This window comes from Nostoc foliaceum FACHB-393, from assembly GCF_014698505.1.
Lineage (GTDB): Bacteria > Cyanobacteriota > Cyanobacteriia > Cyanobacteriales > Nostocaceae > Nostoc > Nostoc foliaceum_A.
In genome coordinates this window covers 115,343-173,013 of sequence record NZ_JACJTD010000002.1, presented here as the reverse complement: position 1 = coordinate 173,013, position 57,671 = coordinate 115,343, and the positions used below count along the sequence as shown (strand labels likewise).

The following is a 57,671-nucleotide window of genomic DNA, read 5'->3' as shown; positions in this document are numbered from 1 at the left end:
GGCATTACCTCGAACAAAGATAAGCCAGAAGATTGTCTGATGATTTGGTTACAAACTTTGCTTGCGTAAGTAACTTGTAAACTTCAATACTTTTATTTCGGTAAGCTTCTGTCATCTTATTATGAGAAATCCTCAAGATACTTATTAATTGCTGTTTGATAGATGAGATTCAGTTATTTTCTTAAAGCATAACAAATGTGTTTTTAGGTGGTGGGCGAAATGAATCAACCAGTCACTGCAAAGATTATTATCTTAACTAAATTTCCAAAAAAGTTGGTAGTTTAGCTAACACTAGAAGATTGAACTTTTGTAAAATCTTGACAAGAAGCAAATTATATGTATATTTGCTAACTGGAAAATTTAGAATTTTTGTAGTTATGTAGTACTGACCTACCACACAAGTAGTAGGTCAACCTAAATTTTTTATTTTAATTGATTGTTAGCGTCTAGTTAAAAGCCAGGGTAGCTTTCAAGTCTACCCCTAGCGAAAGCTGGAAACTATGAGCAATGCTTGAACTACCGTGGTGTTGGGGTGGTGTTTAAACTTGCGGGAAAATTAGGTGGCAGAAGTACCTGGTCAACTACATGAACGATGCCATTGCTAGCTGGGATGTCTGGCTGAGCCACTTTAGCGTTGTTGACTGTGATTGAATTGCTGGCACGATCAACCGTGATTTTAACGGGATTACCCTCAACTGTTTTAACTTGTCCAGATGTCAATTGCTGGGAGGTAATTCCGCCAGGTATAACGTGGTAGGCCAGAAGCCTGATTAATTGTTGTTTATTTGCTGGTTGTAAGAGTTGGTCTAAAGTAGCTTTTGATAAAGCAGAGAAAGCGGCGTCAGTAGGAGCAAATACTGTGTAAGGGCCTGGTGCAACCAATTGTTCAGTTAAGCCCGCAGCTTGCACTGCTTGGATGAGAGTTTTAAACTGTCCTTGACTAGCTGCGGACTTTGCCAGTTCTGCTAAATTTTGGGTTGCAGTTGTGCTGTTAGGAGTTGGCGTGACAGGAGGGACAGTTGTTATGGGAGTTTGGGCAACGGGAGGAACAGTTGCGGTGGGAGTTTCTGTGACAGGTTGAGCGCAGGCAGACAGAACAACCAAACTACCTATGCCAATAATATTGAACAATACTTTTCGTACTATGCCTTTGCTCGCTTTCATAGCTTTGTGTCGAATCCAATTAAATAGGGAATTATTAACAATAGTTAATGAATTTATGGATATAGTCACTCATCTAACGACATATTTTGTAGTCTGAAAAATATTAATACAAAAATTTATTTATTTCTTAGTTTGTCATCAGCCAAAAGAGGTATTTTTTATAGCAATTTTGGATATAAAAAAGGTAATGGGTGAAAACCTATCACCCATTACCTTTGTCAAAAATTCTTAGAGTAGTAGCAGGGAATTGATATTAGATATCTAAATCAGTGAAGTTCAGTTTAGAACCATAGGTTTCGATGAATTCTCGTCTGGGTGCGACGCGATCGCCCATTAAAATTGTGAAGATGCGATCAGCTTCGGCAGCGTCCTCAATTTCGACTTGCTTCATTTTGCGGGTTTCTGGGTTCATTGTGGTGTCCCAGAGTTGTTGTGGCATCATTTCACCCAAACCTTTGAAGCGTTGGATGGTATAGTTGGCGTTAGCAGGAAATTTGGCGATCGCTTGATTTTTTTCGCGATCGCTATAGCAGTACTCATGATTACGTCCCCGTTCTACTTTAAACAATGGGGGACAAGCAATATAAATAAAGCCTTGTTCGATCAGTGCCCGTTGATATCGATAGAAGAATGTTAACAACAAAGTTCGAATGTGCGCTCCATCTACGTCAGCGTCAGTCATGATGACTATGCGGTGATAACGCAGTTGGGCGGAATCGAATTCATCACCTTTGACACCTAAACCAAGTGCTGTAATTAACGCTTGAACTTCATTATTTTTATAGATTTTGGCATCGTCGGTTTTTTCAATATTGAGAATTTTACCACGTAGAGGCAAGATAGCTTGAGTCCGGCGATCGCGTCCTTGTTTGGCACTTCCACCTGCTGAGTCCCCTTCCACGATGAATATCTCAGATTCGCTGGGGTCACGAGAACTGCAATCTGCCAATTTGCCAGGTAATGGCGAAGATTCCAGTACGGATTTGCGCCGGACTAATTCCCGCGCATGACGGGCTGCTTCTGCGGCTTTGAAAGCTTGGATAGCTTTATCTAAAATTGAGTCTGCTATAGCAGGATGAAATTCTAGGTACTCGGTGAGAACTTCTCCCACCAAAGAATCAACAATTCCTCGAACTTCGGTGTTACCGAGTTTAGTCTTAGTTTGTCCTTCAAATTCCGGGTCGGGGACTTTAACGGAAATTACCGCAGTCAACCCTTCGCGGACGTGTTCGCCACTGAGGTTAGGTTCATTATCTTTAATTTTATTGCGCTTGCGAGCGATCGCATTTAATGTCCGAGTCAGAACCGCTTTTAATCCTTCTAAGTGTGTACCACCATCCACAGTACGAATATTGTTGGCAAAACCCAGCACATTATCCGTATAAGCATCAGTACACCACTGCAAAGAAACTTCTACTTGTACATTGTTCCGTTCTCCCTGTACATAGATAATTTCTTCATGCAGCGGTTGCTTCTCACGGTTCATGTAAGCGATATATTCTTTGATCCCACCCTTGTATTCGTAGGTTTCTACCTTGGGTGTATCGCTTTTTAGAAGTTCTAGACGGTGGTCAGTAAAGGTAATTTTGACACCTGCATTCAGATACGCCAATTCCCGTAGGCGACCTGATAAAGTGATGTAATCAAACTCAATGCTAGTTGTAAAGATTTGAGTATCTGGCTTAAAGGTGACAGAAGTTCCAGTTCTAGCTTCTTTGTAAGGCTTTACTTGCAGTTCACTAACTGGGATGCCCCGTTCATAGCGTTGGAGATGAACTTTTTTATCTCGCCAAACTGTAACTTCTACAACCTCAGATAGGGCATTAACAACAGAAATACCAACCCCGTGCAAACCTCCAGAAACTTTGTAGCCACCGCCGCCGAACTTACCACCGGCGTGCAGTACCGTCATCACGGTTTCCAAAGCCGATTTTCCAGTGCGCGAGTGAGTATCAACGGGAATACCGCGACCATCATCTGTTACAGTCACGGAACCATCAGCGTTGATATCCACTTCTATATGAGTGCAATGACCCGCCAAAGCCTCATCGATTGAATTGTCCACCACCTCGTAAACTAAATGGTGGAGTCCTCGCGGCCCAGTGGTACCGATGTACATTCCTGGTCTTTTGCGGACGGCTTCCAGACCTTCCAGAACTTGAATCTGATCGGCACTGTAACTGCTCGTCATGTAAACTCTCCTGATGCGTGGGGTTGAAATCGCCTAAAGGCAAATAAAAGTAAAAACACTCCAAAATTGTAACACAAAAGCCTTGCTGGCGTCTGTAGGGCATTTTCAAGAGAAGTTTATACTGGGGTTGCAGTACCGTATAAGAGGGGCACAGGAGCAAGGGAAGAAAACTAATGACTAATGACTAATGACTAATGACTAAATTAATTGTGATTTGTGGGGCGACGGCAACAGGTAAGTCGGGTTTGGCTTTGGCTTTGGCGATGCGGTTGGGTTCTGTAATTCTCAGTGCTGATTCTCGTCAAGTTTATCGTGAGTTTAATATTGGGACGGCGAAACCAACTGTGGCTGAACAAAAATTGGTGCCACACTATTTAATAGATATCTGCGATCCAACAGACACGATGACAGTAGCAGACTATCAGGAACAAACACAAGCCTTAATTGCTTCTGTTGATGTTACACCACTTTTGTTAGTTGGTGGCACTGGTTTATATATCCGTTCCATTGTCCAAGGGATGAAAATCCCTAGAGTTGCACCACAAACAGAATTGCGATCGCAGCTTGAATCTCTTGGTCAAACTCAACTCTACGTAATGTTACAACAAGTTGATCCAGTTGCTGCACAAAAAATTCATGCTAATGATTCAGTGCGAACTTTAAGAGCTTTAGAGGTATATTATGTTACCGGGTGCCCCATTTCAGAACAACAAGGGGAGAATCCACCGAATTATCCGATTTTGCAAATTGGTTTAGATTGCGATGTTGAAAAGTTGGATGCTTGGATTAAACAGCGTACTGAGCAAATGATAGCAGATAATTTCGTCGCTGAAGTGGAGTATCTTTGTCAAAAATATGGCGCTGATTTGTCTTTGTTGAATACTTTGGGCTATCAAGAAATTAAGCAATATTTGGCTGGGGATATTTCCTTAAATGAAGCAAAAGAATTAATAGTTTTGCATACACGACAATTTGCCAAGCGACAACGCACTTGGTTTCGCGCCTATCCAAAAATTGAATGGTTTGATGCGAATGATCCTGATTTATTAGAGAAGGTTTGGCATCGTATAAATAAATTTATAAGTTGCACGAGTTAGTGAGATTTTTTTACTCATGCAAAGACGTAAAAAAAACTTTGCGTCTTAACAGCGAGTGTTTTATAGAGTGTCGGGATCTACGCCCATAGCCCGTAGCCTATCTGCTAGTAATTGGGTGCGTTGTTCTGCTTGTTCGGCGCGTTGTTGTTCTTGTTCGGCGCGTTCATCCCCAGTCAGTAGAACATTACTATCTTGGTAGCACCAGTGTAACCAATGATTCTGTCTGCCTTCAAATTTACCTTCCCACAGAGTTATACCTAAACCAACTTGTTCAAGCCAAGTTTCTGAAGTTTCAAAGTAACGCCTTCCCCTAAGTTCATAAACGCGTAGTACTTTTTCTCCTAATTGCTGATTCGGGTCGTATACGATGTAGTAACTAGCCCGCATATGTTCATAAATTTGCAGCTTTTTGCCCAGTTCATCACCTTCTTTATTAGAGACAATTTCGAGTACAACTTCTGGAGATTTGCCAAAACGCCAAACCATATAACAACGATTTTGTTTTTCCCACCATTTCTCAGGTACTTGTACATCTAAGCTGAGAAAGACATCAGGTACAATAGGGGGCTGAAGGTCTGTGTAGTAAATGCCCACATTAGCTTCAGCTAAAAAAGTCTGATGTTGTAGACAACTGTAAAGAGAACTCACTAAAAGGCGTTGTTGTTTAGCAGATGCAAAATTATCCACAGGTGTATCATTTTCAGTGACTAGCTGGTTGGCATCTGGCACATAGTAATCATCATCATTGATTAGAAGTTGCTGAACCATGATTTTATCCAGTCTTTAAGAGCATTATTTCTAGGTTAGTTTATTTTTTGAAGCAGAGGAGTATATATGATTAATATGGGACATTTTTGTTTAAGATTTATATGAATTTAGCTTAGATAATGTGCTTGCATCTGATATATCTTACTTTCACATATTATCTGATCTGGTATTTGATATATGCTTTTACTTAAAATAGTTAAAAATATAAGTGCTTTATTTACATCGTTTTTCGGGTTATGATATTGATTAAAGGTTTTTAATACTTGAAGCTGATAGATTAAATATCATCGCTTCCCATTCGGTTATGCCAATAATTGGTTAAGATTAGTGTGCTCGCTCTCTCAGACGATCAAATTTGTGTTTTTACTCCCACATCCTTTGAACTAGATATGCATTAAAAAATTAACAAAGGCATCGTTTAAACATTGCCTCAGTGGCTGCCTGGACTTAAGAAATTGAAAGCCTGTGTAGACAGTTAAAGTCTCTTCTGGGGGCGAATTCTATTTGCTAGGGCTGTTTACAAAAATCTAAACTTACTGATGGGGATGTAGAAACCTCATCTTCAACAAAGTAAGATGAGGTAGTTCATTCATATATTTTGTAGCAGATACTTGTGGAAAAGCAAATGCTAGATGTAAATTTTGTTATGAAAGTTGGCGATCGCGTCCGCGTTAAAGATTCGGTAGTAGTGTATCATCATCCTGAACATCGGAATCAGCCTTTTGACATCAAAGGTGAAGAAGGAGATGTAGTAAATATTGCCACCCAATGGCGAGACAGACCCGTAAGCGCTAATCTGCCGATTGTAGTCCAGTTTAGTAAAAAGTTTAAAGCCCATTTACGTGAAAATGAATTAGAAGTCATTTAGATGACTCATCGGCGGCGAAACCACTGGAAAATATTCAGTTCGCCGCGCATTCTTTTAAGCTCTTGGCGGTGCTGTTCTGCTGTTGTATAATACCATTCACAATAACGCTCAAACTCTGACCGGGAACGAACTTCGTGATAGAACTGGTGGGTTGTTTGGTAAGTAGCAAAAGCTTCTTCAACTTGGGGTTGAGGGGATGGGATAATATAGGGTAAATTTTTAGACATAATTTTAAGAGTGCTAAGGTATTTAAAAATTAAAACTCTGCGACTATTGAAATTATAGCTATTGGCGATACACGACTATAAAATCCAGGACTTACGCAAAAACCCTCTACAACTCTTATTACTTGGCGCACTTGGCGTACTTGGCGTTTCGTTTTTTCATGATTTTGCGTAAGTCCTAAAATCTTGTGAGTAATGCTGTTGAGCCTGTTTGCGTGATGCGATAGCAGATTATTTTTTAGGGGATGATGGGAGGGTTTGACGGATTTTACCGAAGTTCAATGTACGTGGGACAGATTCGCTTAGTCTTGGGCGTAAAGATTTGTCGTTGATGACAAAGATGTTTGTAATTATCTCCATTCATTTGTCTTCAAGGAATCCTGTGAATATAGTATTCTTTGGATAATTATCTTCAGTTTAATTGTGGCTGCCAGACGCTTGAGTTTTACGGGTTTGCTCAAATATTCATTTTTAATCAAAAGTTATACGAACAACAAGGCTCTGGATTAGCGCTTAGTATTGTTCAGCATATAGCGAAATTATATGGTGGTGAGTTTATGATCAATAGCATTCCTGATCAAGGAACTATATAATTATCACTCTTTCAGAGCCAACCTCGTAAGCAATAGACAAAAGAACCAATGTACTCTTTTAAAGCGCTGGTAAATTGGTTTAAGTTGTCGGTATCAGGTAATAAATTCAATATAGCGCCTTTGGGAGTGCTGCCGAGTTCTTGGAGTTCACCCTCACTAACTATAAAGTCAGTGGGTGCAGGAATAGCATTAATTCCTTGACGTTGAAAAATTCTAAGCGATCGCGGCATGTGCATCGCCGAAGTAACTAATAACACCTGATTGATGCCACGTGATTCCAAAATTTTTCGGACATTCACTGCATTTTGATAAGTATTAAGAGATTCAGGTTCCTGAACAATCGCTTCAGATGGAATACCAATAGATGTGAGTACTGTTGCCATATCTGCCGACTCTGATGAACCGCTTCCACGCCAATCAATGCGACCCCCACTGAGGATAATTATAGGCGCTCTTTTTTGGCGATACAGTTGTGCGGCATAAATTACGCGATCGCCTGATTCACTCAAATCGACGGTAGGTCTGGGGGGAAACGCTGATTTGGTTGCGCCACCTAAAACCACAATTGCTTCTGCAACTGGTATTTGGGCGGGTGGCAGATTTTGCCATTCTAGCGATCGCACGAGTGATTTAGCAATCCAACCATTACTGCAAAATAGCAATAAAGTTAGGGCAAAAGCAATTGCGATCGCCGCAGTGCGCGGTCGTTTCCACAACGTGATTAATGCTACTACCAAGCTCACGCAGGCTAATCCTAGTGGATAAAAAAATAGTGGCAGTAATTTGGATAGATATAAAAACATATTGGGGAATAGAGAATGGGAAATAGGGAGATGAGGGAGATGAGGAAGAAGAACTATTGATTATTGCCCGATAATCAATGCTCAATGCCCCATTCCCAAATTATTACTTTTCCCAAAACCTGAGATTGATACTACTTCCAGGAGCGCGACGGTAACGGCGGGTGTTTCTTCTTCTTTGCTGTTTGTTGATCCTATCGTTCGTTGGTTCAACTTCGCCCTCTTCTGATTCTTCAACTTGCAGCTGAGTTCTAGTTTCTTCCTTACTTCCCCACCAAGCAGTAATCCAGCCTCCAGCTAAAGCACCTATTCCACCTAGTAAGATACTCATGGGTGCTGGATACCCCAAATACACAAAGCCAAGCATGAAAAATAACCAGTATTTCAATCCTGTATCCACGCCATCAGAAGAGGCTACAGTTGGAGGCTGGGGGCTATTATTGGTTACATTTGTGATCCAGCTTAAGATGAAACCGCCCATGATACCTAAGAAGATGCTCAGGGCTGGTGCAGAGCCGGTCATTATTAATATAAATGTTAAAAATGCACCAAATAACAGCTGAGAAAAGAAGCTGGGAGAAATACTGAAAAAATCGTTCTTTTTGTCTGCCATAGAATAAAAAAAGGCTATTAACTAATTCGTTCGCGCAGCGTCTCGTAGAGAAGCGTTAGCAACCTAGGAGCGTCTGACTCGCTAACGTAATTCCTAATTTTCGATTCAATTACGAATTACGAATTACGAATTACGAATTATTTTAATTGTGCCTGTTGTGGTTGAGTTGTATCCAAAATCTTTACGTAGGATTGTTCTTCTTCAGTGAAAGGTTCAGCTTGTTTGATTTGTAAGTCTAATAAATCAGCGGTGGCATCAGCAATATCACCAGTGCGATTGTTCAGACGTTCTTTTAGAACTTCTAACGGTGCTGTGCATTGAATAATCTGAAGCGGTAGTTGATATTTCGTAGCTTGAGCGATCGCTTCTTGCCGCAACTGCTGTCGATCATACTTGGCATCCAAAATCACCGAAAAACCTTGTTTAGCCAGGATAATTCCCAATTCCAATAGCCGTGTGTAAGTTTTCTCGGTCATCTCAGAGGTATATAAATCATCGCCACCCTTTTCCCATAAGGGAATTCCCCCTAAATGTTTCCGCACTGCATCAGAACGAAGGTGAATCGCTCCCAGTTGACGGGCTAAATTCCTTGCTGTGGTACTTTTACCAGAGCCTGACAACCCCGACATCAAAATTAGTTGTCCCAGCTTTGGTTTAGTATAGTCCCAAGCCTGTTTGTAATAGTCAGCGGCGGTTTTTGTCGCTTCTTCCTTTACCGTCGCGGGTACACTCGGATCATCTAGCAAAAACGAAGTTACCTTTGCCCGGACATAAGCCTGACGGCTTAAATACAAGGGCAGCACCTGTAAGCCTTCCCAGTCTCCAGTTTGCTCTATGTAGGCATTCAAAAAGGCATTACCCAAGTCTTTGCGCTGCCGCGCTTCCAAATCCATCACCGTAAACGCCACATCGTACATCACATCGACAAAGCGAAACGGCTCATTAAACTCAATGCAATCAAACAGCAGGATTTTATCGTGCCACAACGCAATATTTCTCAGGTGTAAATCCCCGTGACATTCACGAATATAATCGTTTTGAATTCTGTTAGCAAATAATTCTGGATGTTCTGCAAAAAAATTATCTGTATATTGCTTTGTTTCTAGAAACTGCGCCTGAGTCTGTGGGCCACCGATATACTTCTCAGTTTGCTGATAATTTTCATCAATTGCAGCCCGAACTTTTGGCACTTCACCAAAACTGCGAATATAATCATTCGTCTGTGCTTCGGCATGGTATTGAGCCACGACCCGTCCCAACTCTTCTAGGTGTGTCTCATTTAAGTTACCCTGTTCAAAAAGTGTACTTAATAAAGACTCTTGAGGAAACTGGCACATCTTCAGCACGTATTCTACAGCCTCGCCCGTTCCCCCTAACTGATATTTTTCCTCTAACAGAGTTATAGGCAAAACTTCTAAATACAGTTCACCAGCACCCCGTTGATTTAACCGTAACTCTTCTTGACAAAAATGCTGCCGCTTTTCTAAGGTGGAAAAGTCCAAAAAACCAAAATTCACAGGTTTTTTCAGCTTATAAGCGTAATCCCCAGCCAGCAGCACATAAGAAACGTGGGTTTGAATTAGTTGAATGGGTTCTGTTACCGGATGGGGATAAAATCCCGGCTGTAACATTTGCTGAATTAAGACTGGAAGAGTCGCTTCTGTCATCTCTGTCCTCTGCGCTCTCTGCGCCTCTGCGGTTCAAATACAAAAAAACCAGGAGTTCCCCCCTGGTGTCATCAAAAATTATTACACAGTTTACCTAGCTTAAGAAGCTGCTTCAGTTTCAGCTTCTGTCCCAGCATCTTCAGCACTGATTTGTGGTGGCAAAACGCTCACAACAAGTCGTTCTGATTCAGCTAGAGGTTTTACACCTTCAGGAAAGGGTATATCACTAATACTCAAGCTGTCTCCAATTTGCAGGTTAGAGACATCGATTTCAATTACATCTGGGATGTTTTCTGGCGCACAACTCACTTGCAATTCGGAGATTACGGTGTCTAAAACACCACCATCTTGTTTAACACCAATAGCATTTCCCACAAAACGCAGCCGTACTCCTACAGTTGTGTCGCCGTGGCCTGCAACCGCGAAAAAGCTGAGGTGGTAGGGTGTACCTTTTGCTGGATGGATTTGAAGTTCCCGCAGTAGGGCTTTGCCGCGCCAAGGTACATCAGCAACGTTTAACTCAATCAATGTATTGTTGACTGAAACTCTTTTGAGCAAGCGCTCAACAGTTTTGGCATCAATGGTCAAAGAAATTGATTCTGTACCTTTGTGACCGTATAAATTGGCAGGTATCAGTCCAGAACGGCGCAAAGCTCTTGGCTTGCTGCCTTCTGGGCGTTTTTGAGATTCGACTGTAATAGCCATAGAAATTGTGAGTTGTTAATTAGAGTTAGGAGTTAGGAGTTAGAAGTTAGGAGTTAGGAGTTTTGAATTAATTACTTACTCCTCACTCTTAACTCTTAACTTTTAACTAAGCACTGAGCAGGGTAGCAGGTGTGCCGTCGGCCTGCAATAAAGCGCGTTTGGGCCCGTGGATGGGGTCTTCTACGATTATGGTTTGATCGCGGCTTGCTCCTAGTGAGACGATCGCGATCGGGACTTCCATCAATTCAGCGAGGAATTTTAGATAGTCCAGTGCTTGCTGTGGCAAGTCTTCCAGGGTGCGGCAGTGGGTTGTTGACACTTTCCATCCTGGTAAGGTTTTGTAGATGGGGCGACATCTAGCAAATTGACGAGAACTTGTGGGGAAGTGTTCACTGCGTTGGCCATCTATGTCATAGGCGACACAAACTTGGATTTCCTCTAATTCATCAAGGACATCCAGTTTGGTGAGCGCCATACAATCCATGCCGTTTATCCGCACGGCATAGCGACCAATGACAGCATCAAACCAGCCACAACGGCGTTTGCGCCCGGTGGTTGTGCCAAATTCGGCACCGCGATCGCACAACAATTCTCCCAATTCTCCATCCAATTCGGTGGGAAATGGTCCCTCTCCCACTCGCGTTGTGTAGGCTTTCGACACTCCAATTACCCGGTCAATCATTGTCGGCCCTACCCCTGTACCAACGCAAGCCCCCCCGGCCACAGGATTAGAGGAGGTGACATAGGGATAAGTTCCATGATCTAGGTCAAGAAGCGTACCTTGTGCACCTTCAAACAAAATATTCCGCCGTCGCTGAATCGCATCGTATATTTTTAACGATGTATCAATAACGTAAGGGCGCAAGCGTTCTGCATAACCCAGATACTCTTCAATTACCTCTTGTGGATCTAGAGGTGGCAAGTTGTAAAGCTTTTCTAAAATGACGTTTTTATAATTAATCGTCCATTCCAACTGCTCACGTAGCCCATCCGGGTTCATCAAGTCTAAAACCCGAATGCCTGTACGTTCAGATTTGTCAGCATAAGTCGGCCCAATGCCCCGACCTGTTGTGCCGATCTTATGGCTTCCCCGTCGTTCTTCGGATGCCTGATCAATCAACCGATGATAAGGCATCGTTACGTGGGCTGTCTCAGATATCAGCAGGTGGTCAGTGGAAATATTTAATTCTTTTAATTGGTCGAGTTCTGCGATCAAAATCTGTGGATCGATGACTGTTCCACAGCCGATAATGCAATCGGTATTTGGATACAAAATACCAGAGGGAATCAAGTGCAGCTTAAAGGTCTGACCTTTAACTACAATCGTGTGTCCAGCATTGACACCCCCTTGGTAACGAACCACAACATCTGCGGAACGGCTGAGTAAGTCAGTTATTTTACCTTTTCCTTCATCGCCCCATTGGGCACCTATGACAATGACGTTAGCCAAGAGCTTATATTAAGAAGTAAAGTTTCCACAAACTATAATTATTAACACATTGCTTGAATCATGTCAAGTTTATTGCAGAATAACTTAGTTTTCAATTCAGGCGGTTAGAAACTGCCGCTGTAACGTTAAGTTGACATCAATGCCCTGGTTTTGTTTTGGATTTATGGATAGTGGGAGGTTAATTACAATTCCATAATTATAGATACGTTGCAATGCAATCTATCTACAAACATTATGGATAGGCAACTTAATCTGATCCAAACTGCATTGGCTATACTACTGCTCAAAATGAATTTATATTAAAAATTAGCGGATTTATTTGTGACTATTATGTATAAATCATCATCCCAAAAAATCCTAGATATTTAAAACTTGAAGAGATTGTATTTTGTTACCCGTGCTGTCACAATCATTAAAATATTCTCAGTATTTGCTTTTAATCTTTAATTTTAACTGATGGAGGGCATCTGCGGCAGAAAGGGCGATCGCATGATCAAAAAATGGTATCGAGTCCAAAAGCTGAAAGCAATATTCATCTTAGCGTTGGCAGTTATATTTACTAACGCTGTAGTCTCCTATAGCAACACTGTTAAGCTGATTTACAACCAGCAAGGGGTGATATACTCCTATGAAGTGGTTACTCAACTTCAAAGTATCCAATCTACACTCAAAGATACCGAAACGGCACAACGTAATTACCTAATTACAGCAGATGCAGATGATCTAAAAACCTATCTTGCAGCTTATCAACAAACTAATAGCAATATTCAGATTCTCAGCAAGTTAACTGCCCAAAACCATCAAAAGCAGCAGTGGATTTCTTTGTTGGAGCCAAAAATTAGCAACAGGCTCAACATCCTGCAACAAGAAATTTACCTCAGGCAAAACCAGGGATTTGAAGCAGTTCGGCAGCGAATCTTATCTGACAAAGACAAGCAAATTGGCAAAGAAATCCAACAACTTATTCACGACTCTTTAGAACTGGAGCAAAATTTATTACAGCAGGGAATGCAGCAGTCACAAGCAAATTCCCAAAAGGCGATAGTTACATTTTTTATCGCTGCTGTTGTGGATTTAGTACTGGTGGGGCTGCTGTATGACTTGTTGTGGCGTTATATCAGGCAACTTCAGCAGACGGAACTGGCCCTACGCCAAAGCGAAAATCGTTTACGAGCGATGATAGATGCAGAACCAGAATGCATCGAGTTAATTGCCAGGGATGGCACCATTTTAGAAATTAATGCCTATGGACTGGCAATGCTGGAAGTGGAAAGTGCTGATGTTTTGATTGGTAAACCAGCTGATGCCGTAATTTTGCCAGAGTATAGAGCAGCCTTTGCCGACTTGCATAAAAGTATCTGCCAAGGTAACAAGGGGACTTTGGAGTTTGAAATCATTGGATTTAGAGGTACCCGCCGCTACATGGAAACTCATGCCGTACCACTATGTAACGAATTTGATGGCACCTTCATTCATTTGGCACTGACGCGAGATATAACCCAGCAAAAACACGCAGAACAGAAAATCCGTGAACAAGCAGCGCTGCTGGATGTATCAACTGACGCGATTCTGGTGCGAGATATCCACAACCAAATCTTGTTTTGGAATAAAGGTGCTGAACGTCTATACGGCTGGAAGGCTGAGGAAGCTGTGGGCAAAAATGTTTTGCAACTTTTGTATAAAGAGATTTCACCACAGTTAGAAGATGCTTACTTGAAGGTAATGAAAGCGGGTGAGTGGCGCGGTGAGTTGCATCAATTAACAAGGGAAGGCAAAGTAATTATCCTTGAAAGTCGGTGGACACTGATCCGACATGATAATGGACAACCCAAATCCATTTTGAGTGTGAACACCGAGATTACGCAGCAGAAACAATTGGAAGCTCAACTTCTGCGATCGCAACGTTTGGAGAGTATCGGCACCCTAGCTGGCGGTATCGCCCATGACCTCAACAATATACTATCCCCAATTTTAATGTCAGTTCAACTGTTGCAGAAGAAATTGCCCGATTCGCAGAGTCAGCAAATACTGCAAACCCTAGAAAATAATGTCAAACGCGGCGCTAATTTGCTCAAGCAAGTGTTGTCCTTTGCACGGGGTATTGAAGATAAACAGACAATTGTCCAAATTCAGCCTTTGATGGCAGAAATTGAGCAAATTATCGTTCAAACATTCCCTAAATCCATCATCTGCCAGACAGATATTCCCAAGAATCTATGGTATGTACGTGGAGACACAACTCAACTACATCAAGTGCTGATAAATTTAGTAGTCAACGCCCGCGATGCTATGTCTAGTGGCGGTATATTGAGGATTGCGGCGGAAAATCTGGTGATTGGTGAACATTCTGCCCAGATAAATATTGATGCGAAAGTGGGTTCTTATATTGCGATCGTGGTGACGGATACTGGTATGGGGATGTCGTCGGAAGTCCAGCAACGGATTTTTGAACCATTTTTCACTACCAAAGAGGTAGGCAAAGGCACAGGTTTAGGACTTTCCACGGCGTTGGGTATTATTAAAAATCACGGTGGTTTTGTCAATGTTTACAGTCAAGTAGGCAGAGGCACTCAATTTACAGTGTACTTACCTGCCTCAACATTCAGAGATACACATTCGCTGTCTCTAGAATTGGAATCAGTTACAGGAGATAGCTAATTTATTTTGGTGGTGAAAATATCACAAACTAAAACCAAATAGCCATATATATAAACCAGGTGGTAGTAAATCCATGCTATACGCAATAGCTCTCATTGCCTCATTTTCTTTGAAAGAAGCACAATTTCTAGCTATAGCAAATTTTTTGGAGATATTTTTCAGGTTTGTGGTTTCTAACATGGTCTTAATTTCAATCCCCAATAGGGATTTTAGTAAGTTTCAAGCGTTTCAATACCCAATAGGGATTTTTAGAGAATTTTTACTATCAGCCAAAAATTAGCGATCGCTTAGTAATAATAGGAACAGTAAGCTAATCGTCATTTAAATTGCATCATTTTCATGGTAATAAAAGCTGCAAACTGCGATCTCAATGTGCAAATTAAATGCTTAACAGCTTATCTTTATAGCGGTTAATTTCTCCCTGTGTTTCTGCTATTTCAACTAAACTAACTTTGTTTGAGCTAACCGCAGTGGGTTTAAATGTGAGAAAAATCAAACTACTGGCTTTGATATTAATTAGTTTGACAATGGTGTTGTGGTTTAATTTGCGTTCTTCAACACCGTCAATACCGACTGTTGCATCTTCACCACCAAAAACTATCCGCTACTTCGAGCGCACTTTGCCCCAAAGCATAGCTCACATTTTGTTAATTCCAGCCAATAGCAGATTTTTGGTGACTCCTGAATTATCACAGAAGGTAGCCACTGTAGAGGAATTTGCCCAGAAGCATCGAGCCGTAGCTATTTTGAACGCAGGCTTTTTTGACCCAGCCAATCAAAAATCGACATCTTACGTTGTCCTACAAGGGAAGTTGGTAGCTGACCCCAAGGAAAATGAGCGACTGGTGAACAATCCCAACTTAAAACCTTACCTGAGTCAAATATTCAATCGTGCAGAATTCCGCCGCTACTCATGTGGGCAAACTATCAGTTATTCTATTGCCCTACACAGTCAGTTACCACCAGCAGGTTGTCAGTTAGTCGATGCTATAGGTGCTGGCCCACGCCTATTACCAGAACTCACGTCAGTAAAAGAGGGCTTTGTGGATAATTCCAATAAACGAGATGCACTTGGCAGCAACCAACCCAACGCCAGAACTGCTGTGGGTATCACTCGTGATGGCAGCGTTATTTTAGTTATGGTGGCTCAAAAACCCTCGGCTCCCGCTAACTCTGGGATATCCTTACCAGCATTAGCTGATTTTATGAAAACTCTTGGTGCTGATCAAGCAATGAATCTGGATGGGGGGAGTTCGTCTTCACTTTATTACAAGGGCAAAACCTTTTACGGGAAGGTTGATTTGGAAGGAAATCCTATCAAGCGTCCCGTGAAGTCAGTTTTGCTGGTTCAGGAAAATTAGTTTTGAAGGCTATCTGAGGGAGGAAGTCTTTACTACCCTCTTACCGCCGACTGCGAAAACCCTGTCTTCCATTAACTTGGTCAAAGAGGACATCGTATTTATCAAAAAAGGCGATGCCAGTATTTACAAATATAGGAAGTTCTGCTTGTGGCGAAATACTCAAATTCCAGCGATTAAATCCGTCGCGGGTTCCTGGTGTCAGGCTGTAATCAAAAATGCTATTAATTGCTACTTTCAAAGCTGAACGTAACACTCCTGGCTTGAGCTTACCTGCTGTAGAAGCTGACTTGAATTCAGTCAAACCATTAATGGTTCCAGTATCAGTGATCATTTTGCCATTACAAGAATTTTTAGCAGAACTCCCAGCAAGAGTTAAACAAACTTTGCTCAGTTGAGAGTCCCATCTGTTACCGGGTACACCATTAATTTCGCTTTGTTTACTCCAAGGAGCCATTTTGAAACCTGCTTGGTTATTAGCAGTCAAACCGAGAATTAGGTTGCCATTGTTGTTACTACCACCATTTCCAATCACTATAAATCCGTTACTCAGATTTCCTGGTAATTTTCTCAACGGATTATAGGGAAGTGACTTTTCAAAATAGTTGACACCGATAATACCAGAAAATGGCGCACCACTCTTTGCTGAACAATTAGGTTTTTGGGCAATACATTGGCGGCTAGTAACAACTTGTACCGGAACTGGTTCTGCGGCGGGAAGCAAACCAAATCGGACATTAGCATAAACTAATTCTCCCTCCAGGATAGTACCATCGCTTAATACTTCCTTGATATTTTGTCCTGTTTTGCGGATAGGAGCATTACCTAAAAACTCTTTGGGAACTCGCAGCCCTGCTGACCCTGTATCTAATAAGATACGTCTTGGCTGACCACCTGCGATCGCTATTTCCAGAAAATAGCCACGAACACGTTGGCCAAGGGAAGGTTTTGGATATAAAGGTAGGGATATGGTATCAAAAGTTGGTTTGCGGGGTGTATTTTGAGAGATATCGCGCAACGCTGGGTTTGGAAAAAGAGCCGCAAATGCTGACTGTCGTTGCGCTGCTGGTTCAGGCGCGATATCCCAAAGGCTTTCGTAGTAGAAAAAGCCGCTACCTAAACCGCGTTGTTGCGCTGCTTGCACCTGGGATTGGATTTGTGGCATGGAAACTGGGCGATTTCGTAACCCCGCCATAATACCGATACCAGTTGGGATGATTTTTTGGGTTTCTAAAATTTCTGGGCGGGTAATTTGAGCGATAAAACTTTCTAAATCATTACGGTATACTTGCATGACTAACTCATCGACAATACCTAACCGTACCCAGTTGAGCCAGTCTTGCAGTTGCAGCTTGTAGGCAAAATCATAGTAATTGGGAGAAACTGAGAAGATAGCATTCGGTTTTCTAGCTTTCACAGTTTGGTGGAGGTCTACCATGAATGCAGTGATTTTATCTGCCCGCCATTTTATCCATGCTTGGGCTTGGGGATTCGGTGGGGGAGGATTGCCCGTTTCTTGAGTATATAGACTAATTGTGTATTTATCGTAACCAAAATCCACAGGTAAACTCATGTGGTCGTCAAATTGAACGCCATCAGCATCGTATTGAGTAATGACTTCCATCACGAGTTCGGTGATAAACTTTTGCACTTCCGGGTGAAACGGATTCAACCACGCTACCTCACCCGCAGCACTAATTGAAGTTTGAGTCCCATCCGGCTTTTGTGTCAGCCAATCTGGATGCTGGGATGCGAGTTCCGAACTTAGGGGAACCATGAAACCAAATTCAAACCAGGGTATTGCTAGTAGACCTTCTCTGCGGGCTTGGCTGATAATGTCTGCAATCACATCTTGTCCATCTGTTCCTTTGAAGAAGAAGGGAATACCCTTTTTTTGCATGATGGCGCTGGGATAATGTGTATAGCCATCGTTCCAGACTACTGGATAAACGGTGTTAAAGTTTAGCTGCCGCAGTTGGCTCATGGCTGCTTGCACCTTTGAGCGATTTCTGAAAACGTTAAAATCGTTACCACTCAGCCATACCCCCCGAATTTCTTGACGAGGTTGAGGAGGTAGTTGGGCAAAGCTAGGGGCAAAGCTGTTGATTAGCAATACCGTAACGAATGATATCAGACATAATAATGGCAGCAGACGCTTCCTTAAAAGCCACCAACCTTGATGAATGAAAGGCGATGTCTGACGACTAGGCGCAACTCTACCAGACGCTTTGCGTAGCTTGCTGCGATATAGGAATAAGCTACGCACGGTGTTAACTAGTAAGTTGGTTAGAGTAGCATTGATTTCTATGCTTTTTTCCCAGAACTGATTTGTCATTACTTCTGCTGACTAAATGAGGTTAATTGGTTATATTCATTCCATATAAACGTTAAATTGCTACACCAGGAAAACTGATACAGTAATTTAGCTGCAAGATAGTTGACGCAGTTATAGGGTTTGTGGTGCCAAATAGAAATGTTTCAAATACAACCTCTAATAAATTCTCGCTGCTCTCATGCCTACGCCTGGTAGATTTTTTGCATAGCACCATTCCTCCTATTGGAATTAAGTCAGAATAATAATAGGCAATCATAGAGGGTGCTGTTATGTTTCGTCTAACTCAAATTGTTCGGAACTTGTTCCTTCGTCTTCAAGGCTTGTTTGGTGTTTTATTCAAAAGTGTTTCCAATGCTGTAGGAAATTTATTTGGTTTTTTTGCCAACCTGTTTGGATTTACAAGGTCTGATTATTTCTTGGAATCTGATGAGGCGCAAGGTATAAAGCAAGCTTCTGCAAAAGAGCCAATTAAAACGAATCAGGATAACACTTCTAAAATTTCTGCCACTAACCGCCGTCGTCCTAATGCCAAAATTGACGACTACTACCTCAATATGGCTCGCGATGTGAAAAAGAACTAATAAAAGCCATCAATTGGAGGGTGGTTTTAGTAACGCGTTAGCGTTCGCGGAGCTTCTTGTAGAGAAGCTCGCCGTAGGCATCGCTTTGCCAGGGTAATATCATCTCAATTAGGCTTGACACAAGGACTCAGAAGACTTTTAGCCTGCACTATGCCTTATTGGTTAGTAGTGCATAGGCTACGCCTATGCACTGCAAGGAAAAGGTAGAGGCTACCAATTAATTACGGTACTAAATTGACAATCTCAACTCGTTGCAAAAACCTCTCAAAAAGCTGACAATCCTCTTGACTCAGCCCAGAAAACGCGAGAAATTCAATTTTGCTAATAACTGAAACTCCAATCCAATCAACATCTTGGAGTAATTGAATAAGTTGAGAATTTCCTTGAAGCAGAGCTACTATCGCATTCGTATCCAACACGTAGCGATTACCACTCATCGCGTAGATTTCTCTGCATAGCTACCGCATCTCCCCGCCAAGTTAATCACCCTACTAAATCAGAGAAATCATAACTAGGTTGCTGCTTTTCCTATGACGAAACTGGATTCAAAATAACTATAATTTCTACTTAAACAGCCGCTAACTGCGTTGGAATATTAAGATTTAAATATCCTGATTCATCAATTTTAGTTGTAAGTTTTAAAACTTCCATTGCCAAATAATTAGTAAACCTCATCTTATTCTAAATTTTGTAGAGCGAACACTGCTCAATCAGATCCCCAAAACCCCGACTTTTCAAAAAAGTCGGGGTTCTTGTACCTCACGATAAATCCTATTCTCATTCCCTGTTCTACCTAGGGCGTGTTTTGAAACTATTCCTTTAGCCTCCTAACTTTTTAGATCCCCCTAAATCCCTTCCATCCATAATTTACTAGCACTTGTGTGTACACCGTAACCGCAGACTTTAAAAATGGCACCTTAGCCGATTACTCAAAGGACTGGGCGATTTTGAAGCTCAACAAGCCTATCGGTAAAAAATATGGTTATTTGGGCTGGAAATCCCTACCATCTTCTCGTTTGGTTGGCGATACGAATCTAATTACTTTATGCCTAGTTCTCTAATTTTTTGGTGGTGCATGAGCATAGTATCAGTTTTCTCAAAAACTTCCGCCTGCACTGCTTATAGTGTGAGAGCGTTTTTCTGAAAAATCATCCAGCCACAATTAACAGATTTGTATGTGCGTAGGCGTAGCCCGACACAGGCATCGCACATACAACAATAACTATATCCAGCTTGAGGCTGGACAATAGCTAAAGATATTTTTGAGATTGAATGTTTACTTGATTTTTAACTTACTAAATCAACTAAGGCGTTGCTTTGAAAGCGGACTATAGATGAAACTGAGCAACCGCGATAATTCTCAGAGGTGAATACTGATAGTGTGATATTAGCTTGACCGGGATCTAAAATGCGTTTTACCTTGCAGATTTGCATTTTGTTGTTGCAGTAAGCAACAATGCGATCGCCAGCTTTGACTTCCAACGCTTGAATTTTCAATTAATACCAACCTTGCCAGGAATTTGCTTAGTTAAAGGAAAAATATATTGCTATATTTCACTTGCTCAACAATAGCAATGTTTATTTAGCGTAACACAAAAATTAAAATTTTTCAATGCTATCAATTTAATCTTGATAATGTCAAGTTTATTTTTGCTCAAAACACTATATAAATGATGGATTTTCAGAAACTATGGATAAAATCCCAACTTTTGTGCAGCGTCTCGGTCGTAGCCTCTGTTAAATCATCCCACGGCTTTTCATGAAAAGCCGTGGGATTTCGAGTCATTAGTACCAATGACTAATGACTAATGACTAAATCGGCGGACCGCTATCCTGGACACCCCTTTTGTTGGGATGGGATTCCCCCCGATGTTCATTATTTCTTCGAGTATAGATTTTTTATTTCTATGTTTTTGTTACAATTAATAAAATTTTTACCTAAAAATACCACTATGGCTTTATATGCTGAATTACATAGGCACCTGGGCGGCTCGGTCGTACCCAGAGTTTTATGGCGATATTTCGAGCGACATTCTTCGGATTTGATTTCTCGCTTTGCTGACTATTCAGAATTTGAAGATTTTTATACTCGCCCACGCAACACCCTGGATGAGTATTTAGAATTACACACTCTCGTAGAAAGTGTGCAAACTGTGGAGACTTTACCTTACTTTATCTATCGCTTGGTGCGGGGTGCTTACATTTTTGAAAATTTGGCTTACCTGGAACTGCGTTACACTCCATATTTACGGACACCTGAGCATCTGAATCAATCACAGAGAATTGACAAGATGACAGAAATTGTGCAAGTAGTAGGACTTGCTAGCCACCAGCCAGAATATCCGATTGTTACTAGCCAAATTCTCTGTATGCACACGCGCCTACCTTATGAAGTGAACAAGGCGATTGTTGATTTGGCGGCGCAAAATAAGCAGTATGTCTGTGCAGTAGATGTAGCGGGGGGTGATAGCTATTATGCCGATCGCTTAGAAGAATGGATTAGCTTATATGATTATGCGCGATCGCAGGGCGTTAAGACCACCGGACATTTATATGAAACCACTGCTGGCTGTTACCCCGAACTCTTACCCTATCTCATGCGAATCGGTCACGGCATCCAAATTCCCTTACTATATCCAGAGTTACTTAATGATGTCGCTAAACGCGGACAGTGTTTAGAGGTTTGCCCCACAACTTACCTGAAAACTGGTACTTTGCAGGATATCCGTCAACTCAAATTAGTTTTTGATCGTTGTTTTGAAGCTGGGGTAGATATCGCTATCTGTACTGATAATGCTGGATTGCACAATGTGCGTCTACCATTTGAGTATGAGAATCTCTTGACTTATAACATTATCAGTTTTGCCCAACTACAAGCTTGTCAGGATGCAGCTTTCCGTCATGCTTTTGCTTGGCCTTACAGTCAACGTCCCGCATCCCTGTTGAATGGGTTACTGAAACCTGAACCACCTAAAGTTTTGGCAACAAGGGATAGTAATTAACCACCATCTAGAGGTAAGCAGAAAGTAAGTTAATTCAATGTTAATTAATGTTGCAATCAGTTAGTTTTGATGATGCCGTAGAGAAAGCTGTAATGCACAGTAGATATCTTGCAAAAGTCAATTTTTTAGGGATTAAACCACAGATACACGCAGATATTTTATCGGTGTTTATCTGTGGTTTCCTTTTCGCTAATTCAGATTTTTGTTAGAAGTCTAATGTGCAGTACAAAAAACTAGCAATTATGCAATAAATAGACTTGCATTGAGATAGAAATCCTAAATCATTCGTGAAAAAAATCTATTGCCTATTGCCTACCTCCACGACAAGTTCACAATCTCATTTAGAATTGCTATATATCTGGGTTAAGTTTAAGCGGCGACACCTTCTGTAGCACCACCGACTGAAATCCAAGCTGCAAGACCACCTTTGATTTCCGCTACCTCAACAAACCCTTCTCCTCTCAGAATTTGTGCAGCCTGGGTTGATTGTTCGTCACTGTCGCCATAAATATAAATATGGCGTTCTTTATGTAAAGCAGATTTGGCTCTAGATGCCAAATCATCTAATGGGATGGGTATTGCTCCACTGATTCGACCGTTATTGTAGGTGTGGCGCTCACGCACATCAACAATTGTAAAACCTGGTTGACCCCATTGCAAACGGGTCTTTAACTCATGGACATCAGCAACTAAGTTATTACTCATAAGTTTTCTGGTTCATCACCTCACAAGCAATTTATCAAAAATCTTCCTTTAATTGAGTTTTCTTTACAATTAATAAAAATTTCTGGTCAATTCGCCTGCTTATTTCTCCAAGCTACGGGAAGCTAAAGCTACATCTCCCCCAGTCTTTTTCTTCTCTACGGCTGCGCGTAGCAAGATCCCTGTAAAGGTACAATTTTTAATTTTTAATTTTTAATTTTTAATTGATTTCTCCCTCCACTTACCTTGCACCCAGAAGCTATAAACTATAATTTATGGCATCTACTATTCAAGCTCTACCAACAGAAGTCGTATATCTCATTACATCTGGTGAGGTAATCGACTCTTTTGCTTCTGTGGTGCGGGAATTGGTAGAAAATTCCCTAGACGCAGGTGCAACGCGAATTGTGGTTTCTTTATGGCCGCAGCAATGGCGAATTCGTGTTGCAGATAATGGTTGTGGAATGAACCTAGATGATTTGCAACAAGCAGCCACAGCCCACAGCACCAGTAAAATTCGCTCTGGTGCCGATTTATGGAAAATTAACAGTTTGGGGTTTCGTGGTGAGGCGTTACACAGTTTAACGACTTTGGCAGATTTGGAAATTTTGAGTCGTCCTGTGGGTGGAAACTTAGGATGGCGGATTAGCTATGGCGATAGTGGGGAAGTTGTGCAAGTTGAAATAACTGCGATCGCACCTGGTACAGTGGTGACAGTTTCTCATCTTTTCGGTAACTGCTCATCTCGTCGTCAGGGATTACCCACAGCAGCACAGCAAATGAAAGCCGTGCAAGCCACAATTCACCAAATTGCCCTATGTCATCCTCACGTTACTTGGCAGATTTGGCAAAATGACCGTCAATGGTTCACCATCTCTCCAGCTTCGACAACTGGGCAATTGCTACCACAGATTTTACCCCAAGTGCGACAAGGTGATTTGCAAGAAGTCAAACTCGAAATACCCAACCCTCCCAACTCTTGTACAGACGCGATGAATCGCGTCTCTCCCCACTCAGCACTCAATTTAGTGGTAGGATTACCTGATCGCTGTCATCGTCATCGTCCAGATTGGGTACGTGTAGCCATTAACGGACGGATGGTTAAAACGCCAGAACTAGAGCAAACGATATTATCAGCATTTCACAGAACATTACCACGCGATCGCTATCCAATTTGTTTCTTACATCTTGCCATTTCCCCTGATCAAATTAATTGGAATCGCAATCCAGCGAAAACAGAGATTTATCTCAACGAAATCATTTATTGGCAAGAACAAATTACCCAAGCAATTAACCAAGCACTCAGCATTTCTTCTAACAATCTTAAAGAAGCTGTTCACACGACACGAGTTAGTAAATTACTCAAAGCCGCAGAAGCAAAAGGCAGCTACAATTTCAATTCTCAAAATCCTAACGAAAATCCCAAAACTCCTAACTCCTCACTCCCAACTCCTAACTCTTTAAAAGCTGTCGCTCAAGTTAGCAACACCTATATTGTGGCGGAACATCCAGGTGGTATGTGGTTAGTAGAACAGCATATTGCCCATGAGCGAGTTTTGTATGAGCAACTATGCGATGATTGGCAACTTGTTCCTGTCGAACCGCCAATCATTCTTTATCAATTATCGCCAGCGCAAGTATCACAACTGCAACGCATCGGTTTAGACATAGAACCCTTTGGCGAACAACTTTGGGCAGTTCGTAACATACCTGCACCTTTGCAACAGCGAGACGATTGTGCAGAAGCAATTTTAGAACTTAGTTGGGGAGGCGATTTACAAACAGCCCAAGTAGCTGTCGCCTGTCGCAGTGCAATTCGTAATGGTACACCGATGAATCAACAAGAAATGCAGACACTTTTAGATAATTGGCAACGGACTCGCAACCCCCGCACCTGTCCCCACGGCCGACCAATTTATTTATCTTTAGAAGAATCAGCTTTAGCCCGGTTTTTCCGGCGTAATTGGGTAATCGGTAAAAGTCACGGAATTTGATGTTTTCAGTAAGTGTACACACAAGTCAAATTACCCCCTTAATCCCCCAGATGTATTGGGGGGAAAAAATTAGGGGTTGTCCGAATTCAATAAACGGCTGCCCGAATTCAATAAACGACCGCCCGAATTCAATAAACGACTGCCCGAATTCAATAAACGGCTGCCCGAATTCAATAAACGACTACCCGAATTCAATAAATGACCGCCCGAATTCAATAAACGACCGCCCGAATTCAATAAACGACTGCCCGAATTCAATAAACGACCGCCCGAATTCAATAAACGACCGCCCGAATTCAATATAGGAACTTATAGCAATCTTATTTGAGTTGTGAAAATTTTTGTTATGGTCGTCCTTGGTCATTTGTGATTACAAAGGACTAATGACTAATGACATCTTCACGCCTAAGCCTATGTAAAAACAATTGCAGAAATATTTATAAGTATAATATTGTAAAGAATGTTTAAATAAGAAAGGCGATGTCTACAACAGGCTACGCCTACGCAGACTCTTGACCGAGGGCGATCGCCTTGCATTTAACCCCAGGGTTTTACCCCATCCTAACCCTCCCCGATGGATTGGGGAGGGAACTAGATATCTTTTTTCCCCCTTTATACGGCAATACAGTTCTGTTAAGCTTTTTTCTCTAAAGAAAAAATACGGTATTCCTCGTATCGATATGGTTAACTATGCTTGCGATCGCTCAAAATGCCAGCATCAATCATACGGTGATATTCGTCAATCGTCCATTTAGCAACAATAACAGTCATGACGATTGATTCCTCCCAATAATTCTTGATATTTTCCCATATTAAACGTACTTTAAAGGAAGCCGCTAGCGTGTTTGTGTCTATATAGCCAAGGCTTACAATCATTGTAGGCGGCTGTAATTATTGACAGAAATGGTATTAGTTTTTATTGAAGTTTAATACTTATATCTTCGGGTAGAAGGAAAACAATATTGTAATTTATAAGCTAGTTGTGAAGTTTTCTGATGGATGAAATTATGCTGAACATTATTGCTTGGATAATTTTGGGTTTAATTGCCGGAGCTATAGCAAAAGCTATTTATCCCGGTCGTCAGGGTGGTGGAATTGTTTCAACTATGGTTTTAGGTATTGTAGGTGCTGTGATCGGTGGAATTTTAGTTACTCTTTTAGAGACAGGAAGATTTCAATTAACTGCTGCAACTCTCAGTATCCCCGGTGTAATTGTTGCCGTAATTGGTGCAATAATTGCGATTTTTATCTGGAACCTATTAGCTAATCGTGCCACTCATTAGTTTAATTAAATACCCAGCAAAATCAATCATGGTTAGAACCAATTTCTTAGTAATTCTCCCTTGCAAATTTTACGCAGACACAAAAACTCCACTTACTAAAAGTTAGTGGAGTAATTAATGTTAGACTATCAGTTATGAATCATCGCTACGATTTGCACTGTAAAAACTAAATTAGTCTAAAGCTTTCTTAAGTTCGTCTTTAATGTTTTCTACAGTGTGAGTAACTTGGGCTTCAGCTTGCTTTGCTTGTCCTTCAGTCTTATCTTGTGGATTACCGGTTATTTCACCCACAACCTCTTGAATTTTTCCTTCAATATTTTTCGCAGTAGCTTCTACTCTTTTTTCGGCACTCATGGTTTTTATTTCCAGCTTGTAGTTGATTCAGTTATTACATAAACTAACAGTACTGTATTATTTTTGACTTCCATCAACCGATAGAATAATCTGGTAGATGATCTTATCTTAAGATATGTACGAAGTGCTATGGGAGCACCCAACGTAAAAAATATGAATATATAGCAATCCTATTTGATTTGTGAAAATTCGCGCTGTCTAGATCCCCGACTTCTCAAAGAAATCGGGGATCTAACTTTTCACGAATGATTTAGAAGTGCTATATACATCTTCATAGAGAATTAGTATAAGTCAACGTGAGTTCGATGAACCTCTCCCTCCCAGCCTCCCTCTCGAAACGGAAAGGGAGGATCAACGAAAAATTCAGCTTTTTGCTCCTCTCTCCGACACGGAGAGGGGTTGGGGGAGAGGTCAAATAAAACTTGTCGAACTCACGTTAAGTTAAAGCAAATTTTCAACAAAAGGAAAGTCAAGGAGTGGCAACAAAACGTAAAAAAAATGTATGGAGGAGTGAGATTAATGACATCATTCGGGGTGCTTGTGGAGGATTTTTATTTGGCATACCCTTGCTGTATACAATGGAGGTTTGGTGGATTGGATCGTTAGCAAAACCACAACTGATGATGATGGCGATCGCATTCATGTTTATTGTGGTTTACTTGCTCAATCAAATAGAAGGCTTTCGGAAACGCAGATATACTTGGCTAGCTTATCAAGCGGCAATGGATACCGTAGAAGCGATCGCAATCGGACTAGCTTGCTCTACCTTTGTGCTGCTACTATTGCGAGAATTGACACTAGAAACATCCCTAAAGGAATCTTTAGGTAAAATCATCTTTGAAAGTGTGCCCTTCGCTCTCGGTGTAGCATTAGCCAATCAGTTGTTGGGAGATAATGGAAACAGCAATGCACAAGGACAAGCAACCGATCAGGTAAACAGCACAACCAAGAACAAAGGGGATGATTTACACGCCACCTTTGCCGATGTGGGTGGAACCCTGATTGGAGCAACCATAATTGCATTTAACATTGCTCCAACAGATGAAATTCCTATGCTTGCAGCCGCAGCCTCACCACCTTGGCAGTTGGCAATGATCGCCACATCTCTGCTGATTTCTTATGGCATTGTATTTCAGGCAGGCTTTTCTGACCAGCAAAAGCGAAGACAGCAAAAGGGAATTTTCCAACGACCATCAAGCGAAACCATTATGTCTTATCTAGTTTCACTACTAGCAACCGCTTTTATGTTGTGGTTCTTTCAAAAGTTAACTTTTGGCGACCCTTGGACAATGTGGTTAGATCACACCTTAATGCTGGGGTTACCTGCAACTATTGGCGGTGCAGCCGGAAGGTTAGCAATATGACTAAAACAGAACAACCACCACGCTCTATTGCAGAGTGGGTGACATTCAGCGTTGCCTTACTTATCCTAGGAATCGTTGTGAGTTTGGTAGGCTACACTTGGCTGAACGAAAAGAATCAACCTCCCATCCTTTCTGTTACCAAAAAACAAACAATTCGGGAAGTTGACGGACAATTTTATGTTCCCTTTGAAGTCGAGAATACTGGAGGAGACACGGCCGAATCAGTCCAAATTATGGCTGAGTTACTAATTGACGGTAAAGTTACAGAAACAGGAGAGCAACAGATCGACTTTTTATCTGGTGGGGAAACTGAAGAAGGCGCATTTATATTCAGCCAGAACCCAGCCCAAGGTGAGTTAAATGTGCGTGTTGGTAGCTATAAATTGCCCTAGTGAAGATTTAAAACCGCAGATATAGCGATTTCCATGTAAACGAGGGACACGGCAATGCCGTGTCCCTATAAGTATCTGTGTTCATCTTTGGTTAATTATTTTTTTCTGTATGTTACCTAACCCATGCGGGAACGGTTATAAACAGAGACGAACACAAGTAAGGGACTTCCAACTAAAAAAATATCCCATCGCTTTCTTGGCAGGGGAGCAGGGAGCAGGGAGCAGGGAGCAGGGGGGGAGGAACAGTCGTGTTGAGTCCAGAAATTAGGATAATTTATTTTTTGGAGTTCCCTAATTGTAGAGTGGGTATCTTGGAAGTCTTTAGTTAAGGGTGTCAAGATACTCACCAAACAAGATTGGATATTTTATTTTTTGGAAATCCTTAAACTTTAACCTTAGCTTTTGACCAAACGCCGTTTTCATCTTCATCATATTGCTGATGAACAGACTCCCAAGCAGCTTGTTCAGCAGTGAACTCGTCATTTTTTTCATTGAAGACAGTGTTATAGCGCTCAATGAATGTGCGTTGAGCTTCATCAGAAAGATGAGCGCGAACTTCAGGAGACAAATCTTCTGGGCTGTTGCACTGTCCGGGACAAGGGCGAGCAAAGGTTTTTTCAATGGTGTTAATTTCTTCGCCACCAGCACTTTCGAGGAGCAATTGAAATTCGCCGGTGCGATCGCTCGGTACTTCTGCCATCAATAAGAACTCGCCAGCTTGTAAGCGGGTTTGGTAGATAGTCGCTTTATCTTCTGGCATCCCCAAAGTAGTTAGAACCGATACTAGGCCAGCACCTGCACTACCTGCGATCGCTCCACTAGCAGCCCCTAACAACACTGCACCAATAGGCCCTGCTGCTACGATTGGGCCGACAAAGGGAATAAACAATACACCTACACCCGTGAGCAAGCTGAGAAAGGAACCAAACAAGGAACCAAAAACTGCCCCTGTTCTCAAACCTCCCAGAATCACATCTTTTTTACTAATAAAGCCAGCGATTCTAGTTTCCGACTGAAAATTTCTGCCCATGACCGAAATATGATCTCTAGGCACACCCCTGTCTAGTAAACGTCGAATCACATCATCAATTTGCTTCTGTTCTTTGAATACGGCAGAGATAGTACGTTCTGCTTTATAAACTTCTGGCACTTAAAAACTCCTTTTTTGGTTTGTATTATCTTGCTTTTGCAATGAATATGGTGAATAGGTAGATGTAGGAAAATTAACCCTTTCACACCATTTAGAAGGAGGATTGATTTCTCCTTCTAACTGATTTAACAGACAACCATGCTCAACTCAGCCCCTATGAGCTACACACCGACAGGAGTCTTGGCCCCTTCTGCTGGCTGTCTACCATCTGGGCCGAGTGCTTCCCCTTCAATAAATGAACGCAGCATCCAAGCCATTTCCTCATGCTCTTCCATGAGTCCAGTCAGAAAGTCAGCAGTTCCTTGATCGTGGAACTCATCACCAGACTGATCCACATGGTCTCTTAAGTTACGAATAACCTGCTCGTGGTCTTCCACTAGATTAGCTACCATCCCCGTTGCTGTGGGAACATTACCAGCATGTTCCTTGAGAGTAGCAATCTTGAGAAATCCTTCCATTGTGCCAACTGGATAACCGCCCAAAGCACGAATCCGCTCTGCTAAAGCATCAATATTTAGAGTCAGCTTTTCGTAGTGTTCTTCCCAAAGCTGGTGCAAAGAGCGGAACTGAGGCCCAACGACATCCCAGTGATACTTTTTGGTTTTCACCAACAGTAGATAGGCATCTGCCAAATCTTGATTTAACAGATTAATTACACCTTGACGCTGTTCTTCTGTCAAACCAATGTTTATCGCACGCATTGTTTTCCATCCCTAAGCAAACTTATCTACTAACTTCCCAAATTTCACACAGATTCCACATCAACCAAAGGAAATATTATGAGCTTAAATTAATTACCGCATTTATAATTATGCCTATGTCTTAATAGGTAGTGTTAAGCCAGTAATCTAGTAATTAGCGAACTTTATTGTTTTTAAGATCCAAAAATCAGAATATTAAATATAATAGTTAATTAAAACTATCTAAACGCAATTTCCCAAAAATTGCTTAGGATGAACATAATTTTATATCTACTTGAATTTGCCACCTTAAAATTAATTACTAATTAGTAATGGGTGACTGCGTTTACGCAATCACCCATTATTATCGAAAAATTACCAGAACTATTATTTTAGTTACTTACCTGTAACTTTCTCCAACACATTCTTTATATTTTCTTCAACAGATGTTGCACTCTGGGAATTTTCTGGACGCTTTTGCTTATCAATATCAGCAGCTCCCTGCACCTCATTGAGTCCTGCGTTAGTTTCTTTTTGAGTCTTTCTCAATCCTATTGGTGGTTCTTTAGCGGCTTCGTCAGTTTTGCGCTGAATGTCAAGCAGTTGTGTAGTAGCTTCGGTAGGGTCACTTTGGTAGCTATCGATCGCAAAAGCAGGAAAAGCACTAGATAACAATAGTATAGCGCAAGTAAAAGCCACAACTAGAAAACGTACTGGGCTTAAGATAGATAAAACAGAAGCAATAATCTTCATTTCAAATCCTCGATAACAGCTTTAACAACGCAGAACTTTGATTGAAATAGCGGAAGCTCATACCTTTATTTGGTAAACTTGAGCAATAATAAAAATATCAAGCCACGCTTCAATCTGGAAGTTCTTTAGAAACGAACCTGATGAAGAAATTGTCCTTGTACTTCTGCATCGAAATAGTAAGGGATAATAAGCAAATACCACCTTAATTCTTTAGCAAAATCATTACGTTTTTTCTTGACAATCTTCTCTCAAGGTTCCCTGTATCTACTTGTACTTTGAAAATGTTAATGCCTGCATCAATCTCTAGAATGAAATTTCCTATATCTATAGTTGTAATAAAATCAGTCTCTAGGTATATCGACTTAATATAGTTATGGCAGGTTAACGAAAATTGGCGGGAATCCCATCTCTTCAAGGAGTATCCGGGATAACTTCCCGCCGATTTAGTCATTAGTCAGTGGTAAATAGTGATTAGTACCAATAACTAATCACTAATGACTTCGATTTCCCCAGCACAATTCAAGAGAACATCGCTTTGCTCGTTTTTTCGAATTGCCGCGGAATGAGTTAATGTTTCTAGTATTATGTTCAGTTAGCTTGACTTTATCCAGTCAAAGGACTTTAAAGACTATGCACTTTAACTAAACCGGATTGCGAGCACAGGAGCAAACAGAAAATTCTGCCCCTCTGCTCTTAATAGTCCCCATTGGCAATTTCCTCTAAACTTGATAAGTCTGCTTTATTACCTCTTCTATTGAACTTACGCAATGGAACATTTCTATTAATTCATGGGATCTTGTTTTTCGCTTCGCCAGCAGCACTTTTAACGGTGTTAAATAATGAACATCGGGGTCATCTCCCAAAGCAACTTCGGCTGCTTGCAAGACTTTTGTCGCATTCCCAAAAATATCCTCGTTGTCAAACCCTTCTTTTGCAGAAAGTTGATGTAACGCTGCATTAGGTACGGTTGCTCTACCCAGCAAGGTTTCATCTAACACCAAACCTTTCAATAATGTCAGCAAAGCCGCATAGATTAAAAAATTATCACAACTATCACAAGCCTTAAATTCAATACGTCCTACTTCAGCCGGAATACGGGCGATTTTTGTCAAGGAAGGTGTGCTATCAATCAGTTGTTCTTGTTTTTGAACAAAAACTAGGGCTGCTGGTCTTTTTCCGGTTCTGATAAAAGTTCGTACTGATAGTCCATCCCATAAACCTCCCTTATAAAAAGGGGAACTATAACTAAAAGGGACGATATAAGGACTGTAATAAGTTAACTTTCTGCCAATATCAATTACACGTTCAGTAGACAAATCTGCCACTGAAATATTTAAGTCCGGGCCGTATGACACCATATGAATATTAGCAGTTTGTTCGTCAGGATAAGCCTCTAACTGTTTGATTTCATAATCGTTTAATGGGGGTTGAGGCTCAAAAACAGGATTGTATGGATTAAAACTAACTAAAACTGGTGAGAAACCAAAGTTAGCAGCAATCTCACGTAGCAAGCCAAAACTTTCTGATAATTCAGTAATAGCGCCTTGAATATTAGAATGTATAGTCGTTCTAATTTCAATACCTTTAGCATGACAGTCTATCACCTTGTCGGAATCTGCAAATCTCTCAAACCCCTCAATATACCATCTTTTGATCTTAATACCTGCATCCCCAACCCGCAGTTGAGGATAGTCGCTGAGGTATGTGGGTAGCTTTTCAATAATTTGATTGAAATCAGCAAATTTGGTGTGGGAAAAATCAGCAAATTTTCCTTCTTTGTTTAGGAAAGCGACTTCATGCTCAATGCCAAATAAAAACATTATGTATACCTTAATTCTTTAGAGTTAGCCTAATTTAACTAATGCCAAGCAATACGAATCCCACAGAATAGGCGTTCCGTTTCCTCAAAAAACTGTCATCGCAGAACTATGACATCCGGTAAATCTATGTCAAACCAGCAAACCTTGCCGTTATCCACTCGCTCAAAGGGTGTATTCAGTCCTGCACCAATCTCGATAACGGAACCCTGGGGATACTGATTGAGGTAAGTGCGTACCCAGTTGTCGAGGATGGTTCTTCATAAACAACAGCCTATCTGAGAAGATTTAGCAGTAGTAAATTTATTAAATTCGTAGTCTATCGCTGCAAGAATCTGAGATGATTGAGGATCTACTATAATTGGATCTGCTGCCTGAAGCTCACAATCTCTAGCCCAGAGGGGAATTAGTAGTGTTTCTTGAATGGTACCGAGGTGAACTTTGGTTTTATTCATGAATACCTCCACAACACAGATTAAATCTCCATTTTCAGTTTAAGTAGAAAAAATTCTCAACATTACTCTCAAATGGATTTTACCCCAAGACCGACTGTTGCGATTTGAAAACTTCTCTGGTTTATTTCTTGAGGCGGCCATGCCTACGCAGTTTCTGGTTTTTCTCTGCTGCCCCACTATCTTCCTAGTCGCTGGGTAGGGTAGCTTAGTAATGACTGAGGAAAGCTTGAGACGTGAGTTTATGACAAGTACCGTTCAATCCCCCTACAGCAGCGAACAGATTGCCGCTTGGTTGCGTGGGCTGCTCACCATTGCTTGGGCAGATGGTAATTTTGATGCCCAAGAACAGGAATTAATTGCCAGCATCACCAAAAATGAATTAGCTCCTAAGATTCAATGCGACTCACTAGAGGTAATTACGCCAGAAGAATTAGCCGCAGTGTTGGGTAAAGGTACATCAGCAGCGGAAAATTTCTTAAGGACAGCGATAATGGTAGCGATCGCAGATGGTACTTATTCTCCCAGCGAAGATCAGGTTCTGCATCAGTTCTGCCAAGCCTTAGAACAGCCAGAAAATTTACTAGAAGCCCTTCGCCACACCCTAGAACACCCACAGCAAGTTACCACCCCCGCTATCCCCACCCCTGCGCTGACAAAGCCTCAAATTGATGCACTACACCCCCTGCGTGACTGGCTGGATGGGCTAGATATCCAAGACCCAAGAGTAGCCCGCTTTTTGTGTAAAATGATTCCCTCCCAGTGTCCCTTTGAGCGGGATGTGACCTTATTTGGACGCAAGATTGTCCACATACCGCCGATGTGTAAAATTAACCCGTTGTATGAACAACTAGTGGGCTTACGTTTCCGCGCCCTCTCCTATCTGGCAGATAAATGCGGTGAAGATGTTTCACCATATATTTAGTTAAAGTGAAGAGTGAGGAGTTATAATTTGTAACTCCTAATTCCTAACTCCTCACTTTTCACTATTATTTAAGTATGCAATTTATCGACCAAGCAAAAATTGAAGTTGAAGCTGGTAAGGGCGGCGATGGTATTGTTGCCTTCCGCCGGGAGAAATATGTGCCGACCGGTGGCCCCTCTGGTGGTAATGGGGGACGAGGCGGTTCGGTAATTTTCGTTGCCGACGAAAACCTGCAAACTTTGCTGGACTTCAGATACAACCATCGCTTTCAGGCAGAAAAAGGGACTCGTGGTGGCCCAAGTAACTGCACCGGAGCAGGAGGAAAGGACTTGATCATCGAAGTTCCCTGCGGTACAACCATTTATGATGCTGAAACTGGCGAATTGCTGGGGGATTTAACTGAGCCGAAGCAGACTTTGCTGATTGCCCAAGGTGGTAAAGGCGGACTGGGAAATCAGCATTTCTTAAGTAACCGTAACCGCGCCCCAGAATATGCCCTCCCAGGATTACCAGGGGAAATAAAGCAGCTGCGCCTGGAATTGAAACTTTTGGCAGAAGTGGGGATTATTGGCTTACCAAATGCTGGTAAATCCACTCTAATTTCATCTTTATCAGCAGCACGTCCGAAAATCGCAGACTATCCCTTCACTACCCTGATCCCAAATTTGGGTGTAGTGCGGAAACCTACTGGTGATGGTACTGTTTTCGCCGACATTCCCGGACTAATTGAGGGAGCAGCTCACGGTGCAGGACTGGGACATGATTTCTTGCGCCATATCGAGCGCACGCGAGTGCTACTTCACTTGATTGATGCCACTAGTGATGATGTCGTTAGAGACTACAACACAATTAAGGAAGAATTACAAGCTTATGGGCGGGGTTTAGCAGAACGCCCACAAGTTGTGGCGCTGAACAAAATTGATGCAGTTGATCGGGAAACTGTCGATTTGGAGGCGTTAGCAACCCAACTTAATCATCTCTCTTACGCCCCGGTTTTTGTGATTTCAGCAGTTACCCGCACCGGCTTAGAACCGATGTTACAAGAAATCTGGAGAATTCTCGACCAAATGAAGGTTCCTGAAGAAGTCGAGGCATTTAGATAATTACTAATTCGTAATTCGTAATTCGTAATTCGTAATCAATATTTTCAGAGGGGGTAGCTGTCGGTAGTAAAAAACAAAGTATTTTTACTCACGGGGTGAAAGCTGTTAAAATTACGAATTACGTAGATTGCTTCTCGCCAGAGGTGAGTATTATTAATTACAAATTATGTTGACGCATCTTGGATCAGGGGAATTTTAATCATAAACTCAGCGCCTTGTCCTGGCTGCGAAAGACATTTTAAGAAACCGCCATGTCTTTGTGTAATAATCTGGTAGCTAATGGCAAGCCCCATCCCCGTACCTTTGCCGATGGGCTTGGTGGTAAAGAAGGGGTCGAATAGTTGTTTTCTAACATCTTCTGGTATTCCCAATCCATTATCGGCAATCGTAATTGTTACTTGATTTGGTTCCTCTAGTTGAGTGCAAATGCGAATTTGCGGGGAGGTCATTTGCTCTACCCTACGGGCGTTTTCCCAATGGATAGGACAAATGACATAGGCGCTTCGCCTTCCCGCAGGGTATGACTCTTCCAAAGCATCGATCGCATTTGACAAAATATTCATGAATACTTGATTTAGCTGCCCAGCATAACATTCAACCAGCGGGAGTTTGCCGTATTCTTTGATTATTTCAATTGTCGAGCGTTGCTCATTACCCTTGAGGCGGCTTTGCAAAATCATCAGAGTACTGTCGATTCCCTCATGGATATCAACAGCTTTCATTTCGGCTTCATCCAAGCGCGAAAAATTCCGCAGGGAAAGCACAATCTCCCGAATACGGTCTGCCCCAACTTTCATTGAGTTGATGATTTGTGGCAAATCTGATGTCAAAAATTCCAGTTCTATGAGTTCTGCAAAATCCTGAATTTCTAGCACAGGTTCAGGATAATGATTTTGGTAGAGTCGTAAAAGTGAAAGTAAATCTTGGGTGTATTCTTTGGCAGGGTTGAGATTGCCATAGATAAAATTCACCGGATTGTTAATTTCGTGTGCCACTCCTGCAACTAGTTGACCCAAGCTGGACATTTTTTCAGTTTGAATCAAGTGAGTTTGGGTGTGTTTAAGTTCGTGGAGTGTTTCTTTGAGTTCTTGGGCTTGTTGTCGAAGTTGCGCTTCTGACTTTAGCAGGGCTTCTTTGGCTTGTTTACGTTCTGTAATGTCCCTAGCAACAGCTACCTGACAGAAAGGCTTTCCTGTTTCAGGATGTTTAACCATAAACAGGCTGCAATCTGTGGGAATTTCTATATCCGTTTGAAAATGCCTATGGCGAAACTCGCCCTGCCAGAAACCATGTTCAAGCATCAAAGGAATAATTTGCTCTTTCAACTCTGCAAGAGCTTCTGGTGAATGAAAATCAACCAATAATTTAGTTTTGGCTTCTTCCAGCCTATTAAGTCCTACCATCTTGAGTCCGGCGGGGTTCACATAGACAACTTGCCCTTCTATTGAAGAAATACCAATAAAGTCGCTGCTGTTTTCAATCAACGCGACAAATTTTTGCTGTTCCTCTTCAGCGCGTTTGCGTTCTGTGATGTCTAACACCAGTGAAGCAACACCAACCACCTGGCCATCAGGAGCCACTAACGGGTTGTTATACCACTCACCGACTATTGTCCTACCATCTTTAGTGATGTTCTCATTGACACTCAAACTTCCTCCACGTTGTGTTAACAAGGCGGTGATAATCTCATTTACGTGCTTTCTAGCGCTTTCAGGTACTATGGTCTCAAAACTAGTCCCCAGCATTTCCTCTGTGGTGTATCCAAAGATTCTTTCTGCTGCGCGATTCCATGTCTGAATCTCAAATTTGGTATTCCATTCAATAATGGCTAAAGGTGTTTGTTCAATCAGCAACGCCAGTCTTTGCTGTGAAGCTCTAAGTTCTGCCTCTGCTTGCTTGTATTCGGTAATGTCGCGGTAATACCAAATCCTACCGTAATAGTCTCCTAAAGGTGATATCTCATCACAAGCCCCTTGCTGTTTATGCACGGGTGCAGAATAGCGCTCAAAAATCTCTCCAGACTTGAGGAAAATTTCATCACGGCTGCTTTCTTCTGGATGCTGGTAAAGATACTCCACCTTAGCCAGAAATTCGTCTGGATTTACTAGTTTGTCTAGTACCCATCCCACGAGTTGGCGATCGTCTCCTGTTTGGATCAGGGCCGCAGGAATTTGCCATAGCTGGGAAAATTTCTGATTAAATGATGTAACTGTAAGATTTTCATCAATAATCAGAATTCCGTCGATGGAAGCTTCTTGTTGAGCTTGCAGTACAGCATTAATGCGGTGTAGGTCTTTCTCTGCTTGCTGGCGTAAGCGCAGCGCAGCAAGCTGTTCGCTGATGTCGCAAATCAAGCAACGCCAGCCGACCTGCTGACCCTGTGAATTATACATAGCAACCATCCTGATCCGAGCAGGAAAGGCTGTACCTCCTCGTGACTGTAGATAGGCTTCCCAATCCTGCACCTGCTGCAAATTTGCCAGTTGGTTCATGAAGGTTTGGCGGTCTGGTTCAGCGATAAAGAGGATTAATGGTTTACCTACCAGATACTTTTGTCTCACAGATAGTAAAGCTGCGGCTACATAGTTAGCCTCTTTGATGATGCCAGCTACATCGGTCACCAAGTAAGCATCTGGGGCGAGATCAAACAAATCCCGGTAACGCCGATGCTCTAATTCAGCCGTTTCACGAGCGATCGCTAATTCTTCGTTTTGTTGGCGCAGTTCTTCTTCAACTACCTGAAGTTCTTCTAGGGTTACCCGAAGTGCCTCGCAGGTTTCCATAAGAACAGTAGTATCGGTAATGCCAGTTATACCTAGAACTTTCCCGGCTTCATTCTGTAAGATGATGTCTCGAATACTACCCACAATAAATTTATTACCAGTCTCATCCTCAAAACAAGACTTTTTTGTAGAGATGAGATGGGTTATACCCTGAGCATCGGTAAAAAGATCGTGGTTTTCATTCGTAATATTTGTGGTGAAAACCAGTTCATCTTTTTCGCGGAACACATCAGCTTCTGCTTGAGGAAAAAAATCATAGTCTGACTTACCAATTAATTCTTCTCGACTATGACCGACGAAATCAGAGTAGGTATCGTTAATTAATACCCAGCGATGTTGGCGATCTTTCACAAAAATTGGGTCAGATATGCCATTGATCATCTGATGCAGAAACGCCAAGGAGAAGTTTTGCGACTGCGTGTTTTGTTTTTGCGCGGGATTATCTAAGAATTTAGGATGGTTCATACCCGAATTTATCTTTAAAATCAAGCTAAACAAAAGCTGTTTAGCTACGTGTGCGCCAGCATGATTAGTATTTATTATTCCCAGACTAAATACGGTTGCAACAACCAAACCAGTCTCTAACTTTTAGTGTTTCCAGGGGATTGGGGACTAAGAAGATTGTGCTTTCTGTGGGAACAAAAACGCTAGGTGATGCCTGCGGCGGTCTACGCCAACGCATTTATCAACTGTGGTGCGGCTTTTTTGAATAGCATAATTGATACAAATGCTTAAAAGCCTTGCTTGCTCGTAAAAAAACGGAGTTAGACTAGAACCACAGGGTAACAATCAGAGGAATATTATGATGAGCGATCGCGACTATACATTAATCATTGACAAAAGCGGTAGTATGTCTACACCAGACCAAGTGGGTGGTAGAAGTAGATGGGAGATAGCCCAAGAGTCTACTCTCGCTTTGGCAAGAAAGGCTGAACAGTTTGACCCCGATGGCATCACCGTTTACTTGTTTTCCGGTAGATTTAAACGCTACGACGATGTGACCTCAGCCAAAGTCGCACAAATATTTCTCGAAAATGACCCTGCTGGAACGACAAACTTAGCAGGTGTACTTCAAGATGCTCTCAATAACTACTTTCAACGCAAAGCTGCCGGTAAAAGCAAGCCAAACGGAGAGACAATTTTAGTCATCACCGATGGTGAACCAGACGATCGCAAAGCTGTGTTTGAAGTGATCATTCATGCGACTCGCCAGATGGAACGTGATGAAGAATTAGCAATTTCGATCATTCAAGTAGGTTCAGATGCCCAAGCAACTAAGTTCCTGAAGGCTTTGGATGATCAATTGCAAAGTGTTGGCGCTAAATTTGATATTTGCGATACCGTCACTTTAGACGACTTAGAAGAAATGAGTCTTGTAGATGTATTGACGAACGCAATAACTGACTAATGTGTTGATCACCCATAGTCCAGTAACTCTGAACTCTTAATTGGAGAATTGAATAATGCTCGAAAATCGTGACTATACCTTGATTATCGACAAAAGCGGCAGCATGGCAACCCAAGATCAAAAGGGTGGTAGAAGTAGATGGTTTGCGGCACAAGAATCTACTTTAGCTTTAGCTAGCAAATGTGAGCAATTTGACCCAGATGGCATTACTATTTATGTATTTTCTGGTAAATTTAAGCGATACGAAAATGTGACATCCAGCAAGGTAGCGCAAATTTTCCGAGAAAATGATCCTTCTGGAACAACTGATTTAGCAGGTGTGTTAAAACACGCAACGGATGATTACCTTCAACGCAAAGCAGCTGGTCAAACCAAGCCAAATGGTGAAACAATTTTAGTGGTTACTGATGGTGAACCGGACGATCGCAAAGCAGTCATGAGGGTGATTATTGAAGCTTCTCGCCGCATAGATCGAGATGAAGAATTAGCCATCTCCTTCATTCAAGTCGGCACAGATCAACAAGCTACCCGATTTCTCAAAGTCTTAGACGATGAACTCCAGAGTGCTGGTGCTAAATTTGATATCTGTGACACCATTACTATGGAAGACATGGAAGATTTGAGTCTATCCGAAGTGCTACTTAATGCCATTAATGACTAGTACAGTTCGGCATAAATAATCCACGCATTGAAAATGTCTAAAACCCTATGCAGTGGAAATTACGTTAGCGTAGCGGGGCGTAGCCCATTACGAATTACGCAAAGCGGTACTAGCTATACCATTTATTAGGAATTGCAAAAATGGATTCCATTGATAAGCTATTAGCTGAACTCCAAACCGAATACAAAGAAGTACAACCACAACAACAGCAGTCAAAATCAGCCACAGCTAAATCGTTTATTCCAGCATCGCCAAAGTCGGCATCTTTTATGGATAACCTTTTGGCAGAAGTTCAGGCTGATTTTGCCGAAGAGGATGCTGCTATTGAATTAAAAAGGCAGCAAGAACTAGAACAAGAACGAATTCGACAAGAACAACTCAAAGCCAAACAACTAGAAGCTTTGAAAGTGGAAGCAAAAAAATGGTTAGCCAAAGTAGATCCACTGTCGTCCGAAGGACTTTGGTTTGAAAGGTTTGCTGAAAGTTACCCCTCAAAATTAGAGGCCGCGATTGAGTATTTACGAAACAACGAATAAAGTAATTCGTAATTCGGATAAATCTGCCAGCTAAAATTATAAGGTAGCAATTATTATTTATTATCTATGCTCAATATTAATGGCTATTTGTTTGAGCTAAATGTTGCACAGCCCATTCATGCATAGCATAGAGAATTGGTTGCAAAGTTTCTCCTAAAGGTGTCAGAGAATATTCTACCTTGGGTGGAATTTGGGGATAAACTTCTCGATGAATAATGCCGTCTTCTTCCATTTCTCTAAGTTGCTGAGTCAGCATCTTTTGCGTAACTCCAGGTAAAGCCCGTTGCAACTCACCAAACCGTTTTACGCCAGTCATTAATTCTCTAATAATTAAAACTTTCCAACGTCCTCCAATTACCTTTAGGGTAGTTTCTACTTCACAAGTCAGCCTGAGATGGTTTTCTGCTTCAGCTTTCATAGTTTTTTGTAGGAAATATTTTAATTTTAAGTGCTTTGAGGGGAGTTGAAGCACACCTGCCCCCAGCCTCTTTATTTAACGTTGCTAATGCGCCAAGTGCCAATCATGATTGTTCACTATTAATACTCTCATAAATACTGGATATAGGAATCATATTTGATTTCTGAAAAAATCTAAGTATTTGTAGGGTGTGTTAGGCGTAAGCCGTAACGCATCAAAGCCTTAAGAATGGTGCGTTACGCTGTCGCTAACGCACCCTACGTATCTTTTCAAAAATCAAATACTAGTCCTATAGTAGTTTTTCAAACACAACTGCTTTAAATTCTTGATTGTTCATCACTTGCATAAATATTTTTTCGCTACCATTGTTGATTGTGTCTATTTTCAAGTCTAGATAAATCATGAGTGAAAGTGAAATGAGTCACTTTTTACGTAGATTTTGGTTTGAAAACATGTATTTTTATACGTGGTTAAGTCAACGTTAAGAATTCTCTCAAAATCGCCAGTTTTTGGAGTGTAAACAGTTACGTATGGGAAAATAAACTTAAGCATCAACAAATATCTTTTTGTAAATTTTTGTTTGTTTTTAAGAACGTTAATGTGTTGAAACATACGCATATGTGTAGGTGGGGTCCGTCGTAGCTATCGCTGCATAGCTGCATACATTAATTTAAATTTCTCTTGATTTAGTCTCTGGGAATCAGCAAATAAAGGCTGATTCTCCCAAAGATGAACTTTTATTTACTCAATGCAGGCTTAATGCATTAAGTAAGTGCAAGTTTAATAAAAATTGGAGGTTATAAAATGGCAATTCGGAATAACTTAGTTACTAATTTCTGGCAAAAAGTGCAAAAAGATTCAGTTAGCTGGGGATCGTTAGCTCTTTGGATAAGTGCATTATTTGTTCTATTAGTAATGCTTACAATGTTTTCTAACGCTTAATCTCAGCAAGATTATTCTAGTTCCTGGGCAGTAGCCTGGGAACTAAGATAGGGTAAAATCACATCCATAAAAAACTCAAATTTGCAAATCTTAAGTTTGGTATAAAATAAAACTTAAAAATGCAGCGCGATCGCTCTCTTTGGGTGGAGTAAATGCCAGATATATTGTGATTCAACAACGCCAATTTTGGGAACTAATTAGTTAACTGTTCAGAAACTCACCAAAAACTGATAGCGTCAAACAAAGTAAAATATCGTTGTGGACGTTAAAGCTTGAAAACGCGTTCTAATTATTGGCAACTGCTGCCTTATATCCGACTCCAGTGGCAAACCATCACCAAGGGTATTATTGGTATCTTGGGATATGTGCTGGCGACATTAGTGTTGATCAATCTTGCCGGGAAATTGGCAACTCCCTTTGCACAAGGTAATGTAGTAGCGATCGCTCAAATAACTGGCAGTTGCGCCTTAGTATTTCTTGTTAGAGGATTGTTTCAATCTATACAAGATATGTACATGGCAAAAGCTGCTTTAAGAGTTGCTTTTAACCTCCGCCAGCAAGTCTACGCCCATCTTCAAAAGCTAAATCTCAGCTATTTTGAGACGGCAAAAGCAGGTGATTTGTCTTACCGCCTCACGGAAGATGTTGACCGGGTTGGCGAAGTGGTAAATAAAGTATTTCACGACTTTATCCCCTGCATTTTGCAGTTGCTAGCAATTCCGATTTACATGGTTTACCTAAATTGGCAATTGACATTAGCAACAGTGATAGTTGCACCGCTAATGGCTATTTTAGTTGGCTGGTTTGGTGAACGGTTACGCAAATATTCCTTAAAAAGTCAAAATCGCGTGTCGGGTTTATCAGCCATTCTCGCGGAAGTTTTCAACGGTATTCGTTTGGTACAGGCTTTTGCTGCCGAAAATTACGAAATTGCCCGCTTTGGCCATGAAGCAGAACGCAGTCTCAAAGCAAAATACTCAGCCGAACGCCTCAAAGCGATTCAGATTCCCATCGTCGGATTTCTGGAAGCTTTGAGTGCGTTATCGTTACTGATTGTGGGAGCGTGGCAAATTTCCCAAAACAACTTGACAGTGGCAAATTTTTTCAGTTATCTAGCGGCGGCGGCGCTGTTAATTGATCCCATTGGTCATACTACTAACAACTACAACGAATTTAAGCAGGGTGAAGCATCAGTTGATCGCGTTTTTGAATTGATGGCAATTCAACCAACGGTGATCGAAAAAACAAATGCGATCGCTCTACCTCCAGTCAACGGCAAAGTAGAATATCGTCATATTTCCTTTGCTTATAAACCGGGAGAACCTGTATTAAAAGATATCAGTTTATTGGTATCACCAGGTGAAGCGATCGCTCTTGTGGGTGCTTCTGGCGCTGGTAAAACCACATTTGTCAATCTTCTCCCCCGTTTTTACGACCCCGAAACTGGTCAAATCTTCATTGACGGTGTTGATATTCGGGATGTGAAGCTGCATAGTTTACGGCGACAAATTGGGATTGTTCCTCAAGAAACCATCATGTTTTCGGGGACAATTGCCCAAAATATTGCTTTTGGACAAGATGTTTTTGACATGGAAGCAGTTATAGAGGCGGCGAAAATTGCTAATGCTCATCAATTTATTAGCCAACTGCCAGAGGGTTATCAGACTTGGGTGGGTGAACGTGGGGTAAACTTATCAGGTGGACAAAGACAAAGAATTGCGATCGCTCGTGCTGTTCTGCTCAATCCTCAAATCTTGATTCTTGACGAGGCGACATCAGCATTAGATTCTGAGTCAGAAGCGCTGGTACAGGAAGCGCTGGAAAGATTGATGCAAAAACGCACAGTATTTATTATTGCTCACCGTTTATCAACCGTCAGACGGTGCGATCGCATTTTAGTTCTCGAACAGGGACAAATTGTTGAATCGGGAACTCATGAGGAATTATTAGCCTTAGAACGTCGCTATGCGCGGTTTTATGCCCAGCAATTTAGTTAGCTCCGAACTTTAGACATACGGAAAAATTAGCGATTGAGAAACCCTTCAAATGTCCTTTATGGATTTAGCATCATTTTTGCAAAAATAATTTCATTAACAATATCCATGACATCATTTATTACATCTTCTGCTGTTGATGGATCATTGATATATTGATTCAGTGACTTGAATTTTTCCGGTGAGATATTTCCCATTAGTTTACTATCCCAATTTTGTAGCATTTCGTCGAACACTTTTTTGGCATCGCCATTAGTGCATACAATAGGAATCACCGGAATTTTTTCTTGTTTAGCATACAGATAAGTTTCATAAGTTCCGCCAACACCCCCCAGAAGAATAACCAAATCTGAATGTCGCAAACAATCGAGCCATTCATTAATACCTGACTCCGTATATTCGACTTTTCCACCCTTAAATACAGGTTGTTTTCCTCGCGGAACAACGTGTGTTAACTTCTCGGTTAAGCGGATATTTTGTTGCGCGATTTTTTCAGCAAACTTATCAGCTACAACATAATCTACTCCCTCCCATCCACCTGTTATCAAGTTATAGTTATATCCTGCTATTTTTTCACCAAGCTTTTGAGCGCACCAATTGATTTCATTAGGAATATTAAAGTATCCTGTGCCTGCAACTAAAATGCTTTTTTTGCTTCTGAGTTGAACAGCATCATTTTTAATAGAATCAGTAAGCTGATTGATAAATGCATTAAAGTTATGTGATGGATCAATGCTTAATTTATCCGAGATAAAAAACATGAATTCATCAATTTTTTGGGAAATTTCTATAATTTTTTCAGCCACATCATACATTGCTGAATGTTCGTGCGAAGATACTTCTGAACCGATGAGTTGTTTGGTTTTTTCTCTCTGTTGCTTCCAGTATTTTATGTACTCGCTCTTACCTTCTTTGGTATATACATTGGCATCCTGTAAAACAACTGGAAAAACTTTTTGTTCATAATCCTTGCGTTTCATGATTTCAAGAGCTTCAAACATACAGTATTCCGAACGCAAATATTTGTCGCTGACAACAATAATCACATAGTTACCACGCCCGATTTCCTGCATGAAGTTCTGTATACTCTTACCTAGTGTTAAGTAATTGCGATCGCGAATTAAGTTGTAATGTTCAGAAACAAGTGCTGCACAAATTTTATCAACTAATTCTTCGCGTTGACTGCCTAATTCACTCTGGTTATCTTTCCATGCATACGATATGTATATCTGATTCATTTTTTTAAGATTTTCTTAGATGCTATAGAGAAGTTTGGAAACAATGAGTGAATAGAATTTACTACTACATAAACTCTCGTCCAACTACGTGGACTAAAAAATAACCCACGAGGCAAATATGACTCTGAGCGTGGGTTTTCAACCATCAAAACTTTGGATTTTTGTCTGTGTAGTCGTGATTTATAATCGCCAATACTAGATAAAATTTTACTTTTATATTTGACAACTGACCTACGTATTTTCTCGCAATTCAGATTTCTGTATTTCTACAATTCAGCATTGCTTGTAGAGACGTTGCATTGCAACGTCTCTTATCTTATTAGATTATTCGTCGTGTCAGTTACAGCAGATTTAATCTCAATCAGTCTGTCGCTATGAAAAAGAAAATAGCTGTAATCTTACTATTTTTTAGACTGAATTTGCTGCACTAAATCATAAAAAGGTTGCCAATTATCTTCCTGAGCAATTGATTCCCAAATAGATTCAATCACAGGTCTTAATAATGCTGTTTTAGGATTATGATCAGCTAGAGTTTGGGCAATTACATCGATGCGATCGCGCTCCAAATCATTCAAAATTTTATGGTATAGTATGCACCAATCATCAAAAATTCCTGACGCACCCGGTACTGGTACAATATCTGAACTATTCATCACAAAACCTGGCTCATCTCGCCATTTAGATGAAAAAGTCCGAGCCATCTCATAAAAGAATTGGTGATAACCAACTTGGCTCTCTTTCAAGAATTCAATCGTTAGATTTAAGAGTTCCTCAGCTTCTGGATGCGGCAACTCCATAAAACCTAACTTCTTCAACATCAAAGAACTGTATTCAGCTTGATAATACTCATCAAACATTGCTAATCCAGCTTCCATTTCCTCTTTATCGATAATCGCCTTTAAAGGTTCCTGGAGCATTTGTAAATTCAACTGACAAATACTTGGTTGATTACCGTAACAGTAGCGTCCATAATAGTCAAAATATGCAGCTATAAAGGATGGGTTGTAAGTTGGGATAAACGCGTAAGGGCCATAGTCAAAACTCTCTCCAGTAATCGACATATTGTCAGTATTTAGGACTGCATGACAAAAGCCAGCCGCCATCCACTGGGCTACTAATTCTGCAACTCGTTTCACTAATTCGGCGTAAAACAAGGCATATTTATTTTGTTCAGCACTTAAGTGTCGATAATACTGCTCAATTACGTGGTCTAATAACTTCTTAGTTAAATCTGGACGCTGGAAATAATGCAGTCGCTCAAAAGTGCCAAACCGAATATGAGAACTGCTCATTCTAATCATCACACATGAGCGGGTAGGCGAAGGTTCATCGCCCCGCCAGAGGGGTAAACCTGTTTCAATCATACTTAGACAGCGCGAGGTACGTACACCCAATTGGTGTAGTGCTTCGGCAGCCAAAACTTCCCGCACCCCGCCTTTGAGCGTGAGCATACCATCGCCACCACGGGAGTAGGGCGTTCTCCCAGAGCCTTTCGTGCCAAAATCGTACAATTCGCCATCATTGGCACGTACTTGTCCATAGAGAAAGCCTCTACCATCACCTAACTGTCTGTTATATTCACCAAATTGATAGCCGTGGTAACGTAGTGCCAACAAGGGTTTACGCCCCTGAAATTTGCCAAAAGCTGTGATAAAATCTTCGTCTTTGACTACTTTGGGATCTAAACCCAAGCGGGGTAGTAGTGCATCGTTACGCCAACGCAGGAGGTGTTGAGGAAATTCCTCTGCTGCAACCTCATCGTAGTAGTCGTCGCCTAGAGATTCTAAAGCGCTTTCGTAGTTGAGGGAGAGAAAAGGATTGCTAGAATTTTTGTAGTTTGGAGTTTCGGCCAGAGTCATTACGAGCAAAGCTTAATTCATTCTTCCCTTAATACTACCTCTGGCTTCAGCATCAGCATAGACGCAAAAAGCGACCCATATCTAAAATATGGCAGCGTCACCATCAAAATCTGGAGCGCATAATGGATAAAGTTTTGCAATTAAAGAAAAAGTTAACTCAATTAGCTATTTTAGACGCTACATTTGAGGTTTTTGGTTCAGAATCACACCAATATCAATTCAAACCTTGCTTGAGTAACAAAGATATTCAAGCGTTTGAATCTAGATACAATATTACGCTACCAAGTGAATATAGAAACTTTCTCTTAGAAGTTGGTAATGGTGGTGCGGGGCCAGGATACGGGTTATCTGGACTGTCGGGAATTGAATCTGAAGATGTCACCCCAGAAAAACTATACCAAGAGAACTACGAAATTCTTTCTAAACCATTTCCTTTAACAGAGGCATGGAATGATTTGGATTTGATTGTCAAGAATAATACGGGTTTTGTTATCAACAATGATGCCTACTTCGATGATAAATTTATCCAGGGCACTCTCACCATTACAAATTATGGTTGTGGAATTTATGCGATGTTAGTCATTACCGGGGAGCAGTCAGGAAAAATCTGGATAGATGACCGGACTAATGATAATGGGATATATCCTGCTTCTTTGAGTTTTTGTCATGCTTTCCATGACACCGACCCTGATGATTTTCATGCAGATAGTGATGAAGAGCAGCCTATAAGTTTTTATAATTGGTATGAAGACTGGCTTAACCGAAGTTTGGATCAAATCCGCCAGTCTTCGTAATTCGTAATTCGTAATGACGCTCCTACGTTGCTAATGCTTCGTTATTTGCTATCGAGGGTCATCATCCATTACGAATTATTTTAATATTGAGGTGCTTGCCAATTAGGATTTATGAGACTTGTCAAAATATGATCTTCCCATTGCCCATTAATTAACAAATAGTCTCTAGCATATCCTTCAACAACAAAACCGAGTCTTTTGAGTACATTGCCACTACGCTGATTGTGAGGCATATAATTAGCCATAACCCGATGAAAATTTGACTCTTGAAAAAGATATTGAGTTGCGGCTTTTAAAGCTTCTGTCATATATCCTTTACCTTGTTTACTTTCCGCAAGGCTATATCCCACATAGCAAAAATGAGCGGCACCCCGGACAAAATTACTAAAATTTACAGTTCCAATAATTACGGTTGGATTTTTTTTTGTAAAAATAAATAGCTTTAATGATTGACCATTAATAAATTCCAGAAAACTATTCTCTATCTGATACTGCCAATATTCTTCAGTGAAAAAACCATCAGCCCAAAGAGGGTAGAATGGAGTAAGATAAGTTTTGTTATGAATAAAGTATTTGAGAATTTGGGGTATATCTTCATGGATCGCCGCTCGTAAGAACAGGCGATCGCTTGTAATTAGTGGCAGTTCTGATATCATAAATTACTTCATCGACGGGATCTCTTCCCGGAACATTCTCTAGATTTTGTAAATTCTCTCATAACTCGCGGTTTCGCAGCAGTGAGATTAGCTGTATTATTATGTTCCAATTTCGATAATCAGTGATCTAAGTATGGGTGTTTTGCCAAAAACGCCATTCTTCCGCTTTACTTCCAACAGATAGGGTGAGTATTTTTGCTGTGAATCTGCCATTCCACCAAAATCTTGATAAGCTGATGTCTAATATCTAGAGCCAAAGGATTGAGAGCCAATGGGTGATAAAGGACAGTACGCGGCATAACTTCGATGAAATAGCTTTGCCCAAACGCTGTACCGCCGGAAATTCAACCAAAAGACAGCTCAAGATTTAACCCAGTCTACAAGAAGGATAGTGATGTGGTGGGAATACGCTACGATTGGCAGGAATTAGAGATTCGGGCGATATACAACACGCCATTGCTAGAGCTTATTTATCAAGCTGCTAGCGTGCATCGCCAATATCATGACCCAACAAAAATACAAGTTTGTAAGCTTATATCTATTAAAACGGGAGGTTGTCCAGAAGATTGCAGCTACTGTGCTCAATCTTCCCGCTATAAAACAGAGGTAAAGGCGCAAGCACTCTTAGAAAAAGAAACAGTAGTTAGCATCGCCCAGAAAGCTAAAGAAACTGGTGTTAGTCGTATCTGCATGGGTGCTGCTTGGCGCGAAGTGCGGGATAACTCACAATTTGAGGAAGTCCTGGAAATGGTCAAGGATGTAACCGCAATGGGTTTAGAAGTGTGCTGCACTCTGGGTATGTTGACGGCAAATCAGGCCCGGAAATTGGAAGAAGCAGGACTTTACGCCTACAACCATAACTTAGATACCTCGCAGGAATATTACAGCACAATTATTACCACGAGAACTTATAGCGATCGCTTGAACACAATCGAGAATGTCCGTCAGACAAATGTTACCGTATGTTCCGGCGGTATCCTCGGCTTGGGCGAAACTGTCGATGACCGGGTTGGGATGTTACAAACTCTGGCAAACTTACATCCGCATCCAGAGTCAGTACCAATTAATATTCTTTCACAAGTACCGGGCACACCCTTAGAAAATCAGCCGGATGTTCCCATTTGGGATATTGTGCGGATGATTGCCACAGCCAGGATTTTAATGCCAGCTTCTGATGTGCGTCTGAGTGCTGGTAGGGCTAGACTTTCTCAAGTTGAACAAGCTTTCTGCTTTATGGCAGGAGCCAATTCTATTTTTTCTAGTGACGACAACAAAATGTTGACGGTGACAACTCCCTGTCCAGATTACGATAGCGATCGAGAAATGCTGAATTTACTCGGTTTGGGGATGCGTCCGCCTTCCCAAAGGCAGGAGAAAGTAGCAAGTCCGGCTGTTGTCGGATAAATATTTGATTTCGTGCAAAACATTTAGTCAAGGATTTAGATCCAGACTAAATGTTTTTTGTTATGCCTTTCTTGAACAAGCTAGCTGCTATTCTCCTTCAAATGAAGTCAAGAGCTTTCTTAACAGCACAATCAGTAATTCCCGTTCTGATGGCTGCAAAACATTGAGTATGCGATGCTCATTGGCAACATGAGCTTCTACGGCTTTCTCAATTAAGTTGAAACCTTCTTCTGTCAGTTTGATTAAAGTACCGCGCCGATCGCTCGGATCAGGAATTCTTTGTACCAACCCAGCTTTCTCCAGTTGGTCGATGCGATGAGTCATTGTGCCGGATGAAACCATCAACGTGTTAAACAATGCCGTTGGTGATAGCTGGTAAGGAGCGCCAGAGCGACGTAAGGTAGCTAACACATCAAATTCTCCAAGATTCAGACCAAACTGAGAAAACGTCTCTTGGATTGCGTGTTCAAAATGCTTGGCTACCCGTCCCATCCGCCCTATTACTCCCATTGGCGATACGTCCAAATCAGGACGCTCACGTTGCCATTGCGCCAAAATCATATCGACTGAATCGGAAGCCATTGTGCTGATTGCTTATACAAGTTTCTTGATATCAAATATCTTAACATCAAGATAAATGCTAAAATCTCGATATCAAGTATCTTGATATCGAGATAAATTTTATGAAGATAAAGACTGCGGGAAGGTTTGATATTTGGCTGACAGCCTTAGCACCAGCAATCTGGGGAACTACATACATTGTGGCAACCGAACTTTTGCCACCGAATCATCCGTTGTTAGTTGCAGCATTGCGATCGCTACCCATCGGTATTTTTCTAACCGCAAGTTTGCGACAACTCCCCAAAGGTATTTGGTGGTGGCGGATTTTGCTGCTGGGAGGGTTGAATATTGGTATTTTCCAAGCCTTGTTATTTGTGGCAGCCTATCGTCTTCCCGGTGGAGTAGCAGCAACTGCGGGAGCAATTCAACCGTTATTGGTAGTGATATTTTCGTGGCTATTACTGGGCGATCAAGCATCAAAACGATCAATTATCGCTGCAATTGTCGGATTTATTGGCGTTGGTTTATTGGTTCTCAGTCCTGCGGCTCGTCTTGATTGGATCGGAATTGGCGCTGCGATCGCGGGAGCAGTAACAATGGGCTTAGGAACGACATTAACCAAACGCTGGAAACGTCCAGTTTCTCTGCTGGTGTTTACGGCATGGCAATTAGCAATCGGCGGGATGATTCTTTTACCTATTGCCCTAGTTTTTGAAAAACCGTTGACTAACCTGAGTGTGACAAACCTATTGGGATTTGTCTATTTGGGTTTGGTGGGAACTGGGTTAGCTTATATGCTTTGGTTTCGGGGAATTGAACGATTAAAAGCAACAGCGGTTTCTTGCTTGGGATTGATGAGTCCTGTGGTTGCAACACTGATGGGATTTGTGGTGTTACATCAAACGCTAACACCAATTCAATTGATTGGAGGAGCGATCGTACTAGTGAGTGTTTTAGTGGGACAACAAACTAATCGATTGAGCGATCGTTCGACTACTTTGAAGCGAAACTTGTTATGAATTGAGGGACAGACAGAATGCCCATCCTTCAATCATCGGTTGATAGGTTGAATCTATCTCTCGGTTAAATTATTTTGGCAGTCCGCAAACCGAACAGCAGACCGACAGCCAAACCAAAGAACAAAGCTAAAAAGCCGATGTAAGCTACAATTGCAAACATTTATGTTTCTCCACAATAGTTTCTAAATCTATTGAATCATTAGTTGTTGGGCATTGGGCATTGGAAAACTTTTCCCCAATCCCCAGTCGCCAATCCCCAATCCCCAGATTGCGATAGAATACAGCCCACGGGCGCTTGTTAGGGATTGGGCAATGACTTCTGTAATTAATGTGAATTTACCAGAGCAGTCTTATGAGATTGCGATCGCACCTTCGAGTTTAGATCAACTGGGTCAGCAGATGGCCAGTCTGAAGCTAGGCAAGAAGGTATTGCTGGTTTCTAATCCGACGATTTTTAAGCATTTTGGGGAAAGAGCAATTACATCCCTAACATCTGCTGGATTTGAAGTTGCTAGCTGCACCCTACCACCAGGAGAACGCTACAAAACCCTCAATTCCATCCAAAAACTTTACGATATCGCCTTAGAAAACCGCCTAGAACGTTCTTCGACTATGGTGGCTTTGGGCGGAGGTGTAATTGGCGATATGACTGGCTTTGCGTCCGCAACTTGGCTGCGCGGCATTAATGTTGTCCAAGTGCCTACAACTCTGTTGGCGATGGTGGATTCCGCAATTGGTGGCAAAACTGGCGTGAATCATCCCCACGGTAAAAACTTGATTGGGGCATTTCATCAACCACGCTTGGTTTTGATTGATCCAGAAGTGTTGAAAACTCTTCCTATGCGAGAGTTTCGGGCAGGAATGGCAGAAGTTATTAAGTACGGTGTGATTTGGGATGCCGAATTGTTTGCCCAGTTGGAAGCAAGTAAACGCCTCGACCAACTCCGCTATGTAAAGCATGACTTGATAAATACCATATTAACGCGCTCTTGTCAAGCTAAAGCTGATGTTGTTAGCAAAGATGAAAAAGAAGGTGGATTGCGGGCAATTCTCAACTATGGACATACCATTGGTCATGCAGTGGAAAGTTTGACTGGTTATCGTCTAGTAAATCACGGTGAAGCAGTGGCCATTGGCATGGTAGCAGCCGGACAAATTGCTGTGGATTTGGGAATGTGGCAAAAGGAAGACACGGAACGTCAAAACGCTTTAATTCAAAAAACGGGTCTACCAACCAAGTTACCAACTGGGATAGATATTGAAGCAATTATTGACGCGTTGCAACTAGATAAGAAAGTCAAAGCGGGGAAAGTGCGGTTTGTTTTACCAACGGAGATTGGTGTAGTGACAGTTACCGATGAGGTGCCATCGGAAATTATTCGGCAAGCGTTGCGGGGAATGTGAACAATTTACAATTGAAACTGAGCTAAACGTGCTTGTAACTGATCGCCTGGATTGGTGGCTACCCGTTGATCCTGTTCAAAGTAATCCAATGCTGCTTCCGGATCTTGCAAGTCAACGGCACTTTTGCCTAAGCTGATAAAGATAGAACTTAAGTAAAGTTTGGCTGCAATTTTCTCAGCGATCGCTAAACTTTGCTCTAATATTTATTGACTCTTGCCATTGCCAGTTATTTGCAAGGCTAAACCAAGCGATCGCAATCCACTAACTTTGACTTCCGAATCTGGCATTGTTCCCAGCTTTTGAGTCAGTATTTCTAACTGTAGAGGGTACTCTCTCCAACTGCGATCTTCTCTGGAATGACGCAGCATTCACAAAATAGTCACCTTTTGTTCATAAAAAAAGTCCCCTCCTCGCTTGCGCGAGGAAGGGGATGAGGGTGGGGATAGTCTAATATCCGCCTTCTTCTTCGTATTCTGGCTGCCTTTCTTTAACTTTCTTGGGAATATTCACGGGCTTCGGCGCATCTTCCCAAGCATCGCCCTCTACGTCGTCATAATCATCGTATTCATCAACGTATGGCTTTTTGCTATAGGGCTGGGCTTCATACTTTAGCGGCTGCGGTTGTTGATACCTGTCGTTGCCCGTTGCTTCGCTCCAGTTATCTTCTTCCTCGTCTTCTTCGTATTGAATAGACTCATACTGCCGCGCCTTCATTACCTGACGCTGTGGCCTTTCCTCTTCCACATAGTCTTCTGTCCATTCTTCTTCCCGCGCTACAGGTTCGGGGGCGCGAACTTTTTGCCTGGGTGGCTGCAATGGCACTCCACTAGGCAGTTGATTGGCTGGTGCAACTTGGCGTGGTGGAGTATAGCCGTATTCTTCTTCTATATCTCGCTCCCAAGGTGCTTTGCCGATACCCAGGCGCTCTAGTAAACCAACTGTCAACTGGTTTACCCGTTCTTCGGCTCCCTCAAACACAATCAAGCGATTGGGGCCAGTGCTGACAATTTCATCTACAGAGAACTCGTAAGTACTCAGAAACTGATCAGGAATTTGGGGCAATCCTAAAGAAGCAATAACTATGGAGTTGAGCTTCCCTGTTTCGCCGTTGAACTTGAAGCCCCGAACTTTGCCTAAGACTTCACCTGTTTCTGTAATTACTTCCCAGTTAATCAGATTGCTGAGAGATTCAACTTCGATATCTTCAATTACATCTTCGTTATCAACCAGGATGACATCACCAATCTGGCTGATGTTGTTGAGGTACATATAGCGCGGTATGCCCGAAATAGAGATCAGGCTGTCTCGCAAACCAAGAGCCACAACCTCTCGTTGATCAATATCAACCCAGACTTGACTGATGATGCCTAACCGCTTGCCGTTATCGCGGGTAATCACCTGGGTATTTAATATGTCGGAACGCCTAATTATCTGTTCAGAGGTCATTCTATACCGAGTCCTGATCTCCAATTCGGTTTATATATACACTATTATTAACAAAAATTCAAGCAGATGTATTGGATGATTGTAACTTAATCCCCAAAACTTGAGTGTAAGCTCCTCGTGCTTGAGTAACGCCAATTGTGCGTTCGGCTGATTCTATCATCGGACGACGCAAACTCACAACTATAAATTGCGCTTGTTGTGACTGCTGTTTAATCATTCTAGCTAATCGTTCTACGTTTGCCCCATCTAGGAACATATCTACTTCGTCAAAGGCATAAAAGGGCGATGGGCGGTAGCGTTGCAGGGCAAAGATGAAGCTCAAGGCTGTGAGTGATTTTTCTCCCCCAGACATGGAAGCTAGGCGCTGTACAGGTTTGCCTTTGGGGTGCGCGACTAAATTCAGTCCGCTACTAAAAGGATCTTCAGGATTTTCGAGTTGTAAATAGCCATCACCGTCTGAAAGAATGGCGAAAATCGATTGAAAGTTTTCGTTGACAGCATCGAAAGCTTCTTTAAAAGCAAGTTGCCGCAATGTGGTAAAGTTTTCAATCCGCAAAAGTAGTTCAGTGCGCTCCCCTTCTAGTGTCTCTAATTTTTGTGTGAGTTCTTGGAGGCGGTTTTGAGTGCGTTCGTATTCTTCCAACGCCAGCATATTTACAGGTTCCATTGCCTGTAAGCGTTTAGTAAGCGATCGCAATTCTTTTTGCAATTCTTCCAAATCTACCTGATCTGGAACTTCTGGCAAGGGATTTGGTAATTCTGCTCCCACATCCCGCAACTGGCTTTGCAGTGCAATTAGTTCCTCTCGGCGCTTCTCTTGGGTTTCTTTGAGTTTTTCTATTTCCCATTGCAATTGTTGCTGGCGCAAAAGATGCGATCGCACTTCTTGTTCTGTAGCGTCGCGTTTTTGTTTCTCTTCTCCCAAACTCTGCTCCATTTGATTTAACGATAAACGGGTTTGGGTGATTTGGTCGTCTAACGTTGTGGTTTGTGCAAAGACGCGATGAATCGCGTCTCTACAAGAGGTTTGTTGGGTTTCGTATTCGGTGATTCGCGTTTCTGCTTCTTGGATTTTTTCTTGTAAACGTTGTTGCTGATTTTCCAAATTTTTTAATCTTTGTTCAGCTTCGCGTAACGCTGTCTCCCGTTGTTGCAATTGTTGCTCTTGAATTTTAATAGTTGCCTGGATTTGCTGCCATTCGCTGGGAGTTTGAGATGCTTCCAACTCTGCTAAAGCGTGTCGCAATTGTTGCAACTGAGTTTCTTGTCCCGGTAATTCCCGCTCTAAAATTTCCAGACGGGATTGAGCAGTGGCTAACTTTTCGCTGTTTTGGGCGAGTTGCGATCGCGTCCCCTCTAATTGCGTTGTCAAATTCTTAATATCTTTTTGCAACTGTTCCAATTGCAACTGCTGTTCGCGCCGCGCCTGACGCGCTTCTGTTAATTCTTGCGTCAGTTTTTTAGTTCTGGTTGACAAAGTTACGATCGCTTCAGTACAACGCTCTAAAACCCGCTCAATGTCCACCAAGCGAGTTTTTAAAGCGATCGCTTCATCAGATTCCGCCGCTTCCGCATTGCCAAAGCGCAACGCCGAACGATTGCTGTTGCTACCACCAGTCATTGCACCGCTGGTTTCCAGAAGTTCCCCGTCTAAGGTGACGATGCGATACAGTCCTAAATTTTTCCGCGCCGCCTCAAGGCTGGAAAAAACTACTGTGTTACCGAAAACATAGCTGAATACATCTTTGTAACGGCGATCGCAATCGACTAAGTTAACAGCATAATTAACGAAACCGCTAGCAAAACGCAGCGTTGCATCTTGAGTAAATTTGGGAGCGTGAATTTTATTCAGCGGTAAAAAAGTCGCCCTCCCTGCACGCTTCTGTTTGAGCAATTCAATACCCGCTGCGGCTACACTATCATCTTCCACCACAATATGTCCCAAGCGTCCACCGGCAGCCATTTCCAAAGCTAGCTGATGGCGGGGTTCCACCTTTCCTAACTGCACAACTAAGCCACAAAGTCCAGGCATTCCCGATTGTAAAATTACTTTACTCGCTTGGGTTCCTTGGACTTCTTGCTGTGCTTGCGCTTGTGCTTCTATTTTATCCAACTGGCGTTGTTTTTCCCGTTGTTCAGAAAGTAAGCGTTTTTGGGTTTCTTGTTGGATTTGTAATTCTTGTTCTGTGGCTGAGAGATTTTGGGCTAAATTTTGGATGGGTTCGCTAGAGGCGTTAAATTCTGTTTCAACTAGACTGCACTCAGTTTGTTTTTGGGCTAAGAGGGGTTCGTCGCGTTCAATTAACTGGGTTTGCTCTTGAATTAACTGCTGTAACTGATTATTGCGTTCCCTGAGTTGAGCTTGTTCGGTGCGTTGCGGTTCTAGGGTGTGCAGCAGAGTTTCAATTTGACGGTTGAATGCCGTTTGTTGCTGAACCCACGCTTCGGAAGCTGAGGCGATTTCTGCGGCGGCTTCGCGGGAGGTTTCTAAGGCTTGGTGGGCTTCATTTCTTTGGTGTTGGGAAGACGCGATGAATCGCGTCTCTACAAGCTGGGTTTTGGCAATTTCTTCTAGGGAATGACGGTGTTTTTGAATTTCTTGCTGAGTTTGAAGCAGACGTTTGGCGGTTTCTTGGGAAGTCGTTTGTAATTCCGTTAGCTGACGCTGGAGTTGTTTTCGTTCTGCTTCTTGGGTGGCGAGGGTAGATTGTACCGCCAAAAGTTCATCTTCACCTAATGCTTTCACATGGGCGTTGAGTTGTTCAAGTTCAGCAGTTTTTTGGACGATTTCGGAATTGAGGTTTGTGAGTTGGGTAGTGAGTTCAGTAGAATTGCGATCGCCTGTTTGAATTTCGTGAACTAACTTTTCTTGTTGTGCTTGCAAGGAACGCCATGATAAAACAGCTTCCCAAGATTGCTTGGCCAGAAATTCTGTGCGGAGTTTTTGATATTTCTCAGCTTTAGCACGATCTTGGGAAAGGCGATCGCGCTGTGCAGTTAATTCCGTTTCAATAATCCGACAGCTATCTTCCTTTTCCTTTACCTCATCTAAAGTTGATTTGGCTTGAGTGATTTTGCGATCGAACGCCGCCACGCCTGCCAATTCATCAATAATTTCCCGCCGTTCCCGCGCATTCATCGAGATAATGCTGGTGACATCCCCTTGTAGCACCACGTTGTAGCCTTCAGGATAAACCCGCAGGTTACTTAGTTGCTGATGCAACTCTGTCAGCGTGCAAGCTTCACCATTGATATAGTAATTCGACGTGTAACTTCCTTGGTGAGTGACTCGCAGCCTTCTAGTAACACTCCACTCTCCCGATTTTGGATTTTGGATTTTGGATTTTGGATTTTCTTCCCCTGCTCCCCCTGCTTCCTCTGCTTCCCCTACTTCCTCTATTTTCTCACTCTGCACCTTTGCGTCTTTGTGTGAGATTTCATCCGACAAATCAAACGTTACAGTGACGCTAGCCTCAATAGAAGCACGCCCTTTAGAGGTTTGAGT

52 protein-coding genes (1 of these 52 cut by a window edge) are annotated in these 57,671 nt (G+C 41.8%); 21 read left to right on the top strand and 31 right to left on the bottom strand.

What is annotated here, in order from left to right; translation table 11 throughout:
- Positions 1-516 precede the first annotated feature (516 nt).
- Complete coding sequence (locus tag H6G92_RS02510) at positions 517-1,164, bottom strand: fasciclin domain-containing protein (protein WP_190890399.1); 648 nt, start codon at positions 1,162-1,164, stop codon at positions 517-519.
- A gap of 253 nt (positions 1,165-1,417) precedes the next feature.
- Entirely contained in the window at positions 1,418-3,355 is a 1,938-nt protein-coding gene (gyrB, locus tag H6G92_RS02505; protein ID WP_190890397.1) for a DNA topoisomerase (ATP-hydrolyzing) subunit B, read from the bottom strand.
- A gap of 194 nt (positions 3,356-3,549) precedes the next feature.
- On the opposite strand from gyrB, the gene miaA reads away from it, so the two are divergent.
- A complete protein-coding gene (gene miaA / locus H6G92_RS02500; RefSeq protein WP_190890394.1) occupies positions 3,550-4,452 on the top strand; it encodes a tRNA (adenosine(37)-N6)-dimethylallyltransferase MiaA in 903 nt (300 codons plus the stop codon).
- Positions 4,453-4,512: 60 nt separating this feature from the next.
- On the opposite strand, the gene H6G92_RS02495 is transcribed toward miaA, so the two are convergent.
- Complete coding sequence (locus H6G92_RS02495; RefSeq protein ID WP_190890392.1) at positions 4,513-5,220, bottom strand: Uma2 family endonuclease; 708 nt, start codon at positions 5,218-5,220, stop codon at positions 4,513-4,515.
- 625 nt (positions 5,221-5,845) lie between these two features.
- Between H6G92_RS02495 and H6G92_RS02490 the strand changes: the two genes are divergently transcribed.
- Positions 5,846-6,088, top strand: a complete 243-nt coding sequence (locus tag H6G92_RS02490; RefSeq protein WP_313889930.1) for a ferredoxin-thioredoxin reductase variable chain — start codon at positions 5,846-5,848, stop codon at positions 6,086-6,088.
- Positions 6,089-6,093: 5 nt separating this feature from the next.
- Here the strand turns inward: H6G92_RS02490 and H6G92_RS02485 are convergent, their stop codons facing one another.
- From H6G92_RS02485 to H6G92_RS02460, 6 genes are all read right to left on the bottom strand, one after another.
- A complete protein-coding gene (locus H6G92_RS02485) occupies positions 6,094-6,315 on the bottom strand; it encodes a hypothetical protein (RefSeq protein WP_190890389.1) in 222 nt (73 codons plus the stop codon).
- A 601-nt stretch (positions 6,316-6,916) separates the two neighbouring features.
- The gene (locus H6G92_RS02480; RefSeq protein ID WP_190890362.1) at positions 6,917-7,708 is read right to left on the bottom strand and encodes a YdcF family protein; all 792 of its coding nucleotides are present in this window, start codon (positions 7,706-7,708) and stop codon (positions 6,917-6,919) included.
- A 103-nt stretch (positions 7,709-7,811) separates the two neighbouring features.
- Positions 7,812-8,318, bottom strand: a complete 507-nt coding sequence (locus tag H6G92_RS02475; protein ID WP_190890360.1) for a hypothetical protein — start codon at positions 8,316-8,318, stop codon at positions 7,812-7,814.
- Positions 8,319-8,455: 137 nt separating this feature from the next.
- A complete protein-coding gene (locus H6G92_RS02470; protein WP_190890357.1) occupies positions 8,456-9,985 on the bottom strand; it encodes a bifunctional aminoglycoside phosphotransferase/ATP-binding protein in 1,530 nt (509 codons plus the stop codon).
- Positions 9,986-10,084: 99 nt separating this feature from the next.
- Positions 10,085-10,690: a 50S ribosomal protein L25/general stress protein Ctc gene (locus tag H6G92_RS02465; protein WP_190890355.1), complete on the bottom strand. Its 606-nt coding sequence runs from the start codon at positions 10,688-10,690 to the stop codon at positions 10,085-10,087.
- A 106-nt stretch (positions 10,691-10,796) separates the two neighbouring features.
- A complete protein-coding gene (locus tag H6G92_RS02460; RefSeq protein ID WP_190890353.1) occupies positions 10,797-12,140 on the bottom strand; it encodes an adenylosuccinate synthase in 1,344 nt (447 codons plus the stop codon).
- Positions 12,141-12,596: 456 nt separating this feature from the next.
- Between H6G92_RS02460 and H6G92_RS02455 the strand changes: the two genes are divergently transcribed.
- The gene (locus tag H6G92_RS02455) at positions 12,597-14,798 is read left to right on the top strand and encodes a PAS domain S-box protein (protein ID WP_242059034.1); all 2,202 of its coding nucleotides are present in this window, start codon (positions 12,597-12,599) and stop codon (positions 14,796-14,798) included.
- A 21-nt stretch (positions 14,799-14,819) separates the two neighbouring features.
- Here the strand turns inward: H6G92_RS02455 and H6G92_RS02450 are convergent, their stop codons facing one another.
- A complete protein-coding gene (locus tag H6G92_RS02450) occupies positions 14,820-14,978 on the bottom strand; it encodes a hypothetical protein (RefSeq protein WP_190890351.1) in 159 nt (52 codons plus the stop codon).
- A 302-nt stretch (positions 14,979-15,280) separates the two neighbouring features.
- Between H6G92_RS02450 and H6G92_RS02445 the strand changes: the two genes are divergently transcribed.
- Positions 15,281-16,159, top strand: coding sequence for a phosphodiester glycosidase family protein (locus H6G92_RS02445; RefSeq protein ID WP_313889929.1), 879 nt, complete (start codon positions 15,281-15,283; stop codon positions 16,157-16,159).
- 40 nt (positions 16,160-16,199) lie between these two features.
- Here H6G92_RS02445 and H6G92_RS02440 read toward each other — a convergent pair whose 3' ends face one another.
- On the bottom strand, positions 16,200-18,491 hold the full coding sequence (locus tag H6G92_RS02440; RefSeq protein ID WP_199344657.1) for a glycoside hydrolase family 10 protein: 2,292 nt from the start codon (positions 18,489-18,491) through the stop codon (positions 16,200-16,202).
- A 269-nt stretch (positions 18,492-18,760) separates the two neighbouring features.
- Here H6G92_RS02440 and H6G92_RS02435 point away from each other — a divergent pair, with 269 nt between their 5' ends.
- On the top strand, positions 18,761-19,072 hold the full coding sequence (locus H6G92_RS02435; protein WP_190890349.1) for a threonine dehydratase: 312 nt from the start codon (positions 18,761-18,763) through the stop codon (positions 19,070-19,072).
- A 221-nt stretch (positions 19,073-19,293) separates the two neighbouring features.
- Here the strand turns inward: H6G92_RS02435 and H6G92_RS02430 are convergent, their stop codons facing one another.
- Together H6G92_RS02430 and H6G92_RS02425 are read right to left on the bottom strand one after the other, a co-directional pair.
- The gene (locus H6G92_RS02430; RefSeq protein ID WP_242059033.1) at positions 19,294-19,509 is read right to left on the bottom strand and encodes a hypothetical protein; all 216 of its coding nucleotides are present in this window, start codon (positions 19,507-19,509) and stop codon (positions 19,294-19,296) included.
- A gap of 850 nt (positions 19,510-20,359) precedes the next feature.
- Positions 20,360-20,569: a hypothetical protein gene (locus tag H6G92_RS02425; protein ID WP_190890347.1), complete on the bottom strand. Its 210-nt coding sequence runs from the start codon at positions 20,567-20,569 to the stop codon at positions 20,360-20,362.
- A 455-nt stretch (positions 20,570-21,024) separates the two neighbouring features.
- Here H6G92_RS02425 and H6G92_RS02420 point away from each other — a divergent pair, with 455 nt between their 5' ends.
- Positions 21,025-22,074, top strand: a complete 1,050-nt coding sequence (locus H6G92_RS02420; RefSeq protein WP_190890748.1) for an adenosine deaminase — start codon at positions 21,025-21,027, stop codon at positions 22,072-22,074.
- A 369-nt stretch (positions 22,075-22,443) separates the two neighbouring features.
- On the opposite strand, the gene H6G92_RS02415 is transcribed toward H6G92_RS02420, so the two are convergent.
- Positions 22,444-22,779, bottom strand: coding sequence for a rhodanese-like domain-containing protein (locus tag H6G92_RS02415; RefSeq protein ID WP_190890345.1), 336 nt, complete (start codon positions 22,777-22,779; stop codon positions 22,444-22,446).
- Between the two features lie 272 nt (positions 22,780-23,051).
- On the opposite strand from H6G92_RS02415, the gene mutL reads away from it, so the two are divergent.
- Positions 23,052-24,770, top strand: a complete 1,719-nt coding sequence (gene mutL, locus H6G92_RS02410; RefSeq protein WP_190890342.1) for a DNA mismatch repair endonuclease MutL — start codon at positions 23,052-23,054, stop codon at positions 24,768-24,770.
- Between the two features lie 684 nt (positions 24,771-25,454).
- Here mutL and H6G92_RS39160 read toward each other — a convergent pair.
- Positions 25,455-25,646: a hypothetical protein gene (locus tag H6G92_RS39160; protein ID WP_242059032.1), complete on the bottom strand. Its 192-nt coding sequence runs from the start codon at positions 25,644-25,646 to the stop codon at positions 25,455-25,457.
- Between the two features lie 134 nt (positions 25,647-25,780).
- Between H6G92_RS39160 and H6G92_RS02400 the strand changes: the two genes are divergently transcribed.
- Positions 25,781-26,053 carry a GlsB/YeaQ/YmgE family stress response membrane protein gene (locus H6G92_RS02400; RefSeq protein WP_190890745.1) on the top strand — a complete coding sequence of 91 codons (273 nt, stop codon included), beginning with the start codon at positions 25,781-25,783 and terminating at the stop codon, positions 26,051-26,053.
- Positions 26,054-26,224: 171 nt separating this feature from the next.
- Here H6G92_RS02400 and H6G92_RS02395 read toward each other — a convergent pair whose 3' ends face one another.
- Positions 26,225-26,407: a CsbD family protein gene (locus H6G92_RS02395; protein ID WP_190890341.1), complete on the bottom strand. Its 183-nt coding sequence runs from the start codon at positions 26,405-26,407 to the stop codon at positions 26,225-26,227.
- A gap of 476 nt (positions 26,408-26,883) precedes the next feature.
- Here H6G92_RS02395 and H6G92_RS02390 point away from each other — a divergent pair, with 476 nt between their 5' ends.
- Positions 26,884-27,771 carry a TIGR02587 family membrane protein gene (locus H6G92_RS02390; RefSeq protein WP_190890339.1) on the top strand — a complete coding sequence of 296 codons (888 nt, stop codon included), beginning with the start codon at positions 26,884-26,886 and terminating at the stop codon, positions 27,769-27,771.
- Positions 27,768-28,163, top strand: coding sequence for a TIGR02588 family protein (locus H6G92_RS02385; protein WP_190890336.1), 396 nt, complete (start codon positions 27,768-27,770; stop codon positions 28,161-28,163). Before H6G92_RS02390 ends, H6G92_RS02385 begins: the two co-directional genes overlap by 4 nt.
- Before the next feature lie 382 nt (positions 28,164-28,545).
- Here H6G92_RS02385 and H6G92_RS02380 read toward each other — a convergent pair whose 3' ends face one another.
- The 5 genes from H6G92_RS02380 to H6G92_RS02360 form a co-directional block, all read right to left on the bottom strand.
- Positions 28,546-29,313 (bottom strand): ChaB family protein, encoded by a 768-nt coding sequence (locus tag H6G92_RS02380; protein WP_190890334.1) that lies wholly within the window; start codon positions 29,311-29,313, stop codon positions 28,546-28,548.
- A gap of 161 nt (positions 29,314-29,474) precedes the next feature.
- A complete protein-coding gene (locus H6G92_RS02375; RefSeq protein WP_190890331.1) occupies positions 29,475-30,014 on the bottom strand; it encodes a Dps family protein in 540 nt (179 codons plus the stop codon).
- A gap of 375 nt (positions 30,015-30,389) precedes the next feature.
- The gene (locus H6G92_RS02370; RefSeq protein ID WP_190890329.1) at positions 30,390-30,746 is read right to left on the bottom strand and encodes a hypothetical protein; all 357 of its coding nucleotides are present in this window, start codon (positions 30,744-30,746) and stop codon (positions 30,390-30,392) included.
- Between the two features lie 719 nt (positions 30,747-31,465).
- The gene (locus tag H6G92_RS02365) at positions 31,466-32,566 is read right to left on the bottom strand and encodes a glutamate--cysteine ligase (RefSeq protein ID WP_190890327.1); all 1,101 of its coding nucleotides are present in this window, start codon (positions 32,564-32,566) and stop codon (positions 31,466-31,468) included.
- Positions 32,567-32,823: 257 nt separating this feature from the next.
- Positions 32,824-33,018, bottom strand: a complete 195-nt coding sequence (locus H6G92_RS02360; RefSeq protein WP_190890325.1) for a hypothetical protein — start codon at positions 33,016-33,018, stop codon at positions 32,824-32,826.
- Between the two features lie 241 nt (positions 33,019-33,259).
- Here H6G92_RS02360 and H6G92_RS02355 point away from each other — a divergent pair, with 241 nt between their 5' ends.
- Positions 33,260-33,940, top strand: coding sequence for a Mo-dependent nitrogenase C-terminal domain-containing protein (locus H6G92_RS02355; protein WP_190890323.1), 681 nt, complete (start codon positions 33,260-33,262; stop codon positions 33,938-33,940).
- Between the two features lie 74 nt (positions 33,941-34,014).
- Positions 34,015-35,043: a GTPase ObgE gene (obgE, locus tag H6G92_RS02350; protein WP_190890321.1), complete on the top strand. Its 1,029-nt coding sequence runs from the start codon at positions 34,015-34,017 to the stop codon at positions 35,041-35,043.
- A 164-nt stretch (positions 35,044-35,207) separates the two neighbouring features.
- Here obgE and H6G92_RS02345 read toward each other — a convergent pair whose 3' ends face one another.
- Positions 35,208-38,291, bottom strand: coding sequence for a PAS domain-containing sensor histidine kinase (locus tag H6G92_RS02345; protein WP_190890319.1), 3,084 nt, complete (start codon positions 38,289-38,291; stop codon positions 35,208-35,210).
- Positions 38,292-38,386: 95 nt separating this feature from the next.
- Between H6G92_RS02345 and H6G92_RS02340 the strand changes: the two genes are divergently transcribed.
- From H6G92_RS02340 to H6G92_RS02325, 4 genes are all read left to right on the top strand, one after another.
- The gene (locus tag H6G92_RS02340; protein ID WP_190890317.1) at positions 38,387-38,539 is read left to right on the top strand and encodes a hypothetical protein; all 153 of its coding nucleotides are present in this window, start codon (positions 38,387-38,389) and stop codon (positions 38,537-38,539) included.
- Between the two features lie 89 nt (positions 38,540-38,628).
- A complete protein-coding gene (locus H6G92_RS02335; protein WP_190890315.1) occupies positions 38,629-39,234 on the top strand; it encodes a vWA domain-containing protein in 606 nt (201 codons plus the stop codon).
- Between the two features lie 55 nt (positions 39,235-39,289).
- Entirely contained in the window at positions 39,290-39,895 is a 606-nt protein-coding gene (locus H6G92_RS02330; RefSeq protein ID WP_190890313.1) for a vWA domain-containing protein, read from the top strand.
- Positions 39,896-40,035: 140 nt separating this feature from the next.
- Positions 40,036-40,431: a salt stress protein, Slr1339 family gene (locus H6G92_RS02325; protein WP_190890311.1), complete on the top strand. Its 396-nt coding sequence runs from the start codon at positions 40,036-40,038 to the stop codon at positions 40,429-40,431.
- A 76-nt stretch (positions 40,432-40,507) separates the two neighbouring features.
- Here the strand turns inward: H6G92_RS02325 and H6G92_RS02320 are convergent, their stop codons facing one another.
- Positions 40,508-40,849 (bottom strand): winged helix-turn-helix transcriptional regulator, encoded by a 342-nt coding sequence (locus H6G92_RS02320; RefSeq protein ID WP_190890309.1) that lies wholly within the window; start codon positions 40,847-40,849, stop codon positions 40,508-40,510.
- Positions 40,850-42,063: 1,214 nt separating this feature from the next.
- Here H6G92_RS02320 and H6G92_RS02315 point away from each other — a divergent pair.
- The gene (locus H6G92_RS02315) at positions 42,064-43,788 is read left to right on the top strand and encodes an ABC transporter ATP-binding protein (RefSeq protein WP_190890307.1); all 1,725 of its coding nucleotides are present in this window, start codon (positions 42,064-42,066) and stop codon (positions 43,786-43,788) included.
- A gap of 56 nt (positions 43,789-43,844) precedes the next feature.
- Here the strand turns inward: H6G92_RS02315 and H6G92_RS02310 are convergent, their stop codons facing one another.
- Complete coding sequence (locus tag H6G92_RS02310) at positions 43,845-45,023, bottom strand: TIR domain-containing protein (protein WP_190890305.1); 1,179 nt, start codon at positions 45,021-45,023, stop codon at positions 43,845-43,847.
- 401 nt (positions 45,024-45,424) lie between these two features.
- Positions 45,425-46,882 carry a protein adenylyltransferase SelO gene (locus H6G92_RS02305; protein ID WP_190890303.1) on the bottom strand — a complete coding sequence of 486 codons (1,458 nt, stop codon included), beginning with the start codon at positions 46,880-46,882 and terminating at the stop codon, positions 45,425-45,427.
- Between the two features lie 122 nt (positions 46,883-47,004).
- On the opposite strand from H6G92_RS02305, the gene H6G92_RS02300 reads away from it, so the two are divergent.
- Complete coding sequence (locus H6G92_RS02300; protein WP_190890301.1) at positions 47,005-47,676, top strand: SMI1/KNR4 family protein; 672 nt, start codon at positions 47,005-47,007, stop codon at positions 47,674-47,676.
- A gap of 80 nt (positions 47,677-47,756) precedes the next feature.
- Here the strand turns inward: H6G92_RS02300 and H6G92_RS02295 are convergent, their stop codons facing one another.
- Positions 47,757-48,332 carry a GNAT family N-acetyltransferase gene (locus H6G92_RS02295; protein WP_190890298.1) on the bottom strand — a complete coding sequence of 192 codons (576 nt, stop codon included), beginning with the start codon at positions 48,330-48,332 and terminating at the stop codon, positions 47,757-47,759.
- Positions 48,333-48,728: 396 nt separating this feature from the next.
- Between H6G92_RS02295 and bioB the strand changes: the two genes are divergently transcribed.
- Entirely contained in the window at positions 48,729-49,736 is a 1,008-nt protein-coding gene (gene bioB / locus H6G92_RS02290; protein WP_190890296.1) for a biotin synthase BioB, read from the top strand.
- A gap of 87 nt (positions 49,737-49,823) precedes the next feature.
- On the opposite strand, the gene H6G92_RS02285 is transcribed toward bioB, so the two are convergent.
- On the bottom strand, positions 49,824-50,318 hold the full coding sequence (locus tag H6G92_RS02285; RefSeq protein ID WP_190890294.1) for a MarR family winged helix-turn-helix transcriptional regulator: 495 nt from the start codon (positions 50,316-50,318) through the stop codon (positions 49,824-49,826).
- A gap of 101 nt (positions 50,319-50,419) precedes the next feature.
- Here H6G92_RS02285 and H6G92_RS02280 point away from each other — a divergent pair, with 101 nt between their 5' ends.
- Positions 50,420-51,316, top strand: coding sequence for an EamA family transporter (locus H6G92_RS02280; protein WP_190890292.1), 897 nt, complete (start codon positions 50,420-50,422; stop codon positions 51,314-51,316).
- Positions 51,317-51,380: 64 nt separating this feature from the next.
- Here H6G92_RS02280 and petL read toward each other — a convergent pair whose 3' ends face one another.
- Complete coding sequence (gene petL, locus H6G92_RS02275; RefSeq protein ID WP_100899295.1) at positions 51,381-51,476, bottom strand: cytochrome b6-f complex subunit PetL; 96 nt, start codon at positions 51,474-51,476, stop codon at positions 51,381-51,383.
- A 152-nt stretch (positions 51,477-51,628) separates the two neighbouring features.
- Between petL and aroB the strand changes: the two genes are divergently transcribed.
- Complete coding sequence (gene aroB / locus H6G92_RS02270) at positions 51,629-52,720, top strand: 3-dehydroquinate synthase (protein ID WP_190890291.1); 1,092 nt, start codon at positions 51,629-51,631, stop codon at positions 52,718-52,720.
- Between the two features lie 203 nt (positions 52,721-52,923).
- Here aroB and H6G92_RS40765 read toward each other — a convergent pair whose 3' ends face one another.
- From H6G92_RS40765 to smc, 3 genes are all read right to left on the bottom strand, one after another.
- Positions 52,924-53,088 carry a hypothetical protein gene (locus H6G92_RS40765; protein ID WP_313889928.1) on the bottom strand — a complete coding sequence of 55 codons (165 nt, stop codon included), beginning with the start codon at positions 53,086-53,088 and terminating at the stop codon, positions 52,924-52,926.
- 79 nt (positions 53,089-53,167) lie between these two features.
- A complete protein-coding gene (locus H6G92_RS02260; protein WP_190890290.1) occupies positions 53,168-54,166 on the bottom strand; it encodes a PRC-barrel domain-containing protein in 999 nt (332 codons plus the stop codon).
- Between the two features lie 58 nt (positions 54,167-54,224).
- A protein-coding gene (smc, locus tag H6G92_RS02255) for a chromosome segregation protein SMC (protein ID WP_190890289.1) crosses the window boundary here: on the bottom strand, positions 54,225-57,671 show its 3' portion. It continues 204 nt past the right edge of the window; the window shows 3,447 of its 3,651 coding nt (coding positions 205-3,651); the start codon falls outside the window, past its right edge; its stop codon occupies positions 54,225-54,227.

Coding starts and splice junctions, on each gene's coding strand:
- H6G92_RS02510 (WP_190890399.1), bottom strand. CDS start 1,164: ATGAAAGCGAGCAAAGGCATAGTACGAAAAGTATTGTTCAATATTATT.
- gyrB (WP_190890397.1), bottom strand. CDS start 3,355: ATGACGAGCAGTTACAGTGCCGATCAGATTCAAGTTCTGGAAGGTCTG.
- miaA (WP_190890394.1), top strand. CDS start 3,550: ATGACTAAATTAATTGTGATTTGTGGGGCGACGGCAACAGGTAAGTCG.
- H6G92_RS02495 (WP_190890392.1), bottom strand. CDS start 5,220: ATGGTTCAGCAACTTCTAATCAATGATGATGATTACTATGTGCCAGAT.
- H6G92_RS02490 (WP_313889930.1), top strand. CDS start 5,846: ATGCTAGATGTAAATTTTGTTATGAAAGTTGGCGATCGCGTCCGCGTT.
- H6G92_RS02485 (WP_190890389.1), bottom strand. CDS start 6,315: ATGTCTAAAAATTTACCCTATATTATCCCATCCCCTCAACCCCAAGTT.
- H6G92_RS02480 (WP_190890362.1), bottom strand. CDS start 7,708: ATGTTTTTATATCTATCCAAATTACTGCCACTATTTTTTTATCCACTA.
- H6G92_RS02475 (WP_190890360.1), bottom strand. CDS start 8,318: ATGGCAGACAAAAAGAACGATTTTTTCAGTATTTCTCCCAGCTTCTTT.
- H6G92_RS02470 (WP_190890357.1), bottom strand. CDS start 9,985: ATGACAGAAGCGACTCTTCCAGTCTTAATTCAGCAAATGTTACAGCCG.
- H6G92_RS02465 (WP_190890355.1), bottom strand. CDS start 10,690: ATGGCTATTACAGTCGAATCTCAAAAACGCCCAGAAGGCAGCAAGCCA.
- H6G92_RS02455 (WP_242059034.1), top strand. CDS start 12,597: ATGGAGGGCATCTGCGGCAGAAAGGGCGATCGCATGATCAAAAAATGG.
- H6G92_RS02450 (WP_190890351.1), bottom strand. CDS start 14,978: ATGTTAGAAACCACAAACCTGAAAAATATCTCCAAAAAATTTGCTATA.
- H6G92_RS02440 (WP_199344657.1), bottom strand. CDS start 18,491: ATGACAAATCAGTTCTGGGAAAAAAGCATAGAAATCAATGCTACTCTA.
- H6G92_RS02435 (WP_190890349.1), top strand. CDS start 18,761: ATGTTTCGTCTAACTCAAATTGTTCGGAACTTGTTCCTTCGTCTTCAA.
- H6G92_RS02430 (WP_242059033.1), bottom strand. CDS start 19,509: ATGAGTGGTAATCGCTACGTGTTGGATACGAATGCGATAGTAGCTCTG.
- H6G92_RS02420 (WP_190890748.1), top strand. CDS start 21,025: ATGGCTTTATATGCTGAATTACATAGGCACCTGGGCGGCTCGGTCGTA.
- H6G92_RS02415 (WP_190890345.1), bottom strand. CDS start 22,779: ATGAGTAATAACTTAGTTGCTGATGTCCATGAGTTAAAGACCCGTTTG.
- mutL (WP_190890342.1), top strand. CDS start 23,052: ATGGCATCTACTATTCAAGCTCTACCAACAGAAGTCGTATATCTCATT.
- H6G92_RS39160 (WP_242059032.1), bottom strand. CDS start 25,646: ATGATTGTAAGCCTTGGCTATATAGACACAAACACGCTAGCGGCTTCC.
- H6G92_RS02395 (WP_190890341.1), bottom strand. CDS start 26,407: ATGAGTGCCGAAAAAAGAGTAGAAGCTACTGCGAAAAATATTGAAGGA.
- H6G92_RS02385 (WP_190890336.1), top strand. CDS start 27,768: ATGACTAAAACAGAACAACCACCACGCTCTATTGCAGAGTGGGTGACA.
- H6G92_RS02375 (WP_190890331.1), bottom strand. CDS start 30,014: ATGCGTGCGATAAACATTGGTTTGACAGAAGAACAGCGTCAAGGTGTA.
- H6G92_RS02370 (WP_190890329.1), bottom strand. CDS start 30,746: ATGAAGATTATTGCTTCTGTTTTATCTATCTTAAGCCCAGTACGTTTT.
- H6G92_RS02365 (WP_190890327.1), bottom strand. CDS start 32,566: ATGTTTTTATTTGGCATTGAGCATGAAGTCGCTTTCCTAAACAAAGAA.
- H6G92_RS02360 (WP_190890325.1), bottom strand. CDS start 33,018: ATGAATAAAACCAAAGTTCACCTCGGTACCATTCAAGAAACACTACTA.
- H6G92_RS02355 (WP_190890323.1), top strand. CDS start 33,260: ATGACAAGTACCGTTCAATCCCCCTACAGCAGCGAACAGATTGCCGCT.
- obgE (WP_190890321.1), top strand. CDS start 34,015: ATGCAATTTATCGACCAAGCAAAAATTGAAGTTGAAGCTGGTAAGGGC.
- H6G92_RS02345 (WP_190890319.1), bottom strand. CDS start 38,291: ATGAACCATCCTAAATTCTTAGATAATCCCGCGCAAAAACAAAACACG.
- H6G92_RS02335 (WP_190890315.1), top strand. CDS start 38,629: ATGATGAGCGATCGCGACTATACATTAATCATTGACAAAAGCGGTAGT.
- H6G92_RS02330 (WP_190890313.1), top strand. CDS start 39,290: ATGCTCGAAAATCGTGACTATACCTTGATTATCGACAAAAGCGGCAGC.
- H6G92_RS02325 (WP_190890311.1), top strand. CDS start 40,036: ATGGATTCCATTGATAAGCTATTAGCTGAACTCCAAACCGAATACAAA.
- H6G92_RS02320 (WP_190890309.1), bottom strand. CDS start 40,849: ATGAAAGCTGAAGCAGAAAACCATCTCAGGCTGACTTGTGAAGTAGAA.
- H6G92_RS02310 (WP_190890305.1), bottom strand. CDS start 45,023: ATGAATCAGATATACATATCGTATGCATGGAAAGATAACCAGAGTGAA.
- H6G92_RS02305 (WP_190890303.1), bottom strand. CDS start 46,882: ATGACTCTGGCCGAAACTCCAAACTACAAAAATTCTAGCAATCCTTTT.
- H6G92_RS02300 (WP_190890301.1), top strand. CDS start 47,005: ATGGATAAAGTTTTGCAATTAAAGAAAAAGTTAACTCAATTAGCTATT.
- H6G92_RS02295 (WP_190890298.1), bottom strand. CDS start 48,332: ATGATATCAGAACTGCCACTAATTACAAGCGATCGCCTGTTCTTACGA.
- H6G92_RS02285 (WP_190890294.1), bottom strand. CDS start 50,318: ATGGCTTCCGATTCAGTCGATATGATTTTGGCGCAATGGCAACGTGAG.
- H6G92_RS02280 (WP_190890292.1), top strand. CDS start 50,420: ATGAAGATAAAGACTGCGGGAAGGTTTGATATTTGGCTGACAGCCTTA.
- petL (WP_100899295.1), bottom strand. CDS start 51,476: ATGTTTGCAATTGTAGCTTACATCGGCTTTTTAGCTTTGTTCTTTGGT.
- aroB (WP_190890291.1), top strand. CDS start 51,629: ATGACTTCTGTAATTAATGTGAATTTACCAGAGCAGTCTTATGAGATT.
- H6G92_RS40765 (WP_313889928.1), bottom strand. CDS start 53,088: ATGCTGCGTCATTCCAGAGAAGATCGCAGTTGGAGAGAGTACCCTCTA.
- H6G92_RS02260 (WP_190890290.1), bottom strand. CDS start 54,166: ATGACCTCTGAACAGATAATTAGGCGTTCCGACATATTAAATACCCAG.